At 30.7% G+C, this 57,671-nt stretch carries 64 protein-coding genes and 1 tRNA gene (2 of these 65 only partly in view); 39 read left to right on the plus strand and 26 right to left on the minus strand.

The window, feature by feature from the left end:
* Positions 1-420: the 5' portion of an MATE family efflux transporter gene (locus MFS40622_RS07370; protein WP_012981043.1), read on the minus strand. 939 nt of this gene lie to the left of the window's left edge; only the first 420 of its 1,359 coding nucleotides appear in the window; it begins with the start codon at positions 418-420; its stop codon lies beyond the left edge, outside the window.
* A 180-nt stretch (positions 421-600) separates the two neighbouring features.
* Between MFS40622_RS07370 and MFS40622_RS07375 the strand changes: the two genes are divergently transcribed.
* From MFS40622_RS07375 to MFS40622_RS07400, 6 genes are all read left to right on the plus strand, one after another.
* Positions 601-1,383 (plus strand): hypothetical protein, encoded by a 783-nt coding sequence (locus tag MFS40622_RS07375; protein ID WP_012981044.1) that lies wholly within the window; start codon positions 601-603, stop codon positions 1,381-1,383.
* The gene (locus MFS40622_RS07380; protein WP_012981045.1) at positions 1,383-2,342 is read left to right on the plus strand and encodes a hypothetical protein; all 960 of its coding nucleotides are present in this window, start codon (positions 1,383-1,385) and stop codon (positions 2,340-2,342) included. The genes MFS40622_RS07375 and MFS40622_RS07380 overlap by 1 nt, the downstream gene beginning before the upstream one ends.
* Before the next feature lie 72 nt (positions 2,343-2,414).
* Positions 2,415-3,677, plus strand: coding sequence for a hypothetical protein (locus MFS40622_RS07385; protein ID WP_232217808.1), 1,263 nt, complete (start codon positions 2,415-2,417; stop codon positions 3,675-3,677).
* Positions 3,678-3,745: 68 nt separating this feature from the next.
* Entirely contained in the window at positions 3,746-5,074 is a 1,329-nt protein-coding gene (locus tag MFS40622_RS07390) for a hypothetical protein (protein WP_012981047.1), read from the plus strand.
* Between the two features lie 84 nt (positions 5,075-5,158).
* Positions 5,159-5,674, plus strand: a complete 516-nt coding sequence (locus MFS40622_RS07395) for a DUF367 family protein (protein ID WP_012981048.1) — start codon at positions 5,159-5,161, stop codon at positions 5,672-5,674.
* 47 nt (positions 5,675-5,721) lie between these two features.
* The gene (locus MFS40622_RS07400; RefSeq protein WP_010870213.1) at positions 5,722-5,865 is read left to right on the plus strand and encodes a 50S ribosomal protein L40e; all 144 of its coding nucleotides are present in this window, start codon (positions 5,722-5,724) and stop codon (positions 5,863-5,865) included.
* A gap of 146 nt (positions 5,866-6,011) precedes the next feature.
* Here MFS40622_RS07400 and MFS40622_RS07405 read toward each other — a convergent pair whose 3' ends face one another.
* Genes MFS40622_RS07405 through MFS40622_RS07425 form a run of 6 tightly spaced genes read right to left on the minus strand, consistent with a single transcriptional unit; the run spans position 6,012 to position 10,191 of the window.
* Positions 6,012-6,656 carry a stage II sporulation protein M gene (locus MFS40622_RS07405; protein ID WP_012981049.1) on the minus strand — a complete coding sequence of 215 codons (645 nt, stop codon included), beginning with the start codon at positions 6,654-6,656 and terminating at the stop codon, positions 6,012-6,014.
* Positions 6,657-6,658: 2 nt separating this feature from the next.
* Entirely contained in the window at positions 6,659-7,873 is a 1,215-nt protein-coding gene (gene hmgA, locus MFS40622_RS07410) for a hydroxymethylglutaryl-CoA reductase (NADPH) (RefSeq protein ID WP_012981050.1), read from the minus strand.
* 15 nt (positions 7,874-7,888) lie between these two features.
* Positions 7,889-9,115, minus strand: a complete 1,227-nt coding sequence (locus MFS40622_RS07415) for a hypothetical protein (protein ID WP_012981051.1) — start codon at positions 9,113-9,115, stop codon at positions 7,889-7,891.
* Between the two features lie 49 nt (positions 9,116-9,164).
* Positions 9,165-9,323, minus strand: a complete 159-nt coding sequence (locus MFS40622_RS09730) for a hypothetical protein (protein ID WP_156770006.1) — start codon at positions 9,321-9,323, stop codon at positions 9,165-9,167.
* Positions 9,324-9,333: 10 nt separating this feature from the next.
* The gene (locus MFS40622_RS09815) at positions 9,334-9,477 is read right to left on the minus strand and encodes a nucleotidyltransferase domain-containing protein (protein ID WP_083771425.1); all 144 of its coding nucleotides are present in this window, start codon (positions 9,475-9,477) and stop codon (positions 9,334-9,336) included.
* Positions 9,478-10,191, minus strand: a complete 714-nt coding sequence (locus MFS40622_RS07425) for a HisA/HisF family protein (protein WP_012981052.1) — start codon at positions 10,189-10,191, stop codon at positions 9,478-9,480. It lies immediately after the preceding gene.
* Positions 10,192-10,272: 81 nt separating this feature from the next.
* Between MFS40622_RS07425 and MFS40622_RS07430 the strand changes: the two genes are divergently transcribed.
* Positions 10,273-10,755 (plus strand): hypothetical protein, encoded by a 483-nt coding sequence (locus MFS40622_RS07430; protein WP_048197509.1) that lies wholly within the window; start codon positions 10,273-10,275, stop codon positions 10,753-10,755.
* On the opposite strand, the gene MFS40622_RS07435 is transcribed toward MFS40622_RS07430, so the two are convergent.
* From MFS40622_RS07435 to MFS40622_RS07450, 4 genes are read right to left on the minus strand one after another with little or no spacing between them, the layout of a single operon-like run.
* Positions 10,752-11,102, minus strand: a complete 351-nt coding sequence (locus MFS40622_RS07435) for a hypothetical protein (RefSeq protein ID WP_048197510.1) — start codon at positions 11,100-11,102, stop codon at positions 10,752-10,754. The two genes, MFS40622_RS07430 and MFS40622_RS07435, sit on opposite strands and share 4 nt — an antisense overlap.
* Before the next feature lie 15 nt (positions 11,103-11,117).
* Positions 11,118-12,902, minus strand: a complete 1,785-nt coding sequence (locus tag MFS40622_RS07440; protein ID WP_012981055.1) for a DNA-directed DNA polymerase II small subunit — start codon at positions 12,900-12,902, stop codon at positions 11,118-11,120.
* The gene (locus MFS40622_RS07445) at positions 12,886-13,986 is read right to left on the minus strand and encodes a hypothetical protein (protein ID WP_012981056.1); all 1,101 of its coding nucleotides are present in this window, start codon (positions 13,984-13,986) and stop codon (positions 12,886-12,888) included. Before MFS40622_RS07445 ends, MFS40622_RS07440 begins: the two co-directional genes overlap by 17 nt.
* A gap of 5 nt (positions 13,987-13,991) precedes the next feature.
* Positions 13,992-14,966: a mechanosensitive ion channel family protein gene (locus tag MFS40622_RS07450; RefSeq protein WP_012981057.1), complete on the minus strand. Its 975-nt coding sequence runs from the start codon at positions 14,964-14,966 to the stop codon at positions 13,992-13,994.
* Between the two features lie 17 nt (positions 14,967-14,983).
* On the opposite strand from MFS40622_RS07450, the gene MFS40622_RS07455 reads away from it, so the two are divergent.
* Complete coding sequence (locus tag MFS40622_RS07455; protein ID WP_012981058.1) at positions 14,984-16,102, plus strand: amidohydrolase family protein; 1,119 nt, start codon at positions 14,984-14,986, stop codon at positions 16,100-16,102.
* Positions 16,103-16,148: 46 nt separating this feature from the next.
* Here the strand turns inward: MFS40622_RS07455 and hisB are convergent, their stop codons facing one another.
* The 3 genes from hisB to MFS40622_RS07470 form a co-directional block, all read right to left on the minus strand.
* On the minus strand, positions 16,149-16,727 hold the full coding sequence (gene hisB, locus MFS40622_RS07460) for an imidazoleglycerol-phosphate dehydratase HisB (RefSeq protein WP_012981059.1): 579 nt from the start codon (positions 16,725-16,727) through the stop codon (positions 16,149-16,151).
* Positions 16,728-16,782: 55 nt separating this feature from the next.
* Complete coding sequence (locus tag MFS40622_RS07465; protein WP_012981060.1) at positions 16,783-17,472, minus strand: fibrillarin-like rRNA/tRNA 2'-O-methyltransferase; 690 nt, start codon at positions 17,470-17,472, stop codon at positions 16,783-16,785.
* 66 nt (positions 17,473-17,538) lie between these two features.
* Positions 17,539-18,279: a hypothetical protein gene (locus MFS40622_RS07470; protein ID WP_012981061.1), complete on the minus strand. Its 741-nt coding sequence runs from the start codon at positions 18,277-18,279 to the stop codon at positions 17,539-17,541.
* 156 nt (positions 18,280-18,435) lie between these two features.
* Between MFS40622_RS07470 and MFS40622_RS07475 the strand changes: the two genes are divergently transcribed.
* Entirely contained in the window at positions 18,436-18,960 is a 525-nt protein-coding gene (locus MFS40622_RS07475) for a DUF986 family protein (protein ID WP_012981062.1), read from the plus strand.
* A gap of 4 nt (positions 18,961-18,964) precedes the next feature.
* Entirely contained in the window at positions 18,965-19,417 is a 453-nt protein-coding gene (locus MFS40622_RS07480; RefSeq protein ID WP_012981063.1) for a hypothetical protein, read from the plus strand.
* Between the two features lie 112 nt (positions 19,418-19,529).
* Here MFS40622_RS07480 and MFS40622_RS07485 read toward each other — a convergent pair whose 3' ends face one another.
* Entirely contained in the window at positions 19,530-20,774 is a 1,245-nt protein-coding gene (locus MFS40622_RS07485; protein ID WP_048197512.1) for a hypothetical protein, read from the minus strand.
* Between the two features lie 98 nt (positions 20,775-20,872).
* Between MFS40622_RS07485 and MFS40622_RS07490 the strand changes: the two genes are divergently transcribed.
* From MFS40622_RS07490 to MFS40622_RS07515, 6 genes are all read left to right on the plus strand, one after another.
* On the plus strand, positions 20,873-21,490 hold the full coding sequence (locus MFS40622_RS07490) for a ThiF family adenylyltransferase (RefSeq protein WP_012981066.1): 618 nt from the start codon (positions 20,873-20,875) through the stop codon (positions 21,488-21,490).
* A 47-nt stretch (positions 21,491-21,537) separates the two neighbouring features.
* Positions 21,538-21,612 (plus strand) — tRNA-Cys (locus tag MFS40622_RS07495).
* 232 nt (positions 21,613-21,844) lie between these two features.
* Entirely contained in the window at positions 21,845-22,291 is a 447-nt protein-coding gene (locus MFS40622_RS07500; RefSeq protein WP_012981067.1) for a 30S ribosomal protein S19e, read from the plus strand.
* 11 nt (positions 22,292-22,302) lie between these two features.
* The gene (locus MFS40622_RS07505) at positions 22,303-22,632 is read left to right on the plus strand and encodes a DNA-binding protein (protein WP_012981068.1); all 330 of its coding nucleotides are present in this window, start codon (positions 22,303-22,305) and stop codon (positions 22,630-22,632) included.
* Positions 22,633-22,637: 5 nt separating this feature from the next.
* Positions 22,638-23,231, plus strand: a complete 594-nt coding sequence (locus MFS40622_RS07510) for a 7-cyano-7-deazaguanine synthase (RefSeq protein ID WP_012981069.1) — start codon at positions 22,638-22,640, stop codon at positions 23,229-23,231.
* An 8-nt stretch (positions 23,232-23,239) separates the two neighbouring features.
* Complete coding sequence (locus MFS40622_RS07515) at positions 23,240-23,395, plus strand: 50S ribosomal protein L39e (RefSeq protein WP_012981070.1); 156 nt, start codon at positions 23,240-23,242, stop codon at positions 23,393-23,395.
* Between the two features lie 155 nt (positions 23,396-23,550).
* Here the strand turns inward: MFS40622_RS07515 and MFS40622_RS07520 are convergent, their stop codons facing one another.
* Positions 23,551-23,958 carry a UPF0146 family protein gene (locus tag MFS40622_RS07520; RefSeq protein WP_012981071.1) on the minus strand — a complete coding sequence of 136 codons (408 nt, stop codon included), beginning with the start codon at positions 23,956-23,958 and terminating at the stop codon, positions 23,551-23,553.
* Positions 23,959-24,066: 108 nt separating this feature from the next.
* On the opposite strand from MFS40622_RS07520, the gene MFS40622_RS07525 reads away from it, so the two are divergent.
* Positions 24,067-25,074, plus strand: a complete 1,008-nt coding sequence (locus MFS40622_RS07525) for an outer membrane lipoprotein-sorting protein (RefSeq protein WP_012981072.1) — start codon at positions 24,067-24,069, stop codon at positions 25,072-25,074.
* A gap of 13 nt (positions 25,075-25,087) precedes the next feature.
* On the opposite strand, the gene MFS40622_RS07530 is transcribed toward MFS40622_RS07525, so the two are convergent.
* On the minus strand, positions 25,088-25,840 hold the full coding sequence (locus MFS40622_RS07530; RefSeq protein WP_012981073.1) for an AAA family ATPase: 753 nt from the start codon (positions 25,838-25,840) through the stop codon (positions 25,088-25,090).
* Between the two features lie 96 nt (positions 25,841-25,936).
* On the opposite strand from MFS40622_RS07530, the gene MFS40622_RS07535 reads away from it, so the two are divergent.
* From MFS40622_RS07535 to MFS40622_RS07580, 11 genes are all read left to right on the plus strand, one after another.
* Complete coding sequence (locus tag MFS40622_RS07535; protein WP_012981074.1) at positions 25,937-27,643, plus strand: DNA/RNA helicase domain-containing protein; 1,707 nt, start codon at positions 25,937-25,939, stop codon at positions 27,641-27,643.
* An 81-nt stretch (positions 27,644-27,724) separates the two neighbouring features.
* Positions 27,725-27,838 carry a DNA/RNA helicase domain-containing protein gene (locus MFS40622_RS09820; RefSeq protein ID WP_156770007.1) on the plus strand — a complete coding sequence of 38 codons (114 nt, stop codon included), beginning with the start codon at positions 27,725-27,727 and terminating at the stop codon, positions 27,836-27,838.
* A 6-nt stretch (positions 27,839-27,844) separates the two neighbouring features.
* Positions 27,845-28,957 (plus strand): pyridoxal phosphate-dependent aminotransferase, encoded by a 1,113-nt coding sequence (locus MFS40622_RS07540; protein ID WP_012981075.1) that lies wholly within the window; start codon positions 27,845-27,847, stop codon positions 28,955-28,957.
* Between the two features lie 216 nt (positions 28,958-29,173).
* On the plus strand, positions 29,174-32,083 hold the full coding sequence (locus MFS40622_RS07545) for an intein-containing RctB family protein (RefSeq protein WP_012981076.1): 2,910 nt from the start codon (positions 29,174-29,176) through the stop codon (positions 32,081-32,083).
* Between the two features lie 169 nt (positions 32,084-32,252).
* Positions 32,253-33,065, plus strand: coding sequence for a transketolase (locus MFS40622_RS07550; protein WP_012981077.1), 813 nt, complete (start codon positions 32,253-32,255; stop codon positions 33,063-33,065).
* A 23-nt stretch (positions 33,066-33,088) separates the two neighbouring features.
* Complete coding sequence (gene rpe, locus MFS40622_RS07555; RefSeq protein WP_012981078.1) at positions 33,089-33,754, plus strand: ribulose-phosphate 3-epimerase; 666 nt, start codon at positions 33,089-33,091, stop codon at positions 33,752-33,754.
* 14 nt (positions 33,755-33,768) lie between these two features.
* Complete coding sequence (locus MFS40622_RS07560) at positions 33,769-34,719, plus strand: transketolase family protein (RefSeq protein WP_012981079.1); 951 nt, start codon at positions 33,769-33,771, stop codon at positions 34,717-34,719.
* 59 nt (positions 34,720-34,778) lie between these two features.
* Complete coding sequence (locus MFS40622_RS07565) at positions 34,779-35,741, plus strand: TIGR00341 family protein (RefSeq protein WP_012981080.1); 963 nt, start codon at positions 34,779-34,781, stop codon at positions 35,739-35,741.
* A 78-nt stretch (positions 35,742-35,819) separates the two neighbouring features.
* Positions 35,820-36,812, plus strand: coding sequence for a pyridoxal 5'-phosphate synthase lyase subunit PdxS (pdxS, locus tag MFS40622_RS07570; RefSeq protein ID WP_012981081.1), 993 nt, complete (start codon positions 35,820-35,822; stop codon positions 36,810-36,812).
* Between the two features lie 130 nt (positions 36,813-36,942).
* Complete coding sequence (hypE, locus tag MFS40622_RS07575; protein WP_012981082.1) at positions 36,943-37,950, plus strand: hydrogenase expression/formation protein HypE; 1,008 nt, start codon at positions 36,943-36,945, stop codon at positions 37,948-37,950.
* Between the two features lie 33 nt (positions 37,951-37,983).
* Positions 37,984-39,159 (plus strand): bis-aminopropyl spermidine synthase family protein, encoded by a 1,176-nt coding sequence (locus MFS40622_RS07580; protein ID WP_012981083.1) that lies wholly within the window; start codon positions 37,984-37,986, stop codon positions 39,157-39,159.
* Positions 39,160-39,168: 9 nt separating this feature from the next.
* Here the strand turns inward: MFS40622_RS07580 and MFS40622_RS07585 are convergent, their stop codons facing one another.
* Both MFS40622_RS07585 and MFS40622_RS07590 read right to left on the minus strand, forming a co-directional pair.
* Positions 39,169-40,185, minus strand: coding sequence for a radical SAM protein (locus MFS40622_RS07585; protein ID WP_012981084.1), 1,017 nt, complete (start codon positions 40,183-40,185; stop codon positions 39,169-39,171).
* A 163-nt stretch (positions 40,186-40,348) separates the two neighbouring features.
* A complete protein-coding gene (locus MFS40622_RS07590) occupies positions 40,349-40,738 on the minus strand; it encodes a 30S ribosomal protein S8e (RefSeq protein ID WP_012981085.1) in 390 nt (129 codons plus the stop codon).
* A gap of 264 nt (positions 40,739-41,002) precedes the next feature.
* On the opposite strand from MFS40622_RS07590, the gene MFS40622_RS07595 reads away from it, so the two are divergent.
* A complete protein-coding gene (locus MFS40622_RS07595) occupies positions 41,003-42,301 on the plus strand; it encodes a DASS family sodium-coupled anion symporter (RefSeq protein WP_012981086.1) in 1,299 nt (432 codons plus the stop codon).
* A gap of 18 nt (positions 42,302-42,319) precedes the next feature.
* On the opposite strand, the gene MFS40622_RS07600 is transcribed toward MFS40622_RS07595, so the two are convergent.
* Positions 42,320-43,174: a lipopolysaccharide assembly protein LapB gene (locus MFS40622_RS07600; protein ID WP_012981087.1), complete on the minus strand. Its 855-nt coding sequence runs from the start codon at positions 43,172-43,174 to the stop codon at positions 42,320-42,322.
* A gap of 159 nt (positions 43,175-43,333) precedes the next feature.
* Between MFS40622_RS07600 and MFS40622_RS07605 the strand changes: the two genes are divergently transcribed.
* The 5 genes from MFS40622_RS07605 (at position 43,334) to MFS40622_RS07630 (ending at position 47,659) form a co-directional block, all read left to right on the plus strand.
* The gene (locus MFS40622_RS07605; RefSeq protein WP_012981088.1) at positions 43,334-43,996 is read left to right on the plus strand and encodes a 2,5-diamino-6-(ribosylamino)-4(3H)-pyrimidinone 5'-phosphate reductase; all 663 of its coding nucleotides are present in this window, start codon (positions 43,334-43,336) and stop codon (positions 43,994-43,996) included.
* Positions 43,997-44,108: 112 nt separating this feature from the next.
* The gene (locus MFS40622_RS07610) at positions 44,109-44,318 is read left to right on the plus strand and encodes a hypothetical protein (RefSeq protein WP_012981089.1); all 210 of its coding nucleotides are present in this window, start codon (positions 44,109-44,111) and stop codon (positions 44,316-44,318) included.
* Positions 44,319-44,756: 438 nt separating this feature from the next.
* Positions 44,757-45,836, plus strand: a complete 1,080-nt coding sequence (locus MFS40622_RS07620; RefSeq protein WP_012981091.1) for a tRNA (5-methylaminomethyl-2-thiouridine)(34)-methyltransferase MnmD — start codon at positions 44,757-44,759, stop codon at positions 45,834-45,836.
* Between the two features lie 205 nt (positions 45,837-46,041).
* A complete protein-coding gene (locus MFS40622_RS07625) occupies positions 46,042-47,130 on the plus strand; it encodes a DEAD/DEAH box helicase (RefSeq protein ID WP_012981092.1) in 1,089 nt (362 codons plus the stop codon).
* A 307-nt stretch (positions 47,131-47,437) separates the two neighbouring features.
* Positions 47,438-47,659: a hypothetical protein gene (locus MFS40622_RS07630; protein ID WP_012981093.1), complete on the plus strand. Its 222-nt coding sequence runs from the start codon at positions 47,438-47,440 to the stop codon at positions 47,657-47,659.
* A gap of 1 nt (position 47,660) precedes the next feature.
* Here the strand turns inward: MFS40622_RS07630 and MFS40622_RS07635 are convergent, their stop codons facing one another.
* Positions 47,661-49,172 (minus strand): AMP phosphorylase, encoded by a 1,512-nt coding sequence (locus tag MFS40622_RS07635; RefSeq protein WP_012981094.1) that lies wholly within the window; start codon positions 49,170-49,172, stop codon positions 47,661-47,663.
* 189 nt (positions 49,173-49,361) lie between these two features.
* Between MFS40622_RS07635 and MFS40622_RS07640 the strand changes: the two genes are divergently transcribed.
* Positions 49,362-50,558 (plus strand): molybdopterin molybdotransferase MoeA, encoded by a 1,197-nt coding sequence (locus MFS40622_RS07640; RefSeq protein ID WP_012981095.1) that lies wholly within the window; start codon positions 49,362-49,364, stop codon positions 50,556-50,558.
* A gap of 19 nt (positions 50,559-50,577) precedes the next feature.
* Positions 50,578-51,594 carry a DUF354 domain-containing protein gene (locus tag MFS40622_RS07645; protein ID WP_012981096.1) on the plus strand — a complete coding sequence of 339 codons (1,017 nt, stop codon included), beginning with the start codon at positions 50,578-50,580 and terminating at the stop codon, positions 51,592-51,594.
* A gap of 6 nt (positions 51,595-51,600) precedes the next feature.
* Here the strand turns inward: MFS40622_RS07645 and MFS40622_RS07650 are convergent, their stop codons facing one another.
* Together MFS40622_RS07650 and MFS40622_RS07655 are read right to left on the minus strand one after the other, a co-directional pair.
* A complete protein-coding gene (locus MFS40622_RS07650) occupies positions 51,601-52,476 on the minus strand; it encodes a topoisomerase DNA-binding C4 zinc finger domain-containing protein (RefSeq protein WP_012981097.1) in 876 nt (291 codons plus the stop codon).
* 34 nt (positions 52,477-52,510) lie between these two features.
* Positions 52,511-53,965 (minus strand): thiamine pyrophosphate-binding protein, encoded by a 1,455-nt coding sequence (locus MFS40622_RS07655; protein ID WP_198003836.1) that lies wholly within the window; start codon positions 53,963-53,965, stop codon positions 52,511-52,513.
* Positions 53,966-54,019: 54 nt separating this feature from the next.
* Here MFS40622_RS07655 and MFS40622_RS07660 point away from each other — a divergent pair, with 54 nt between their 5' ends.
* From MFS40622_RS07660 to MFS40622_RS07670, 3 genes are all read left to right on the plus strand, one after another.
* Positions 54,020-54,739, plus strand: coding sequence for a phosphatase PAP2 family protein (locus tag MFS40622_RS07660; RefSeq protein ID WP_012981099.1), 720 nt, complete (start codon positions 54,020-54,022; stop codon positions 54,737-54,739).
* Entirely contained in the window at positions 54,729-55,244 is a 516-nt protein-coding gene (locus tag MFS40622_RS07665; protein ID WP_012981100.1) for a YkgJ family cysteine cluster protein, read from the plus strand. The genes MFS40622_RS07660 and MFS40622_RS07665 overlap by 11 nt, the downstream gene beginning before the upstream one ends.
* A gap of 143 nt (positions 55,245-55,387) precedes the next feature.
* On the plus strand, positions 55,388-55,621 hold the full coding sequence (locus tag MFS40622_RS07670) for a TRAM domain-containing protein (RefSeq protein WP_010870165.1): 234 nt from the start codon (positions 55,388-55,390) through the stop codon (positions 55,619-55,621).
* A gap of 90 nt (positions 55,622-55,711) precedes the next feature.
* Here MFS40622_RS07670 and MFS40622_RS07675 read toward each other — a convergent pair whose 3' ends face one another.
* The 3 genes from MFS40622_RS07675 to MFS40622_RS07685 all read right to left on the minus strand — a co-directional run.
* On the minus strand, positions 55,712-56,128 hold the full coding sequence (locus MFS40622_RS07675; RefSeq protein ID WP_012981101.1) for a hypothetical protein: 417 nt from the start codon (positions 56,126-56,128) through the stop codon (positions 55,712-55,714).
* A gap of 124 nt (positions 56,129-56,252) precedes the next feature.
* The gene (locus MFS40622_RS07680) at positions 56,253-57,209 is read right to left on the minus strand and encodes a hypothetical protein (protein WP_012981102.1); all 957 of its coding nucleotides are present in this window, start codon (positions 57,207-57,209) and stop codon (positions 56,253-56,255) included.
* Between the two features lie 118 nt (positions 57,210-57,327).
* A protein-coding gene (locus MFS40622_RS07685) for a hypothetical protein (protein ID WP_012981103.1) crosses the window boundary here: on the minus strand, positions 57,328-57,671 show its 3' portion. It continues 166 nt past the right edge of the window; only the last 344 of its 510 coding nucleotides appear in the window; its start codon lies beyond the right edge, outside the window; its stop codon occupies positions 57,328-57,330.

Consider the following 57,671-nt stretch of genomic DNA (forward strand, 5'->3'; position numbering starts at 1 on the left):
TAAAACTAATATACCGGAGTATTGTATAGCTAATGACTTACAATTTCCATAAGTGCCCATTAAGCTAAATAGTGTGTCAAGATTTGGATATACAGCTATAATATACAAAATTCCAGCAATTAGAGCTAAGATAATTGCATGATTAGCAACTTCATCCGCCTCTTCTTTATTTTTTGCTCCAACCCTCCTCGCTATTCCAGAGCTAATCCCAATGCTTAAACCCCAGCTAACTGCGTAAATACTTATTAATATTGGAAAACTTGCTCCCACAGCAGCTAAGGCATCTGCTCCTAATCCAGAGACCCAGATGCTATCGACTAAGCTATATATTGATTCAACAAATGTGGCAACAATTATTGGCTTTGAGACTTCAATAATTGCCTTTTTTGGATTGTCTAAGAGAATTTCAATATTTTTCATATTTTATCACCACAATAATAGGAAAGATTAAAAATCGGGGATTTTGTATTTGTAGGTAAGAATATTAAAACGTTAATATTACTTTTATAGATTTATTTATTCAAATTAAAGAAATAATAAAATTTTTATAAATCAAGATTACTTAAAAAATAATATAGATTTTTGTAATTTGGTGGTTTTATGTATGGGAATATTTGGGATTTAATTAAGGAAACTGATAATAAAACTATCCTATATTCTCATGGAATGAAAAATAGGGTGTTGTTAAGTTATTTATTAAAGTTTAGGGAGGAGTATGGTTTTGATTTTGAGGCAGTAACCTTTATTTCAGATAGAAGTCCAAAATGGATAAGGGAAGAAATAAAATGGATTATGAAAGCAAATAATGTTAAACATAGATTTATTGAATGTGGAGAGTGCAAAATAACCTTAGAGAAAAATGAACATGATTATCATTATGATTGTGTAGTTTGGGAAGGTATTAAAAATTTCAAAGGAGGAATTGTGGCGTCATCAATGGAGGGACATATTAAAGATAAAGAACGATTTTTAATGTGGTGTAGGGATTATAACCTATTTCCTCCTTTTATTCACTTAAATATCTCAAGAGAAGAGCTTGTTAAAGAATATGAAAAGTTAGATAAAAACCTAATTTCAAGTTGCTATCACGTATGTGTGTTTTGTCCTATATTGTATAATCTGGGGAAGGGTTTAGTAAAATCAAAGATTTTCTATGAGAAAAAAGTTTTAATGGATGAAGAAAGAAAAGAGCATGCTTTAAATGAATTTTATAACGCTATGAAAGAGTATGACATTGGACGTATGGTTAATTTAGTTAAAATTTATCATAATGAATACATAAGAGAGTTAGATGAATTATATGCCGATTATATAAAAAGTAAAGATGTTAGAGTGTTTGATAGATTAGTAAATACATGCAAAGATTATTTGAGGGTGGAATAATGGGAGGGGATATTTATATTCCTCCTAAGCCTAAGCCTGAATATAAATCTGAATACAGATACGCTTTATGGTATTTTACATATAATAAATATACTAACTGCTATGAAAAAGAATTTAATGGAGAAGTTAGTGACTTATTAAATAGAAAATTCAACTATGCAATAGCTTTGGAAGTTAAGGAAGGTAGTGACATTCCACAAAGTGGTTTTTCGTATGATAATGGATACAATGATGGTAAAGAACTTGGAAAATGGGTAGACCAATATTTAAGAGGAATAGATTATTTCGTTGCAATTCCATATTATAGAAAGGGAGGAGATGATAAAGGAGAAAAAAGAGGATTAGAGTATTGGAAAGGGTATGTGGATGGAATTCACGATAATACGAGTGATTATCAAATTGGATTTTATTGGAATTTGGAATATCCCAATCAGGTAAAAGATGAGTATATAACCGATTTTGAGTTAAATGAATTATCTGAATACATAAGAAATGAACGACATCAAGAATTTATATGGATACCATATCTTAACGATATAGAAAATCCTGATAATACTGATATAAAAACATTATCAAAGTATTTTGACTATGTATTTGTTCAACCACATTACTATCAAGCATGGAAATACAATTATCTTTGGAATTGTAAAAAAGATGCGAGCGATGACGAAAGAGAGTCTTGGAAATCTAAGGTCAAAAAATATAAAGAATATATACAATATGGCAGAACAAAACTTTTAGATATTTTAAACTGGATAAAAGAAATTCCTAATGGATACATAGAAATGGAAGTAGATGGTCAGATAAATGATTTTCCTGACTTAATAAATAGAGCATGTGATTACATAATACTTAGAAAGTCATTAACTGGCAGAGATATTTGGCAAAGAAGGGCATATTATTTTGACATAAAAAAGGAATTTATCGATAAAGTTAGAGGTACTTGTCCAGAATGGTAGTAACTATTTCTCATTAATTTTTAGGAGGTAGAAATAATGCTAAAAAAATATCTTATTTTTTTGAGTTTTATTTTGATAATTTCGATTATTCCAGTAAGTGCATCAAGTGATGATTATATTATCGTCAAACCAATGTTGAACAATAGTTGGATAATCCTATTCAACAATAATATCTACTTATACAACGGAACTTTATACAACATAACTCCGAAATATATCCTCTATATTAATAAAACATACTCCAATGATGAGATTGACAGTCGTTATCCTTATTTAAACAGTTTTTGTTTAGGAAATAAGACTTATGTTGTATTTAATGCTTGGGATGGATGCCATATAGGTAAATTAGACATTAACAATAGAACATTATATTTAGAGGGCAGAGTTCTTGGACAATACTATACTTTAAAAAGTAATAATAAAGAGGCATTGGCATGTTTTGATGACAAAGAAGGGATGAGAGCAGAGCCAATAATAGTTGAATTTAAATATAACAAATCTTCTAATAGCTTGGAATGGGTTGGAGATGATTTTTATGGATTAAACTCAAAGTTGGCGGATTATTTATTTAATTATGTTAATCACTCTAAAAATTACTACTTCTATGAATTAGAAATTCAGCCATTTTCCGTTTCTTTTGATTATAACTCAAAAGATAAATATTGGCTTATTTATCTTGAGGGGGACTTGGTAGTTGCTTATTTAGAAAAAGATGGTAGGTTAAACTATGTGGATAATTACATATCCTGCCTTGTAAAATATAATGGTACATTTTATGGTTATAGAAGCATAAATTTCCCATTATCTCAGATTGTATATGATAAATACAGAAATCAATGGATTAGCGTTTATAATAGAAAATTATACATTTTAGATAACAACCTAAGTATAGTAAAAATTATTAATCCAAACAAACACATAGGAGGTATTTTTCCAGTTGATAAAAACAACATCTATATAATCCATTACTTAGGTATTGAAAAAATTAACTTAAATGATGGTAGAATCACTGAAATAGATTTGAGGAATATAACACCCAGATATATAGCCTACAATGGAAAAGAGTTCCTTTTAGTCGGATATGACTTGTCATTATATACCTTTGACGGTAAAACATGTAAAAAAGTTGGTAGTTTGAATGAATCGTGCAATGAAAATATTCAAATGCCTTTAAATAAATTGAACAATAAAAGTATTAGTTCCAATAACAAAACTAACGTAATAAATAATAATACCTCTAAAAGCAGAACGGTAAATTACTACCTATATGGAATTATTATAATAATTTATGTAATTGTTGGCTATATATTGTGGAAAAACTCATTAAAAACCTAAAAAGCTATAAAAATGTGGGGGATTATGGAAGATATAATCATCTATCACGATTTTGGGAGGTGGAAATAATGCTAAAAAAATATCTTATTTTTTTGAGTTTTATTTTGATAATTTCGATTATTCCAGTAAGTGCATCAAGTGATGATTTCGATGACAAATATGTTATCATTAGACCAATGTTTGACAATAATTGGATAATTATATACAACAATAATATCTACTTATACAACGGAACTTTATACAACATAACTCCGAAGAAATATATTATATCTTGTGTAAATGTAACTTACACATATGAGGATATAGTCAAGGAATATTATTTCCAATATTTTTTAGACAGTTTTTGTTTAGGAAATAAGACATTTATTATATGTGATACTTGGGATGGGCGTGATATAGGTAGATTAGATATCGAAAATAGAACGTTATATTTGTGGAGGTTAGCTTTAGGATGGTATTACAAGTTAAAAAGTAATAATAATGATGAAGCATTAGCATGTTTTGATAATAAGATGGGGATGGGAGCAAAGCCAATAATACTTGGATTTAGATATAACAAATCTTCTAATAGCTTAGAATTTATTGGGAATAGCCGTTATGACTTACATTCAAAGTTGGCAAATTATTTATTTAATTATGTTAATCACTCTAAAAATTACTACTCTTATCACTTTGAAATGGAGCCGTTTTCTCCTATTTCTTTTGATTATAACTCAAAAGATAAATATTGGCTTATTTATGTTGAGGGGGACTTGGTAGTTACTTATTTAGAAAAAAATGGGGAATTAAACGATGTGGATAATTACATATCCTGCCTTGTAAAATATAATGGTACATTTTATGGTTATAAGAGTATTAGTTTCTCACCGTATATTGTATATGATAAATACAGAAATCAGTGGATTTTTATTGATGATAAATTATACTTCTTAGACAACAACCTAACTATAGTAAAAACTATTGACCTAGATAAAGGAGTATGGGATGTTTATCCTATAGACAAAAATAATATTTACGTAGTCTACTCTACGAAGTGGTATGACATCGCAGGTATTGAAAAAATTAACTTAAATGATGGTAGAGCCACTGAAATAATAGATTTGAGGAATATAACACCCAGATATATAGCCTATAATGGAAAAGAGTTCCTTTTAGTCGGATATGACTTGTCATTATACATATTTGACGGAAAAACATGTAAAAAAATAGCTAATTTGAATGAGTTGAGCAATAAAACTGCTCAAAATTCTGCCAACAAAATAGTAAATTCTACTATAAATTCTACCAACGAAACATCATCTGAAAAATCTAAAAATAAAACACTAAATTACTACTTATATGGAATTATTATAATAATTTATATAATTATTGGCTATACATTGTGGAGAAGGAATTAATATTTAATTTTGTCTCTATGGAAAAAAATAAATACTACTTATATTACTTAATTTTCTTTACCATTTCACAAAATTGTGATAACAATGCCAAAGCTTTTCATATATCATGCAAATCAGTGCAATCCAAAAAAATGCACATCCTTAAAAATGGCTAAGATGAATAAAGCCATTTTGTTAAAAAACCCTTATAAAGTTCCAAAAAACTCAATAATTCTAAATCCTTATGCTGAAAAAGCTCTATCTCCAGAAGATAAAAAGATAGTGGAAAAATTTGGTATAACAGCTCTTGATTGTTCATGGAAAGAAGCAGAGTTAATGTTTAAGAAATTTAAATTTAAAAATCAAAGGTCTCTACCGTTTTTAATTGCCTGCAATCCAATAAATTATGGTAAGCCATGCATGCTTTCGACATTAGAAGCTTTCATCGCCGCTTTATATATAACTAACTTTAAGGATGAGGCATTGGATTTAACTGGTTGTTTCAAATGGGCAGAAACATTTATAAATGTTAATAATGAATTATTAGAGAGATACTCAAATGCTAAAAATTCAATGGAAGTTGTAGAGATTCAAAAAACATACCTTAATCAAAAGTTTTAATAGTGGAAAGTTATTAAAATTATCAAAAATCTTTATAGGTGATAAAAATGCCATTTGAAGAAGCAATGAAAAGGTTATTTATGAAAAAGATTTGTATGAGATGTAATGCAAGAAACCCTTGGAGAGCTACAAAGTGTAGAAAATGTGGATACAAAGGTTTAAGACCAAAAGCAAAAGAACCGAGAGGATAAACGAGTTATTTTATGTTCCATAGGGGGCTTTGCCCCCTATTGGTATACCCCCATTATTAATTTTTAAGATACTAAATATAACAAAATCCTTATGGGAAAAACGAGTTATTTTATTTTCTTTTTTATATTTACCTAGAGATTTAATTTTAAGAGAACATGGTTTTAGCAATATGAAAGGTTATAGTACCTTCAACAATTCCAGCAACTATAAATAGGAGCATAGATAGGATAAGTAATTTTAAGGACTCTTTTATGTAATATAAAACTTCTCTTTTAGTTCCAAATTTGATATTTATAAGGAAATTCACTAACCCAATGTTAAATAAAACCCCACTTGATGCTGAAAGTATTAAAGCTGGAATTTCAATGATTCCATGTGGTAAAACTAAATAGATGAAACTTTTAATGCCAAATTTATAGAGTACGTATGACATTATGTAAGAGTTCAATACAATAACGAATATTGAGAAAATCCCAATGATATAGTTTAAAATACAGACAGTTAGGTTATTTTTCCAAATGGCCAGTATTATGGCTGAGCTATCTTCATTTAATGTGATTTTTAGATTTTCAACATGTTTTTGAAAGTTTTGGAAGATTATATTTCCTAAATATGAGAAATATTTTACATCAGCTATTAAAATATACGAAATTGTTAAAGATAAGATAAAAACCAAACTAACAAATAATACAACTTTTCTATTCTTTATAGGGCTTTTTAGGATTTCTTTTAAATCAAATATCTCTTCCAATGCATCCATTAAGACCATCATTAAATAGGCATCTCTCATAATTATCTACCTAATTCTTGATGAGCTTTTCCTAAGTGACCAGCAGCTAAAGCTCCTAATAGAGATAACTCTCCAGCTAACACAGCCCCTCCAACAATCTCAGCAAACTTTAAAGCTTTGTTATCTCCATAGCAACCAAGCATCTCTAAGCATTCTTTCTGAGTTTCAACCCTTGTCCCCCCTCCAATAGTCCCTATTGGAACATCTGGAAGTGTAACTGAAAAGTATAGTCCGTTATCTTCAACTTCTGCCATTGTTATTCCCAAACTACCTTCGACTATTTGAGCCTCATCTTGCCCAGTAGCTAAGAATATAGCTCCAATAATATTTGCATAATGGGCATTGAATCCCATACTGTTGCTTATTGCTGAACCTATATAGTTCTTTAACCTATTTACTTCAGCAATTGCTTCAGATGTTGTTTTTAAATATTTATTAACCTCTTTTTCTTCTAAATAAATCTCTGCTACAATAGACTTACCTCTACCATTAATTAGATTCATTCCACTTGGCTTTTTATCTACACAGGCGTTTCCACTAACAGCAACTGTTTTAACAAATATGCCCTCTTTTTTTAGTTCTTCTTCTATAAAGTTGCATGCCTTTTCTGTGGCAATGGTAACCATGTTCATGCCCATGGCATCTCCAGTTTTAAATACAAATCTTGGATATAGATTTCTACCAACGATTAAAATTGGTTCTATTTTTATTAGCTTTCCGTGCCTTGTTGTTGATTCAGCAACTTCCTTTATCTTTTCAAAGTTTTCTTTAATCCAATCTCTAACTTTAATGGCATCTACAATACTCTTTGTTTTTAAGCAAGGAGCTCTTGTCATCTTATCATCTATAACTCTAACAGTTGCCCCCCCACATTTTGTTATTATTGAGCAACCTCTATTAACTGATGCCACCAAAGCTCCTTCAGTTGTTGCCAATGGGATATAAAACTCTCCCTTTGCATATTCTCCGTTAATCTTTAAAGGCCCAGCAAAGCCTAATGGTATTTGGATAGCTCCAATCATATTTTCTATATTCTTCTTCATAGCCATTTCTTCATCTATTGAGTAATTGCAGATATGCTTAAACTCTATTCCAACCTTCTTTTCAATGAATTTTCTTCTAATTTCAGTGGCTATTTTTGAGTTGAACATCTTATCCAATTGATATGGCTTTAACTCTCCATTTAGCATCTTTTCAAGGATGTCATTATAGTTCATTTTATCACCAGAAATTTAGTTTGGATTATTTCTAATGGTTTCAAGTTTCTCGTCACATTTATCAATTAGATTTTTAAAAGCTTCTAATCCTTTTTCTGAATATGGCTCATTTTTCCAATTTATACTACTTATACAGCTTTTTCTATACTTAGCTTTTAATTTATTAAGTATATCTAAAAAATCTTTGAGGTATTTTTCACGATTTTCATCTTCAATAAACATCCAATATTTATCAAAATTTTTATTTATCATATTTAAACACTTTACTACTGCATAAACATCTTTTGCTTCAATTCTCTTCTTAATAATTTCATAAACTGCATATAATCTTGATTCAGCATCAGTTAAATCACCATAACCTCCCGATGTGTCTCCTCTATCTCTACCCCTTAGAATTAAATCAACTGCATATTTTGGATTTATAACATTTGCAAATGCTTTTATATATAAGCCATACATTAAGAAATTTAACATTATGATGTAATAAATAATTCCGTAATCAATTACGTGTAATTGGACATGAGTTAATGAAATAAGGATAAGTAAAAACACAGTGGTAAATGAAAATGCTACAAAAGTTAGAAATCTCTCATCTCTAACCCATATCCACATTAAAATATTACTTAACCTATCTGATGATGTTTGAATAATAACCCAAGAAATTGATACAAGTAATGCTGAGATAGTTGCTAAGATACCTCCTACTGTAAGGAAATTACCACAATCATTCTCAACATATTTTGCATTTGACATTAGAAAATCTGAAATTGTACTGTTTGTAGTATTAAGAATTAAATATCCTACATGACTTAAAACCAATGCTACTGCAATTGATGCTACTATTGATAAAATAAAAAGATAATTCTGAAAAGTGAGTTTTAGGATTTCAGTAGTATTCCAATCAAAAATTTCTATAATTTCTTCTTTAAAATCTGAAAGAATCATAAGTGTTGAAAAAACAGCATAAATATATAAAACAAAAAGTTCTGGATTTTGAGGTATATAGTTTTGAGGGATTATTATTTTAAAAATTAATAATATTACTGATAATGTCACTAACAATAGTAAAGAGATAATTGATTGTATAAATTTTTTGTATTTTTCTTCTGAACACAGTAGTAGAATAAGTAATAACATTATAAAAATAAAGAAAGCTAAATTAAATCCAGGAATTGACACAGAAATAATTGCTCCCACCACTAAGCCTACAATTACTCCAACTGCCTTAGTAAGCTTATTCATCGCCCCACCTATTGCCCATTAAAAATTAAGTATAGCAAATAATTCAACTTCATTCAACTACAACACCATCCTTTAATATATTTCTATAGAAAGAAGTATTTAGCCTCTTTATTTGGTTGAATTCTTCAACTGAAAGAACTTTTGCTGAAATATAGATGCCATATTCAAGCAATATTTTAATAACAACATCAGAAACTAATTTCTGCATTTTAAATGAATCATAGTTTGTTAATAATTAAAACATCTATGTCAGAATCTTCCCTATCTTCTCCCCTCGCTACTGAACCATAAAGAATAATTTTTACAATTTTTTCTTTATAGTTCTTTTTTAGTTCATCAACAAATGACTTTAAAATATCTATTTATTTTCTGTCATATTTATCACTAAATTTACTAATAATTTCCTCCAAATCTAAAATCCCTTTATGTATTGCCGTTGCTATCAAAACTCCATCAACCCCCAAATTATAGCATAGCTCCAAATCATCCATCCCTTTAATTCCACCACCAACATATACTGGATTGTTGGTTTTATCTAAGACATATTTTATAAGCTCTACATTAATACCTCTTTGAGTTCCAACTGAAGAAATATCTAATATTGTTAGTGGAGTATCCTCTCTGACATAAGATAGTATTCCATCCAAACTATAATCTTTAAAATTTTTATCTAATAAAAGCTCTCCATTTTTGAAATCTAAGCTAACAACTATGTCTTTTTCTTTAAGCAATTCAATATCCTTTAATGTCTCTGTTGCTACAATTGCCTTATCATCTTTATTTAAAATTTTTTTGATATTTTCTAAGTCCTCTCTTCTCTTTACTCCAATATCAACAATCTTATTTACAAAATCTATCTCTTTTATAACCTCAAAGTTGTCTCCATTACCCATTATAAAGTTTAAGTCCGCTATATAGATAGTTTCAGCTCCTCTTTCTTTATATGCCATTGCTACATCAATTGGATTTGGTGAATTGCAGATAACTGATTTTAGTGGTTTATATTCATCCCTATTCCCACTTTTTCCATGCACAGCTATCTTATTCATTAAATCAATAACTGGGATTATTTGCATCTTCTCACCAAAATTATTTGATGGAAAAATTTAAATCAATGTATGGTTAAGATAAATATAAATCCAAAAAATGGTGAAATAGTGGATATTGGCCTTATAGTTCTCATTGCATCAATATTTATTTTTGGATGCATATTTATCTTTTGTTTAAACCTACTATTTAAGAGAATGTTTGGAGTTGATAATGACTTTAAGGAATTCTCCAACTTAAATAAAAACATTAAAAGAGATAAAATCATTGTATCATTGATTAGCTTAGCTACAACAATACTTTTTATTAAACTGTTTAACCTTAAATTCAACATCATAGTTTTTGTTATTGTTTATATTATCATTAGAACTCTTTTTGAGATTATTATCTATAAAAAACTTCCTTCTATTAAAATCTCTAAAGATACCTTAATATTGTGGATTTCACTATGTTTTATGATTGCATGTTGGTATTTTGTGCCTAAACTATTGAGTTATTTTGGAATATCAAACCAAATAATTACAGTTATTTTAGCTTTTATTATGCCTATACTGTTATTATTGCTTTTCATTGCTGTATTTGTAGAATTTTAGAGATTTATTGCTATAATTATATAGATGAGTTCAATAACTGCAAATATTGATATCAATACAGTAATTATAAGCATTGATTTCATAAATGCAGATGCAAATTTAAACCGATTAAACATTTCGTAGGTTTTACGAAACATCAGATGTCTAACAAGCATAGATAGCAATATAAACATAAATATTAGAGTATTCAGCAAAAATAGGGACTCACTATCAGCAGTTGTTTTAGATAAAATTGTAAAAAATATAATCAGCATTAAGAAAATGTTATCTATCACATTCCAGTTTTTATCAGTGTATAGGTATTTTATGCCCTTAAATGCTTTTTTTATAGCTAACATAAAGCCCATCTCATCCCCAAAAAATCAATATCTAACCTCTAAAACCCCTCTATCCCATTCTAAATAATGTCCTTTCTCTCCAACCTTTGCCATATTTATTATTGGGACTATTGCGGGAGTTGGGCTAATTCCCATTCTCTTCTGGAAATCTGTCTGTTCTTGGAAAGTCCCACTATTAACCATAACAACTCCTCTATAAATTCCATAACCATTAATGTGTATATGTCCAGTGTGTAAAATATCAATATCCCTATCTATAACTAAGTAATCTTTATGTTCTGGGGCTATTGGACATCTTCCTCCATAGGTTGGACATAATAATCTTCTTTTTATCAATTCTTTCATAATAGTTACTGGATTTTCATAACTTGCTGTTCTTATCTGCCCAACTAAGTCGTCAAAGCTTCTACCGTGATATAATAAGGTATCAAAGCCATGAATATTGAGAGTGCATGGATTCCCTACAAAGTAAATATTATCCCTATTAAATAGCTTTGCTATTTTGTCAGGCAGTTTTGGTTGAGGTTCTGCAGGTCTAACAGCATCGTGGTTTCCGGGAGAGATTATTATGCTTATATGCTCAGGAATTTGTTCTATATACATTGCTATCTCTCTATACTGCTCCATAATATCTACTTCATATAAATCCTCCTCCTGTCCGGGATAAACTCCAACTCCATCAACCAAATCTCCAGCAATGCAGATGTATTTTAATCTGCTAACAACTTTTTCCTCTAACTCATTATCAACATCTCCATTTAAAAATCTAACGAATTTTTCAAACTCTTTATGTAAAAACTCCTTACTTCCAACGTGAATATCTGATAAAAATGCCATATATATTTCTTCATCAATTCTTTTTGGCTCTTTTGGTGGAAATACTGGTCGTATAATTTCATCAACATATATTGAACTTCCTGTTCTATTAACAGTTCCAATGGCTCCAATAACTTCATCCAACAAAATATCGTCCGGCAACTGCCCTCTTTCAATTTTTTCTTTTGGTAAAATTAAGGTTATCTCATCTTCGGTGTCTTCAATTCTGACTATTAAATTCCCATTCTTTGCTGTATCCACATCACTAACAATTCCTACAACAAAAACATCCTTCTGCCCTTTCATCCTCTTTATATCCTTTAAAGGATATCCTTTCCTCTGAGCCTTTCTTTCAATAAAAACCTTTAATCTTTCAAATCTGTCTCTAAAGTATTTAACAAAATCTTCAATGGTTCCAGTGCATGTGGATTTTCCAGAAACGTCTGAATCGTCATATATCTTAATTATAGCATCTATATCCTTAGCTATCCACTTTATTCTGCTACTTACACTCTCTCTTATTTTTGATATTCTTTCATACCTTTTAGCTCTCTCAGCATTAAAATCTTCCTTTTTTTCTTCTTTGGAAATTAGTTGTTTTAATTTTTCCTCAAGGTCTTCCTCAGGTTTTTTTATTAGTTCTGGTTTTTCTTCTTTCTTTATGAATTCTACCTTTTCTACTTCTATTTTCTCTTTAGTTTCTTTTTCAATTTCTTCTTTTATTTCTTTAAGTTTTTCTTCAACTTTTTCTCCAGTATAGTAAAATATAAAATCAAAATCCTTATATTCATTTATTATTTCATTCAAATCTTTTTGTAAAAAAATGTCTAAAAACTTCTCATCCAACAAAATAAAAGCGTCGTTGTATTTTTTAAATTCTTTAATTTTTTCAATTAAGAGGTTAATTTTTTCTTCAGCAAAATCTTTTAGCTTTTCATAGACAGTTGGAGATAGCAGAACCTCAATATCTAAGAACTCATTTATTATTTCCATTTCTATCCTCCTTTTTCATCTTCTTAAATTTCTCTTTCTTTAGATGCCTATTTATATTGTAGCAGAGGTAATCTAAAGGATGAATAATAAACTTTTTCTTACAAATCTCATCTGGTTTGCAGTAATAACTTAATCCTTTTCCTCCATCAGATTGCCAGTTTTTGCAATACTCACAATGGGTTAATCTTCCATGACCTACTTTATAGCCAATATTGTGCATAATATAGTATCTTGTCTTCTTTTCATCGAAATCTTCAACGTTCTTAAACATCATCTCAATAAGTTCATCTATAAACTTCTCAATTTCTTCCTCAGAGGCAATATCTGTGGCTGAGATATTTACCAAATTTCCATTCTTATCTAAAGGTCTTAAATTAGGGTTAAATTTAGCACAGAACCAATAAACTACAAAACTTCTTCTTGCATAATGCGATGGAGAGCCACCACTTAAAATGTCGTTTAAAATCCCTCTAATACATGGCGGATGCCATTCTAACGGGATATTTCCTTTAAAGTTTAATGCTTTAATACCTTCAATATGCTCATATTTAATTTTATCTTTTAGGTAATTATTTATCTCGTCTAATAATTTTTTTATTATATCATCATCTGGCAGTTTTACCTGTTTAGCCATATCTCCGAGTTTTTTTAACTCTACTCTAATAAATTCTCTTGCATAGATCTCTTTAATTTCAGTTATATCAACATATCCGTTTTCTAAATCTAATCGCTCTAAGTGTAAATCGTTATTTCTTGATTTTGAAGCAGTTTTTATAAATTCCCAGACGGAAATTTTATTTGGAAGATTCTTCATAACTTCAAATTTTTTCATTTCAGCATAATTTTTTACAAATGCATTAAAGTAGGATGTGTGGGATAATAAAATAATTAGGAGATAATCGATTAGAGCGTCTAATTTATCTTTTTCTATATTATCAAAATTTGAATAATTTCTTAAATCTCTCTCATATTCCTTATTTTCTTCAAAAATATATTTTAACTTGGAGATTATTAGTAACTTATAATCGTTCAACGCCTTTAAAAAATCTATTTCTTTAAATTCATCTAAATATTTTAGGAGCATAATAATCACGTATTTTTAATGCTGTTTTCAGATTTAATAACTGCCTTAATGTGTGGATAAGCTAATTTTACATCATTTTCTTTATTTACTTTTTCTAAGATTCTTTTATAAATTTCAGCACTTATTTTTGCTTTTTCATAAACATTTACTAAATAAATTACCTTTACATAAAAAGAGCTCCTTGTTATTCCAATCCTTACTATTGGCTTATCAGATAATTTCCTTGAAATGAGATATTTTCTCTTAGACCACTTTTTATACAATTCTCTCATTAAATCTCCAACAACTTCATCGGCTGATTCAAAAACAATATTTTCAGCTTTTTCTATGTTGCTGTCGTATGTAAAATGGACAATTATATTATCCCAAATATATGGTGACCCTTTTGTAAGGTTTTCTATTGAAGCGGTAAATATATAAGAATTTGGGATAATTAAAACTCTCCCCGTTGGTTCAAAATTATCTGTTGTTAATTCACTTAAATAAATGTGCTGAGTATCTATATCGAACACATCTCCAGCCCCTATATTTTTAATATAAATCCTATCTCCAATCTTTATTGTTCTTGTGTATAGGATTATTATCCACCCAGCAAAGTTCAAAATCGGCTTTTGTAGGGCATAGGTTATAGCAGCCCCAATTAACCCAACTGAAACAACTAAAGACGATACATTTTGGTAGATAACACCAAAAATCATTAAGGCAACGCAAAGATATACAAAATACTTAAAAATATAATTTAGAGTTAGATACTCTCCAGCTTTTTCTTCCCTCTTTCTTGCATACTTTCTAAATATCTCTGAGGCAATATCTACAACAATAAGCCCAGATAAAATAATTATAGCTATAATCATTATCTGGTTTTGATACTTGCCAAGTAGCATTATATAGGTCTCTAAGTTAAAAATTGATATAAGGCAGTGCAATAGGATTATTAGCAATACAATCTTTACTCCTAATTTTATCTTGTTATCAATCATAAACATCCTCAGTGGTGATGTTCTTGCTATTAAAAAGCCAATTCTTGTATGGAGAGGATTTTGAAATAAGAAAAGGAGTTTTAGTTATTGAAGATGGGATTATTAAAGGTTTTACAAATGAGCATAGTAATGAGCTTATTGAGTTTAAAGGACTTGTTATCCCACCATTAATAAATGCCCACACTCACATAGCTGATAATAGTATAAAGGATATAGGTATTAATAAAACTTTGGATGAGTTGGTTAAACCTCCAAATGGTTTGAAGCATAGATATTTGGCAGAGTGTAGTGATGATATATTAATTGAAGGCATGAAACTTGGCTTAAAAGATATGAAAGAGCATGGGATAAAATATTTTTGTGATTTTAGGGAAAATGGGGTTAAAGGGATTAATTTATTAAAAACTGCCTTAAAATGCTACGATTATCCAAAGGCAATAATCTTGGGAAGACCTACAAAGGTTGATAATGATGAGATTAAAGAGATTTTAAAAATATCCAATGGTTTAGGGCTGAGTGGAGCTAATGAATTTGAAGACGATGAGTTAAAACTAATATTTAGAGTTTTTAGGAGGTTTAAAGAAAAAGATGATAAGAAATTGTTTGCTATACATGCAGCTGAGCATAGAGGGGCTGTAGAGTATAGCTTAAACAAATATGGTATGACGGAGGTTGAGAGGTTAATAGATTTAGGAATAAAACCAGATTTTGTTGTTCATGGAACTCATCTAACATCTAATGACTTAGAGTTATTGAAAGAAAATAACATCCCAGTTGTTGCTTGTGTAAGGGCTAATTTATCTTTCAATGTAGGAATGCCAAATTTAAATGAGCTTAACGATAACTTATTGGTTGGAATTGGGACAGATAACTTCATGGCAAACTCTCCTTCAATATTTAAAGAGACGGACTTTATTTATAGACTCTACCACATAGAGCCAAAGGATATTTTAAAAATGGCTACAATAAACAATGCAAAGATTTTGAAGCTTGATAACGTTGGTTTGATAGAAGAGGGCTTTAAAGCAGTCTTTACTTTTATAAAACCAACAAATGCTATACTATTTTCTAAGAATATTGTTGCCTCTGTAGTTACCAGATGTGAGAAAGGGGATGTTGTAGATTTTAGTTTATAATCAACAAATTTATAAAAAACTCTTTTTAAACATAAAAATAAGAATTTTACAACTTAACCTCCCCTTTAGTGCTTATAACCCCCTTCCTCTCATCAATTTTTGTAGCTAAGTCTAAAGCTACCCCAAAAGCTTTAAATAAAGCCTCTGCTTTGTGATGCTCGTTCTTTCCAATTACTTCATAATGGATATTTAGCATCCCATAGCTTGCCACTGATTCAAAGAAGTGATTTATGTTTTCAGTTGCTAAATCACCAATAAATTCCCTCTTTGGTTTATAGTTGCCAACGCAGTAACTCCTTCCACTCAAATCAATAGCTACTGTAGCTCTTGCATCATCCATTGGAATTATTGCCCATCCAAACCTAAAAATATTCCTCTTTTCAATCTGATTTAGGGCTAAACCCAAGCAAATTCCAACATCTTCAACTGTGTGGTGGTCATCTATCTCTAAATCCCCTCTTGCTTTAACAATCAAATCAAAACATCCATGTTTAGCAAAAGAAGCTAATAGATGGTCAAAGAATGGGATTCCAGTATCTATTTTATATTTTCCAGTCCCATCAATGTTTATTTTTAAATAAACATTTGTCTCTTTTGTCTCTCTCATTACTTCAAAAACTCTCATAAGCATCCCTCAAAAATTAATTATTTTCCTTATAAAAAGCAATTTAATTAGATTTTTATCCTTTCCAGATACCAACAAACATGATATGGTCTTTTTCAAACGGCTCAATATCTACTTCATCAACTATCTTAAAACCTCCTGCCTCTAAAATCTCTTTCTGCTCTTTAAAAACCTCTTTTGGGTCTTTTGTAACATCAATACTCCTTGCCTTTATTGCTATCATTCCATAACCGCCTTTCTTTAAAAACCATTTAGCATTTTTAATTAAAATCTCTGCTTGATTTGGTTGGGCAACATCTTCATAGATAACATCTACTTTTTCAACAATGTTTGCATACTCTTGGGGCTTATTTGCATCTCCCAAAATTGGGATTAAGTTCTCTCTTTCAGCACATGCATCTAAAAGCTCTCTCATAATTCTTGGTGCATACTCTACAGCATATACAATGCCCTTATCTGCAATATCTGCTACGTGAGATGGGGTAGTTCCAGCTGAAGCCCCTAAGTATAAAATCTTTGAATCTCTCTTTATTGGCATAACTTTTAAACCTTTAATTATTGCTGCTGCCAATTTGCTTTTATTTGGATTCCAGATTCTATACTCATCCTCTCCAATTTTAATTATTCTCTCATCGTATACTTTCTTTCCCTTAACAATAGATTTTGTTGCTATTCTTTTTAATTCATCTCCTAAATCAACTTCATAGATGTTTTCAAAAATCTCTTTAATTTTAATGTCTTCCATTTCTATCACCAAAAAATAGATAATGGTGCTGAATATATAAATAATGCTATCAGAACAAAATAGGCATTATTTCTTAATTATTATCTTTAACCATGGAATAACATCTTCATACTCCTTATAATAATCTGGAACAATCCCAGCATCATCAACCAAAAATAATATAACCCCACTATATTTTCCATCTACTCTGTATCTAATAACTTGTCCTATTGCTTTATCCCATTCGTCCCTTCTCTTTCTTTCCTTGGAGAAGTGTTTAATCTCTACTGCAATATTTTTGATGACAATGTCTGGAATATGGATATTTCCCCTACTTGCTCCAGCTTTCTGTGGAGTGACAATTTCACTTGATAAACTACTACGGAGATAAACAACCAACTGATTTTCTAAGTCAGCTTCATTTTCTATTCTATATGGCTTAAATCCATCCTTTAGAAGTTTATACACTCTTAATAACAACTCTTCATCTTCTTTCTCTGATTTTTTAATCTCTTCGTTTAATGGGGTTTCAGTTTCTTCAATCTCATCCATATCAATGTTTTCAAAAATTATATCTAATAATTCTTGTTTGGTAGTTGATTTAGGAAGTTTTATCTCAAAGTAGGTTTCAACAATATCAAATAACTCATCTTTTGTTAATCTTGATAACAAATAGGTAAAATCATAATCAGATTCTTTTATTATTCTCTCTGCCAGCTCTTTTTTATTTCCAGATTTTTTAAGCCCCGCCTCTTCTAAAAACTGCTGAAGTTCCCATTTTTGAAAATATGTTTCTAAGATATCGACTAAGAGGTCTAACTTGTCCATCAACCCCACCCAAAAATTTTATCTACTCAAACAAATTATAAGAATTTTTTGATTAATTATGTTTATTAGATGGAAGAATGGATTATATTATTTAAAATATGACGAAAAGCTTGCAAATCTACTAAAGCCCACATAAATCAAATATAGGGGGATATTGTGAATTCCAACCTACCTTTTGCAATTGCTTTACTAATTAATAGCTTTATCTTCTATAAAATAGCAAAAATGCAACCAAAGATTAAAACCAGAGTTTTAAAGAAGATTAAAATGCATTATATTAATTTGTTATATGGGAAGAAAGGAGAATTTGATAAGAAGGCAATGCCCATATTCCTTGGATTGATGGTTATTGGTTTAGTGGCATTTGATATTTTATTGTATGTAGTTTATGGTAGTTCAACTTCAATATCTTCAATAATTGCAGAGATTTTTATTGTTCTGTCGATAATTGTTATCTGGAGTTCAATTAATAGGGAGATAGATGTTTTTATTTGTGATAATGGTATTTATTATCAAAATAAATTTATTGGTTGGGATAACATCAAAGAAGCAAAACATGAAAATGGATTTATTAAGCTTATTGGAAAAGGAAAAATCTTTTCACGAAGAATTTATTTAAAATATGAAGATGAGATTGAAAACATCATTAAATCTCAAATAGAAAAATTTAGAGGAGAGTAAAATTATGGATTTCTGGATGTGTATTTTAATATTAACCTTAATCTATCTTATTGGACTAATTATCTTTGGATTTTGGGATTTTATAAAATTTTTATCCACTAATAAAGGGAAATTATTAAAAACCTTAAAAATGAACTTATGGAAATTTAAATTTGGAAAAAGCTTTTTATTTATTCAAAATTTTATCATGGAGATTATAGCATTTGAAGAAGTTGCACTTTTTAATATTTTTAACTCTTTAATTAATGCTAAAATTAATATTTATGAGAATGGGATTGAATATGGATTTTCATTTTATAAATGGGATGAGTTTAAAGGTTATAAAATAGAAAATGGCTATATAAGATTAATTAGCAAATTTCCATTAATAGTTAGATTAATATTTATAAGAGATGTTTATTTGAAGTATGACAAAGAACTTGAGAACATAATAAAAAAGTATCTAACACAAAAATAGGGGAATTATGGATAAAATCTGGATTATATCAACTACCATAGTGGTTGTAGATGCATTGTTGTATGTTTTGTATGTTCATTATCGTGAAAAAAATAAAAAGGGTAAAAAGTGACTATTTTCTACTCTTTGTTTTTCCTATAACTTTTCTTTCCATTTTGCCTTTTTTGTCTTTTTTCTTATCTTTCTTTTTCTTAGGTTTTTCTTTTTTTCCTTTCTTTTCTTTTTTCTTTGCTTTAGGTTTCTCTTTCTTCTTTTTCTTTTTAGGTTTTGGATACTTCCTTTTAATCTCTTCAACTCTCTTATTTAACTTTTCTAAAAGTTCATCTGCTATGTAATCTCCCATATAATCAGCTCTTGCAGCTATAGCCAATTTGCATGCTAATGCCCTTGCTATCTTCCCTCTTTGCCAGTGTGGAGAACCTTGAATCAAAGGATGATTATAGATTATACCATGTTTTGGCGGTTCAGCTCCTTTTCTTAAATGGGCGAATAGAGCTTTCTCAGCCCCTAAAACTTGTATTGTTGAAGCTGGCATCTTAGATAATTTTTCCAACCCTCCAGCTAAACCTATTAATCTCGCTCCTAAGGAAACACCAGCGAGCTTTGTAATATTTGGGGCTTCTTCATTCATTAATTTTTCTAAATAGTCATATAGCTCTTTCCTCTTTTCATATAGGTGATTTATTTCCTCAGCAAATTTAACAATAGCGTTCAAATCATAATCCTCCAACTCTCCTCCCATAGAATTTTTTGCCTCCTCAGAGATTTTCCCAGCCAATTTTGATGGAAGTATCTTTTTTAACTGACTCTTGGTAAAGTTTTCTCTCTTTTTTAAATTTGTTACTAAGTTGGCATAAACTTCATGTTTATTAACTAAGTGGTCTAACTCTGGGAAATAGAGGGAATACCACTCTCTCAATCTTTCAGAAAGCAAATTTAATACTTTATCTAAATCAGATATCGCCTCTGCAACTTGGATAATGATTTTGTCCTTTTGTTGAGCATAACTCTTTATAACTTTTTTTGTTAATTCAGTTCCCCAATAGTGCATCTTCTTTCTAAATTCATCATAGTTGTTGAAGTATCCCAATTCCCTTCCAACTTCAAATAGGTTGTTTCTTAAAAACTCCCCTATATTGAATGGCTCAAGGTTAAGGGTTTCTAATTTAACTTCATCTCCCCATTCTTCTTTTAGCTCTTCTGCTATTTTATTTGGCTGAGTTTTTAATTTAAACATTATATCTGGGATTTCATCCTCGTTAAATAGTTTTTTATATTCTATATCCTCTAAGCCATTAACTTCTTTATTATCTTTAACTCCAAAAGCTCCATAAGGTGTAAATGCAGTGTAAATCAAAATAATCCCTCCATAACTTTTTAATATATAACACAACATTAAAAATTTCATAAATAAATACTTTCCTTATAGAAAAGTTCTGTTTGGATGGGATATTTATGAATGTTGAAGAGATGGAAAGAAAATTAAAGCCCAAAGGGGAAGTTTCAATAATTGGATGCGGAAGATTGGGGGTTAGGGTAGCTTTTGATTTATTAGAAGTGCATAGAGGTGGGGTAGAGAAAGTTTATGTTTTTGATAATGCTAAGATAGAAGAAAATGATATAGTTCATAGAAGATTAGGAGGAAAGGTTGGGGAATACAAAGTAGATTTTATAAAGAGATTTTTTGGAAATAGAGTTGAGGCGTTTAGAGAAAATGTAACTAAAGACAATCTTCATTTAATTAGAGGGGATGTGGCAATTATATGCATAGCTGGCGGAGATACAATCCCAACAACAAAGGCAATCATAAACTACTGCAAAGAAAGAGGTATTAAAACAATCGGAACTAATGGGGTTTTTGGTATAGAAGAAAAGATAAAGGTTTGTGATGCCAAATATGCAAAAGGTCCAGCTAAATTTTTAAATTTGGATGAAGAAGGGCATATAGTTGTAGGAACTGAGAAATTTATTAGAGATTTTGAGCCAATAACACCATATACATTAGATGAGATTGCTAGGAGGATGGTTATTGAATGTTTAAGAATATTGTGGAACAAATACTATAAAAGTTAAAACCATAAAATTTATATACTACTTCTTTATAGTTTATGTATGCAAGAGCCGGGGTAGTCTAGGGGCTAGGCAGCGGACTGCAGATCCGCCTTACGTGGGTTCAAATCCCACCCCCGGCTCCATATTTTTATGTTTGTAAGTTTTATTATTATGCTCTTTTTTGAGAGTTAGATTTCATCCTAAAGTAAGATATATATATTACTTAATCAAATTAATACTAAGCTTGTTTTATAGAATTTAGCCTTTTAATACGATGGTTATTTCCATAAAAACTTAGTGTATATAAACACAAAAATAAATAAAAAATTAAAATTAGACTAATTAAAATAAAAAATAATTGAGAGAGGTGCAAAGATGGTAACTGTATATGATGTTCCAGCTGATAAGTTAATTCAGAAGACAGCTGAAAAATTAAAAGAGATGAATATAGGAGTTCCTCCATGGGTAGATTTTGTTAAGACAGGAGTTAGCAGAGAGAGAAGACCAGACCAAGATGACTGGTGGTATATAAGATGTGCATCAATTTTAAGAAAAATCTACATTTACGGTCCAGTAGGTGTTTCAAGATTGAGAACTGCATATGGAGGAAGAAAGAACAGAGGTCACGCTCCAGAACACTTCTACAAAGGTAGTGGAAACATCATTAGAAAAGCTTTACAAGAATTAGAAAAATTAGGTTTAGTTGAAAAGACACCTGAGGGGAGAGTTGTTACTCCAAAAGGAAGAAGTTTCTTAGATAACATAGCTAAAGAAGTTAGGGATGAAATAATTAATGAAATCCCTGCTCTTGCTAAATACTAAGGGGATGCTAAATGGATGTTGAAGAAATTAAAAGAAGAAAGCTTCTTGAATTACAAAAAAAGCTTGCTGAACAGCAACAGCAAGAAGAGGCATTATTAGAAGCTGAAATGCAAAAAAGAGCATTATTAAGAAAAATATTAACTCCCGAAGCAAGGGAGAGATTAGAAAGAATAAGATTAGCAAGACCCGAATTTGCCGAAGCTATTGAAGTTCAATTAATTCAGTTAGCTCAGCTTGGAAGATTGCCAATTCCATTAAAAGATGAGGACTTTAAAGCTTTACTTGAAAGATTAAGTGCATTAACAAAGAAAAAGAGAGATATTAAAATCATTAGAAAGTGAATTCTATGGATGTTTATGTCCTATTCAGTGGAGGGAAAGATAGCTCCCTCTCAGCAGCGATATTAAAAAAGCTTGGCTATAGCCCTCATTTAATAACCATAAATTTTGGAGTCATTCCCTCTTATGAGTTAGCTCAAGAGACAGCTAAGATTCTAGGATTTAAGCATAAAGTTATAACCCTCGACAGAAAAATTGTTGAAAAAGCTGCTGATATGGTTATTGAGCATAAATATCCCTCTCCAGCCATACAGTATGTGCATAAAACCGTCTTAGAGATTTTGGCCGATGAATACAGTATTTTAGCAGATGGGACGAGGAGAGATGATAAAGTCCCAAAGCTCAGCTATTCAGAGATTCAAAGCTTAGAGATGAGGAAAAACATCCAATATATAACTCCTTTGATGGGTTTTGGATATAAAACTTTAAGGCATTTGGCAAGTGAGTTTTTTATAATAGAAGAGATAAAGAGTGGTGTTAGGCTTAGCTCTGACTACGAGGCAGAGATTAGACACATATTGAAGGAGAGAGGGAAAAATCCAGAGAAATACTTCCCTGAACATAAACAAACGAGGGTAGTTGGACTAAAAAAGGAAATTTAGGTGAGATGATGGGAAGCAACAAGCCATTAGGAAAGAAGTTGAGATTGGCTAAAGCATTAAAGCAGAACAGAAGAGTCCCATTGTTTGTTATTGTTAAAACAAGAGGGAGAGTTAGATTCCATCCAAAAATGAGATACTGGAGAAGGAAGAAATTGAAAGCTTAAATTTAAATAAGAGGCATTAATTAGGGCTGAAAGCCCTAACTTAATGTATCGGTTTTGATGAAACCGAAGCGTTAGCTTCGGGCAATGAAAACCGTTTAGGTTTTCATCTAACTTTTACTAAAAGTTTCGAAGGAAGAAATTGAAAGCTTAAATAACTATTTTTCTTTTATATAAAACACTTCCCCTTTATAATTTTTCAATTTTAGCTCTTTTATTGGCATCTCATTTAAAAGAGGTCTTATAATTAAATTAGCATTAATCTCTTTTGATAAATCTAAAATAAATAGCTGTAAATCCCTTGGAGGTCTGATGGAATATATTAAATCAATATTTTTATATAACTTTGTATTTGGATTAAATAAATCATCCTTATAGGCATTTAATCCAAACAATTTAGCTTTTTCAACTGCTTTTTCATTAATATCAACTACAATCAAATCAAAGTATTTGCTTAACTCCTTGGCTATATCAAATTTAAATCCAATTCCAACCTCAGCTATTTTCTTGCAGTTATTTTCTTCTGCAAAGTTTTTTATGAATTCAACTATTATCTCAACATTCATTTTTTCACATCTTTGAAATTTTAGAAACATTTAAATACAAATAGAATAATAACAAATTCTGTCCCAATTTGGGCTTTTACTTTACATTACTAAATTGGGAGGGGAATTATGAACTATAAATACCTAATACTGTCCTTATTTTTAATAGTTGGTATTTTCTTTGCTGGATGCACACAGCAAATGGATGCTGAAGAAATAGCAAAGAAAATGCAAGAAAAATATGAATCAATGAAGTCAATGGAGGCAGATGTTTTAATCACAATGAACATGATGGGGCAGACAAAGACGATGCAATACAAATATGCTTTTGAAAAGCCAAATAAATTTTATATGGAAAATGATGATGTTTTAATTGTCTGTGATGGAAAAACCTACTATGTCTATGATAAAAAGAAAAACCAATACACAATGGTGGAGATTAAAGGAGAGGAAAATAATCTATTTAATCCAGATTATGGAAAGTTGATAAAATCAATGCTTGAAAAATTCAATGTCTCATACCTTGGAGAAGAAAATTATGATGGAAGAAAATGCTATGTTTTAGAGCTAATTTCAAAAGAAAATCCTGAGGAAAAGATGAAGATGTATGTTGATGAAGAATACTGGCAACCTTTGAAGATAGAAATGGATGGTATGACTATAGAGTATAAGGACGTCAAATTTAATGTTGATATTCCAGACGATAAATTTAAGTTTGTTCCTCCAGAAGGGGCTAAATTGATGAGTTCTGGAAAAATGGCAATGTCAAAAAATATAGATGAAGTTCAAAAAGATGTTAGCTTTAAAATTTTAGTCCCAAAATACACTGCTGGGCTTGAATTACAAAATGCCATGGCTACAAAGCAAAATGCTAATAATGAAGAATCAGAAGCGGTAATTTTATCCTATGGAGATAATGGAGAGCTTGCAATTGCTGAAAGTAAAGATAACAAGCCATTAATGATTCCTGAAAATGATAGCAATGCAATAACATTAAAAAATGGAGTTAAAGCACTAATTTCAGATAGCGGAGATATGAAGATGCTAATCTTCCAATATAATGGTATAAAGGTAATAGTAATGGGTAAATTAGATAAAGATGAGCTTATAAAAATAGCCAATTCGATGATTGAATAAATTTTATTTTTTGTTATTTAATTATTCTTTCAGCAATCTCTTCAACTTTTTTATAAACCTCATTATCCTCTGGTAGATTCCATAAAGGAATGCCTTTTAAGTCATACTCAGCTATCTCTTTGTTATAAGGCAATTTCCCAATCAAATTTAAGCCAAGCTCTTCTGCATAGCTTTCAATTAACTCCTCATACTCTGGCTTAACCTTATTTGCAACAACGTAGATGTCTTTAAACTTAACCTCTAACTCTTGAGCTAACTTTTTAATCCTCTTTGCAGTTCCTAAGCCTCTTTTTGAAGCATCAGTTATAACAATCATCACATCTACATTTTGAGTTGTTCTTCTACTTAAATGCTCTAAACCTGCTTCAGTATCTATAACAACAAACTCATAATCCTTAGCTAAGTTATCAATAATCTGCCTAAGCCAATTATTTACACTGCAGTAACAACCACTGCCCTCTGGTCTTCCCATAACCAATAAATCATAATATTTTGTTTCAACCAAAATCTCAAAAATCTTACTTCTTAAATAATCTAATTTTGTCATTCCTGCTGGAATTTCATCCTTCTCAACTAACTTTTTTAACTCCTCTCTAATATCTCCTACTGTTTTTTTAACTTCAACACCTAATGTCTCAGGCAAATTTGAGTCTGGGTCAGCGTCAACAACTAAGATGCTGTTTGTTTTTTTGGATAATGCTTTAATTAATAAGGTTGTAAATGCTGTCTTCCCGACTCCACCTTTTCCACTAACAGCAATAATCATAATATTTCACCTATATAAGCAGATAAAATTAATGTAAGTAAAGCTGTTATTATAAATTTTTATTTAGTCAATTTTACTACAAATTAGGGGAGAGTTATGAAATACTACTGGGCTTCAACTGTTGAAAAATTTTTAAATGAAGATGTTTATAAGGAGATAGCCAAATATTCTAACAATATAAAACAACTAAATGCCTGGAAATCATCAATAAGTTATCTAAAAAAGATATTGGATGATGAAAGATTAAAAGAATTGTTTATAATTTTAGAATACAACATTCCACTAACCAATGAGAGAGTAGATGCCATTATCTTAGGAAAGTCTAACAATAAGACGTTAGCTCTACTTATAGAGATGAAAGGCTGGAGAAATTTTAAGCTTATCAATGACATATTTGTTGAGAGTGATTTGGGAAAGGCCATTCATTCAGAGTATCAACTTCTAAATTATTTGGGAAAGATGAGATATTCTTTTTCAGAGGCTGAGTCGTTTGATTTTAATGGAATTGTAGTTATGTATAATTCAAACTCAATAGAAGGATTTAACATTCCAGTATTTTTTAAAGAGGACGATGAAAAACTCAAAAGATATTTAAAACAACTCTTTACAGGAAAATTAGATGAGAATGAGATAAACAGATTCTTAAATGCCACTTACTCACAAAATAAAAATTTATTTGAGGCTATAAAAAGATATTATAATGAAATATCCTCAAAAAGCCACAAGGTTTTAGCTGAAGATGGATTTGGTCTATCTGAAAGCCAGATAAAGCTTTTATATGAAATTTTAGATGATTTAGAATCTAAAAGAAAAATTGTTTATTTGGTTAATGGAAAACCTGGGAGTGGAAAGACATTGGTAGCTATTCATTTACTGCTTAACGCCTTAAAAAATAATTATAAAACTGTACTGTGCTACAGAAACAATAGGTTAATAAACTCATTAAGGGAGATATTTAATTCAATAAAACCCGGTTTATCATCAGTTATTAAATTTTATTCCACTGGAAGAGGGTTTGGAGTTGCTGAAGATAAATTTAAAGGATATTTTGACTTAGTTATATACGATGAAGCCCAGAGAATGAGCTTAAATAATATAAAGGCTGCAATTAAAAGGGGTAGAGTTGTGGTTTTCTTCTATGATGAGGGGCAAATACTAAATGCTGAAGAAGAAGGAACTACGGAAAACTTTATTAAGGTGTTAGAAGATAGCAATGTTGAATATAAGCTTAGAACCTTAAATAGCATTCATAGAATTCCAGAAAGTTACGCAAATTGGGCAGAAGAATTCTTAAAAAATCCAAATACTGAGCCTAACTTCAAAGACTATGATTTTAGGGTTGTTGATAGCATTGAGGAACTTTTAGAACTACTGAAGGAGAAAAATAAAAAAGCTTTGATTGCAGCATTCACAGAATCTCCCGGAGACTTTAACAATCCATACTCAATAAAGAATTTGAGAATTGGGTATCCTCTCTACTCTGGCTTTGATTTGTATAAAAACTTTAATAAAAGGATATATTGGCTTATGCATCCAAAAAATGATTATGTTCCATTCTGGATTTATGGTGAGTGCAATAGGGGTCTGCCCAACATAGACAATTATAGACAATCATCTATGTTGAGCTTGGGTGTCATCAACCTCATCTCCCTCTGGGTTCATTGGGAGCATGTCGTCGGTCTCTTCCCCTGTCGAGGGGACCCCAACTCCTCCCATAGGTTTAAATTTAAAAACCTCTGCCCCCTTAGGTCTCCAGTATCACCCTCATCGGAGGCAGAATCCTACGATTTAAAATGTATATAAAGCAGTATATAAATATTTCGGAAATAAAAACACACAAATGGCTACATTTGTCTATGAATAATTGAACAGTTTTAAACGGCTATGAAGTTGTTGGTAAATAGGTATAGAATATTTTTAACAAGGGGGATTAAAGGGACTTATGTATTTTGTGAAGATGAAGAGACACGAAAATTCTTAAAGGATTTATTTAGGTGAAATAAAATGTTATCAAAAAGACTTTTAAATTTTGAATCATTTGAAGTTATGGATATTTTAGCATTAGCCCAAAAATTTGAAAGTAAGGGGAAGAAGGTTATACACTTAGAGATTGGAGAGCCGGATTTTGATACACCAAAGCCAATTGTTGATGAAGGAATTAAAGCTTTAAAGGAAGGTAATACTCATTATACTGACAGTAGAGGGATTTTAGAGTTAAGAGAAAAGATTAGTGAGCTATATAAAGATAACTACAAAGCAGATATAAATCCAGATAATATAATCATTACTGGAGGTAGCTCTTTAGGATTGTTTTTTGCCTTATCCTCAATAATAGATGAGGGAGATGAGGTTTTAATTCAAAATCCATGCTATCCATGCTATAAAAACTTTATTAGGTTCTTAGGAGCTAAGCCAGTGTTTTGTGATTTTACTGTTGAAAGCTTAGAGAAGCATTTGACAGACAAAACTAAGGCAATAATTATAAATTCTCCTTCAAATCCATTAGGAGAGGTTGTAGATAAGGAGATTTACGAATTTGCCTATGAAAACATCCCTTATATCATCTCTGATGAAATCTACAATGGATTAGTTTATGAAGGAAGATGTTATTCAGCAATTGAGTTTGATGAAAATTTGGAAAAGACCATATTAGTTAATGGATTCTCTAAGCTCTATGCGATGACTGGATGGAGGATTGGTTATGTTATCTCTAACGATGAAATAATAGATGCTATATTAAAACTACAGCAGAATATATTTATTTCTGCTCCAACTGTATCTCAATATGCCGCATTAAAAGCCTTTGAAAAAGAAACTGAAAAAGAGATAAACAGCATGATAAAAGAATTTGATAGAAGGAGGAAATTAGTTTTAAAATATGTTAAAGATTTTGGATGGGAGGTTAATAATCCAATTGGAGCTTACTATGTGTTTCCAAATATTGGGAAAGATGGGAGGGAGTTTGCTTATGAATTATTGAAAGAGAAGTATGTTGCTCTAACTCCTGGGATAGGTTTTGGTAGTAAAGGGAAAAACCACATAAGGATTAGCTACGCTAATTCTTACGAAAACATTAAAGAGGGTTTAGAGAGAATTAAGGAGTTTTTAGACAAATAATTAAGCAAAAAATTTATAAAGGTCTTATATTATGAATAATTCTTAGATAAAGCTAAATTTAGTTTTGAGAATTTTAAAACACTTTGAATTTAAATTATGAACAGAGAATTTAATGACTATTCCAAATATGAAATATTGCCAACAAAACAGCCATGATAATAAATACCATAAAGAAAAGATATGCTTATTAGTAAAAATGAAACATGGTGATGCATCATGAAGGATATTTTAAAGAGAGTTTCTGATGTAGTTTGGGAATTACCTAAGGATTACAAAGATTGTATGAGAGTCCCTGGAAGGATATATTTAAATGAAATTTTATTAGATGAGTTAGAACCAGAGGTTTTAGAGCAAATAGCGAATGTTGCATGCTTACCTGGGATTTATAAGTATTCTATAGCCATGCCAGATGTCCACTATGGTTACGGGTTCGCGATTGGCGGAGTAGCGGCTTTTGACCAAAGAGAGGGAGTTATAAGCCCTGGAGGAGTCGGTTTTGATATCAACTGCCTTACACCAAACTCAAAAATATTGACAGAGGATGGATACTTTATAAAATTAGAAAAACTAAAAGAAAAATTGGATTTACATGTTAAGATTTATAATACAGAAGAAGGGAAAGAAAAGGATTCAAACATATTATTTGTCTCTGAAAGAGATGCAAAAGAAAAAATAATAAGGATAAAGACAGAATTTGGGAGAGTTTTAGAAGGAAGTAAAGACCATCCAGTTTTAACACCAAATGGTTATGTTCCAATGGGTATGTTAAAAGTAGGGGATGAAATAGTAGTTTATCCTTATGAAGGGGTTGAATATGAAGAGCCATCAGATGAGATAATATTGGACGAGAGTGATTTTGCAGAGTATGATAAACAGATTATTAAATACCTAAAAGATAAAGGATTATTACCATTTAAAATGAACAACAAAAATATTGGGATTATCGCAAGGTTGTTAGGATTTGCCTATGGAGATGGAAGCATAATTAAAGAAAATGGAGATAGAGAGAGATTGTACGTTGCATTTTATGGAAGGAAAGAGACATTATTAAAAATTAAGGAAGATTTAGAGAAATTAGGAATAAAGGCTTCAAAAATATATTCAAGAAAGAGAGAGGTTGAAATAAAAAATGCCTATGGAGATGAATACATAAGTCTATGTGAAGACAACTTTATAAAAATAACTTCAAAGGCATTTGCATTGTTTATGCATAAATTAGGAATGCCAATTGGTAAGAAGACAGAGCAATCGTACAAAATCCCAGTATGGATAAAAAAAGCACCAAAATGGGTAAAGAGGAATTTCTTAGCTGGATTGTTTGGAGCTGATGGAAGCAAAGTTGTGTTTAAAAATTACACACCATTGCCAATAAACTTAACAATGTCAAAGAGTGAAGAGCTAAAAACAAATATTTTAGAGTTTTTAAATGATATTAGGCTATTATTAGCCGAGTTCGGAATTGAGAGTATGATTTATGAGATAAAAGCCTTAGATGGTAGAGTTTCATATAGATTAGCAATTGTTGGAGAAGAGAGCATAAAGAACTTCTTAGGAAAAATAAACTACGAATATTCAGAGGAGAAAAAAGTTATTGGATTGTTAGCTTATGAATACTTAAAGAGAAAAGATGCTATAAAAGAGATAAGAAGGAAATGTATTGAAAAAGCAAAAGAGTTATATGAAAAAGGATTATCTATTTCAGAAATTTTGGAAATAGACAAATTTAGAAATGAGTTTATAAACAGGAGGTTAATTGAAAGAGCAATATATGGAAAGCTAAATGAGGATGATGTAAGAGTTTCAACAAAATTCCCAAAGTTTGAAGAGTTCATTAAAGAATACGAGGTTAGAGGAGGATTTGTAATAGATAAGATAGAGGAGATTGAAGAAATCTCCTATGATTCAAAATTGTATGATGTTGGAATAGTAAGTAAAGAACACAACTTTATAGCAAATAATATAGTTGTTCATAATTGCGGAGTTAGGCTTATAAGAACAAATTTAACAAAAGATGAAGTAGAACCAAAAATAAAAGAGCTTGTAAAAACTTTATTCAAAAATGTTCCATCTGGTTTAGGAAGTAAAGGAATTTTAAAGTTCAGCAAAAGTGTTATGGATGATGTTTTAGAGGAAGGAGTTAGATGGGCTGTTAAAGAGGGCTATGGATGGAAGGAAGATTTGGAGTTTATTGAAGAACATGGCTGTTTAAAAGATGCAGATGCTTCCTATGTTTCAGATAAGGCAAAAGAGAGAGGAAGAGTTCAATTAGGAAGTTTAGGAAGTGGAAACCACTTCTTAGAAGTTCAGTATGTTGAAAAGGTATTTGATGAGGAAGCTGCTGAAGTATTTGGAATTGAAGAGAATCAAGTAGTTGTTATGGTTCACACAGGTTCAAGAGGTTTAGGGCATCAAATCTGCACTGACTATTTAAGAACTATGGAGAAAGCAGCTAAGAATTATGGAATAAAACTTCCAGATAGGCAGTTGGCATGTGCTCCATTTGAATCGGAAGAGGGGCAGAGTTACTTTAAGGCAATGTGTTGTGGAGCAAACTATGCATGGGCAAATAGACAGATGATTACACACTGGGTTAGGGAGAGCTTTGAGGAAGTATTTAAAATACATGCTGAAGATTTAGAAATGGGAATAGTTTATGATGTAGCCCACAACATTGCTAAGAAAGAAGAACACATAATAGATGGAAGAAAGGTAAAAGTTATAGTGCATAGAAAAGGAGCTACAAGAGCATTTCCACCAAAACATGAGGCAATTCCAAAAGAATATTGGAGTGTTGGACAACCAGTTATTATTCCAGGAGATATGGGAACAGCTTCCTATTTAATGAAAGGGACGGAGATTGCTATGAGAGAAACGTTTGGTTCAACAGCTCATGGAGCTGGTAGAAAGCTAAGTAGAGCTAAAGCTTTAAAGCTATGGAAGGGTAAAGAGATACAAAAAAGATTGGCAGAGATGGGAATCATTGCAATGAGTGATTCAAAGGCAGTAATGGCAGAGGAAGCCCCAGAGGCATATAAGAGTGTTGATTTAGTTGCTGATACGTGCCATAAAGCTGGAATATCCCTAAAAGTAGCAAGAATGAGACCATTAGGGGTTATTAAGGGATAATATTTTTTATTTTTTGAATAACAAAAATTGATATAAATAAAATATAAATATGGGTAGTTACAATTTTAGCTTAAGTTATTGTGAGATTTTTTGGTTATTTTTTACCTTATTTTTTAATTAATTTTAGTTAAAATAGTTTTTAACATGGGGAATATTAAATGGTGAAAACATGGAAATTAGGGATTTAGAAAAAATAGCTAAGAGAGTTAGGTATAAAATAGTTAAAATGGTTGGTTTAGCAAAGTCAGGACATCCTGGAGGTTCGTTATCAGCAACTGATATTATAGTGGCTTTATACTTTAAACTAATGAACTACGACCCAAAAAATCCATATAAAAAAGATAGAGATAGGTTTGTTTTAAGTAAGGGACATGCAGCTCCTGCTTTATATGCTGTTTTGGCTGAGTTAGGGATAATAGAAGAGGAAGAGTTGTGGAAATTGAGAAGATTGGAAGGAAAATTGCAAGGACACCCATCAATGGATACACCAGGAGTTGAGATTTGTACAGGTTCATTAGGGCAAGGATTTTCAGCAAGTGTAGGGATGGCTTTAGGATGTAAGTTAGATAAATTAAATAACTATGTTTATGTCTTATTAGGAGATGGAGAGTGCCAAGAAGGGATAGTTTGGGAAGCTGCAATGGCAGCAGCTCACTATAAATTAGATAACTTAATTGCCTTTGTTGATAGAAATAAATTGCAGATAGATGGATGTACAGAGGATGTTATGAGCTTAGGAGATTTAAAAGCTAAATTTGAGGCATTTGGATGGGATGTTTTTGAAATAGATGGACATAACTTTGAAGAAATTATAAATACAGTAGAAAAAGCCAAAACTCTAAAGAATGGAAAGCCGAAGATGATTATTGCTTATACAGTTAAAGGTAAAGGAGTCTCATTTATGGAAAATAATGTAGCTTTCCATGGAAAAGCACCAAATGAAGAGCAACTAAAGCAGGCATTGGAGGAGTTAAGTGAATAAAATTTTATTTTTTGGTGATTTAGATGATTAAAATTGGAGCTTCAATACTATCAGCTGATTTTGGACATTTAAAGGAGGAAATCAGAAAAGCTGAGGAAGCAGGAGTTGATTTCTTCCATGTTGATATGATGGATGGGCATTTTGTCCCTAACATAAGTATGGGAATTGGAATAGCGAAATATGTTAAAGAAATAACAAAACTACCTGTTGATGTGCATTTAATGGTTGAAAACGTTGATTTATTTATTAATGAGTTTGAAAATATGGATTATATAACCTTCCACATAGAGGCTGTGAAATTCCCATTTAGAACAATAAATAGGATTAAAAGTATTGGGGCTGAGCCTATAGTAGCTTTAAATCCAGCAACACCTTTGGATAGGATAGAGTATATTTTAGGAGAAGTTCATGCCGTCTTAATAATGACTGTTGAACCTGGCTTCTCAGGGCAGAAGTTTATTCCAATTATGACAAAGAAGATTGAAAAATTAAAAAATATGATTGTTGAGAACGGTTATGATACAAAAATCTTTGTTGATGGTGGAATAAATGTTGAAACAGCTCCTTTGGCAGTGAAAGCTGGGGCGGATGTTTTAATTGCTGCATCTGCAATATTTGGGAAAGGAGATGTTAAAACAGCTGTTGAAAAGTTAAAAAATTCAGCATTAAAAGCTTTAAATGAAAAGTAATTAGGTGAAGAATCATGGTTAAGTTGAGTGGAGTTTATAAAGGAATGAGGAAGGGTTATGGGGAGACATTAATAGAGTTAGGTAAAAAATATGAGAATTTGGTAGTTTTGGATGCTGATTTGTCTGGTTCTACACAAACAGCCATGTTTGCTAAAGAATTCCCAGATAGATTTTTCAATGCTGGAGTTGCAGAGCAGAACATGATTGGAATGGCTGCAGGATTAGCAACAACTAACAAAATTGTCTTTGCTTCATCATTCGCAATGTTTGCCTCTGGAAGAGCATGGGAGATAATAAGGAACTTAGTGGCATATCCAAAGTTAAATGTGAAGATTGTTGCAACACATGCTGGAATTACCGTTGGAGAGGATGGAGCTTCCCACCAAATGTGTGAGGACATAGCTATAATGAGGGCAATCCCAAACATGGTTGTTATTGCCCCAACTGATTACTATCATACAAAAAATGTTATTAGAACTATAGCAGAGTATAAAGGCCCTGTTTATGTAAGAATGCCAAGAAGAGATACTGAGATAATTTATGAGAGTGAGGAAGAGGCAACATTTGAAATAGGAAAAGGAAAGGTTTTAGTTGATGGAGAGGATTTAACTATTATAGCAACTGGAGAGGAAGTGCCAGAGGCTTTAAGAGCTGCAGAAGTATTAAAAGAAAATGGAATATCAGCTGAAATTGTAGAGATGGCTACAATAAAACCAATAGATGAAGAAATAATTAAAAAATCAAAGGACTTTGTTGTTACTGTTGAAGACCATAGCATTATTGGCGGTTTAGGAGGAGCTGTTGCTGAGGTTATTGCCTCAAATGGCTTAAATAAAAAACTCTTAAGAATTGGAATCAATGATGTATTTGGAAGAAGTGGAAAGGCAGATGAGCTTTTAAAATACTATGGCTTAGATGGAGAAAGCATAGCTAAGAGAATTATAGAAGAAATGAAGAAAGAATAAATAAAAATCTATTTTATTTAATTTTTAAATATTTTCAAATAATTTTTTATGTTGGGATTATGAAGCTTAGATTTATTGAATGCCACATACCTAAGCATTTGTTTATGGGAATTGATGAAATAAAACAATGGGAGGGGGTTATTTGGGCTAATGTTGTAACTGATGGAGCAATTTCAACTATACAAATCTTAACAACGTTAAAAGATAGTGAGAAGATTGTTGATAAACTTAAAGAGAGGTATGGTGGAGCAAACTATAGGGTTGTTGTATTTGAGCCAACAATGACATACCCACCAATTGAAGAGGAAGAAGAGAAAGAAAAACCAGAGAGATTGATTAGAGAGGAGTTATACAACATAGCTTCAGATATTGCAAATCTAAGTAAAGAAAATATGCTAATGCTTATATTATCAACGATTGTTGCCATAGCAGGAATTTATAAAGATGATGTTGCTTTATTGATTGCTTCAATGATTATAGCTCCTTTATTAGGGCCGAATATAGCCTTATCATTATCAATTACAGTAGCAGATTACAAATTGGCATTGAAGAGTATAAAGACTCTAATAATTGAGTTGATTTTTGTTATAATTCTATCAATGATTGCTGGGCATTATCTGCCTGTATCTTTAGATAATCCACAGATACATTCGAGAATTACCTTAGATTTTTGGAGTATTATTATAGCTTTATCAGCAGGAATTGCTGGAAGTTTATCAACAATATCCAACATTTCATCGATTGCTGTTGGTGTTATGATAGCTATTGCTTTACTTCCCCCATTAGTTGTTTTTGGTTTGTTAATAGGGGCTGGATATGTTGAGCAGAGTTTTTCAGCGTTAATTTTATTTTTAATAAATATGATAGCAATAAATTTATCTGCAGTTGTTATATTCTCGTCTTATGGAATTTCCCCATATAGATGGTGGAAAAAAGAGGAGGCAAAGAGATATACCTTATATGCAATTTTATTATGGGTTACATTATTTATAGCAATATTTGTGCTAATATACTACCACTAAATTAAAAATATATAGTTGAAGATTATAACTTCATAGCAAACTTTTATTAAATAACTTATAATTTATGGAGGGATAGTTATGAAAAAGGGAACTGACTTATTAAAGAAAGGATTTGCTAAGATGGTTAAGCATGGAGTTGTAATGGATGTTACTAATGTTGAACAAGCACAAATAGCCGAAGAAGCAGGAGCTGTTGCAGTTATGGCTTTGGAGAGAGTTCCAGCAGATATTAGGGCAGCTGGTGGAGTTGCGAGAATGTCAGACCCAGCTTTAATTGAGGAGATAATGGATGCTGTCTCAATTCCAGTTATGGCTAAATGTAGAATTGGACATACAAAAGAGGCAGAGGTTTTAGAGGCTATTGGAGTAGATATGATTGATGAGAGTGAAGTTTTAACCCAAGCAGACCCATTCTTCCACATATATAAGAAGAAGTTTAAAGTTCCATTTGTCTGTGGGGCAAGAAACTTAGGAGAGGCAGTTAGAAGAATCTGGGAAGGAGCGGCTATGATTAGAACTAAAGGAGAGGCAGGAACTGGAAATATAGTTGAGGCTGTCAGACATATGAGATTGATGAACGAAGCTATAGCTCAATTGCAGAGAATGACTGATGAAGAGATTTATGGTGTAGCTAAATTCTATGCAAACAGATATGCAGAGTTAGCTAAAACTGTTAGAGAAGGAATGGGATTGCCAGCAACTGTTTTAGAAAATGAACCAATCTATGAGGGCTTTACATTGGCTGAGATTGTTGATGGATTGTATAAAGTTTTATTAGAGGTTAAAAAATTAGGAAGATTGCCAGTAGTTAATTTTGCAGCTGGAGGGGTTGCAACTCCAGCAGATGCAGCTTTAATGATGCAACTTGGTTCTGATGGAGTGTTTGTTGGTTCTGGAATCTTTAAATCAGAGAATCCATTAGAAAGAGCGAGAGCAATTGTTGAAGCTACCTATAATTATGATAAGCCAGATGTTGTTGCTGAAGTCAGCAAGAATTTAGGAGAGGCAATGAAAGGGATAGATATAACCCAAATAAGTGAGGCAGAGAAGATGCAATATAGAGGAGATTAAATTTGGTTATCTATCTTTTATTTTCTTGCTTTATTTTTATTTTTATTCATTTGATTAAACTTAGATTCAGTAGAGGACTATAAATTATATATTAAAACATTTAAGTATTCAATAAAAATGGGTAGAGATTATGAAAATCACAAGAATGCATGGAGCTGGAGGAAAGGTAATGCAGGAGCTTATAAAAGATGTAATTTTAAAAAATTTAGAACTAACAGCAGTTAATGGGGGAATTGGTTTAGAAAGCTTAGATGATTCAGCAACCATTCCAATAGGAGATAAAGAGATTGTTTTTACTGTTGATGGACATACAGTTAAGCCGATATTCTTCCCAGGTGGAGATATAGGTAGATTAGCAGTTAGTGGAACTGTAAATGATTTGGCGGTTATGGGAGCTAAACCGTTGGCTCTATCTCTGTCTTTAATAATTCCAGAAGGTTTCAGCTTGGAAGATTTAGAGAAAATAGTTAAATCAATAAACGAAACTTCTAAAGAGGCAGAAGTAGCAATAATAACAGGAGATACAAAGGTATCTGATGGTGTTGATGATATTATCATTTCAACAGCTGGAATAGGGATTGTTGATAGAGGAAAGGCAATAAGGGATTGTAATGTTCAAGAAGGAGATGCAATAATAGTTTCTGGAAATATAGGAGAACATGGATTAGCAATTTTATTATCAAGGGAAGGATTTGATTTTGAAACAAATATAAAATCAGATGTAGCTCCAATAAATAAATTAATTGAGAGGGTTTTAGAAGAAGGCATTCAAATAAATGCCATGAAAGACCCTACAAGAGGAGGTTTGGCAGATGCATTAAATGAGATGGCTGAAAAGAGCAATGTGGGAATAACTATTTTTGAAGATAAAATTCCAATAAGTGATGAAGTTCAGTCAATTTGTGATATTCTTGGATTAGACCCTTTAACTATAGCAAATGAAGGAAAGGTAGTTATGGCTGTTAAAAAGGAAGATGCCGAAAGATGCTTAGAGATTTTGAGAGAGCATCCATTAGGAAAGAATGCTGAGATTATTGGCTATGCTACAAAAGAACATAAAGGAGTCATTATGGAGACGATCGTTGGTAGGAGAATCGTAGATATGCCGATTGGAGACCCAATACCAAGAGTGTGTTAATCTTTATTAATTTTCCTTATTTTTGGTGAAATAATGAAAATCATTGGAAAAATTGGAAAAGGTAAAGTAGAAATTGATGAAAAGGCAAAGTTCTCAATACTTTTAGATAGTGTTGCTAAAAAAGCTGATATTGCTGAGGGAAAGAGGGCTGTAGAGGATATAATTAGAGTTATTTATAGACATCAGCCAATATCAACAAAAAAGATTGGTCAAAAGACAAGATTACCATTACCGATAATTGCCAAGGTTAGAACTATCTTAGAGAGAGAAAAAATATTAAAGAGAACTGAAAGAGGAGCTGAGCTAACAGATTTAGGTAAAGAATTTGCTGAAAACATTTTAAAATTGAAGTATAAAAAATCTCTTACCTGCAAAACTTGTAATGGTAGAGGAATAGTTTTAGATGAATTTTTTGAAGATATTTTAAATAAGGTTAGAGTTTGGGCTAAAAAAAGACCATTGGTAGATACAACAATAGACCAATCCTTTGCAACACCAGAAACATCCACTTATAGGGCTGCTTTAATGTATGAAAGAGGAGATTTAGAAGGTAAGAGAATTTTATTTGTTGGAGATGATGACCTAACTTCTTTACCAACAGCTCTAACAAATATGGCTGAAGAGATAGTAGTTGTAGATATAGATGAGAGGATTTTAAAACTTATAGAAAAATTTTCACAAAAAGAAAATGTTAAGATTAAAACTATCAAGCATGATTTAAGAAATCCACTACCAAAAGATTTAAAAGAGAGGTTTGATGTGGTCTCAACAGACCCGCCATATACTGTTAATGGTTTAAAGTTATTTTTATCAAGAGGTATAGAAGCGTTAGGAAAAGAAGGGATAGCTTATCTTTCCTATTCTCACAAACCAATAGATGAATGGCTCTCTATTCAAAAAGCAATTACTGATATGGGTTTTGTTATTTCAGAGTTGATTCCAAACTTTAATTATTATGAAGGTAGTGAGATAATTGCAAACACAACATTTATAGCGAGATTAGTTGGGAAAAATTTGAAGATAAATATTGGAGACACTGAGAAGATATATACTGGTTTAGTTAAGCCAGTTATAAGATATTATAAATGCCTAAAATGTGGAAAGGTTCATAAAGTTGGAGAAGAGGTTAAAAAAGTTGAGGATTTAGTTTGTGAATGTGGAGGGAAGAAATTTAAAATGATTAAGAGGGAAAAGTTGAAAAATGAATAATTAAAATATTTAATCATAAATTAAATCTAACTTATATTCCTCTGCTAATTCTAATGCCTTCTCTATCTCATCATAAGTTAATCTTCTGTTTATATCAGGATATTCCTTAGCTTTATATTCTGGGCGATATTGAAACATAACATTAACTACAGCGTTATCTAAATTTTTTGAGATGAAGTCAAATATTCTCTCTGTGCAACAATCTAAGTGGTTTGGCATTACTAAATGCCTTATTATAACTTCCTCATCTTTTATAAGCAAGTGATTTCTTCCAACTATATCAAAATAGTTTTTAACTTTTGATAATCTCTCCCCACATTCATTATTTCCAAACTTAAAGTCAGTTAAATATACATCGACAACTCCTTTTAACAAATACATTCCTTTAACAGTTAGATACATATTTGAATTCCAAACTACTGGGATGTTTTTATCCAAATAGTTTAGAGTTTTTAAAATACTCAATAAATGTGGTGTTGGGTCTCCACCAACAAAATTGACGTTTTTTGAATAATCTCTCTTATGTTTAATAATTTTAGCCATTTCTTTCGGATTATATGGAATACAGTGGTTAGGAATTGTCGTATCAAAATAAACTTGAGATATATCCCAATTTTGGCAGAAAACACATTTAAAATTACATCCACAGAAGAAAATTGTATGTGATGGAACTAAAACTCTCTCCTCCCCAAGATGCAAAAATTCTGTTGAATAATAGCTTTCTTTTATCCTGCAAAACCCTCTCTCAAACTCTCTATTTGCATAGCATCTATGCTCACAAAAATGGCAATTTCTAAATATTCTCTTGGCAATCTCTACTTTTAAGTCCAATAGATTTGGTTTCACAAACTCCAAGTTATTAAAATCAAAATCATCAAAATCTACTTTTTTCAAAATCTTGTTATGGATTTCCCATAACTCATTTAGTTCTAATCCATTGAATTCTTCAACTTCTATACACTTGGCTATCATAAACTTTGCTGGAGCCAAATCTCTTGAGATGGCTAAGTATCTGCTAAGTTTCATGTTAATTTTCAAAGTTTCACCAATTATTATGGTGGTTATAAAACTCTTCTATATTTTTTATTTTTAAATCATTTTATTTGAAAATAGCTATAATCTTGTAACTGTAAATTTAAATACACAAATTATATGAGGTATAAAAAATTAAAGATTATTATTGAAAAGTTTATTCTTTAATTAACACTGCATTAACTGTTCCATCCTGTCCTGGTCTTGATGTAACTTTTGCCAATCCAATCTCTGTTTCAATAATTGCTCCTTTTGTTATAACGTTTCTTCTGACATAGTGGATGTTTGCCTTGTTTTCTCTAACTGTTATTATCTTAACCTTCTTACAAACTCCTGTTTCTGGGTCTAATACGTTAGCGAATCCTGTTCTAACAACCTTAACCTTTAAGTTTCCTCCTCTTGTTCTAACCTTTTTTATTCTAAATGCCTCTTCTGCTACGTGTGTTTCTATAGGTTCTCTACCCATTTCATATTTTCTCTTTTTTCTTGCTAATCTATATAATCCACCTGTTGGCTTTCTTCTACTTTTTCCTTGCCATACACTCATATTAACACCTGTAATAATTGTTTTTAATGTTTTTCAACTGGATTTCTTTCTTATTATTTTGTTATTTCATGTCTTTTGGTTAATTTATTCCAAATACTCCATAAATTCTATAATTTTTTACTTTAAGTTTTGTTTTGTAAAAGAGACACGGGTCAGGCCATGCGAGTCTATGAATAATGAATAAACATACAAGAGATATAAAAACTTAACTATTAACATACCTAAGTTATAAAGTAAAGAAATAAATCTGGTGGGGGAGGGATAATGAGATTATCCAAAGAATTTATAGGTTTGGGGATGATTATAGCTTCTCTTATTTTTAGCTCAACTTTACCAGACATCTACAAAGGTATTGTTATATTGATAGTTGTTGGATGTTTGTGGTTTTTTGAATTACTGCCTCTTCCAGTTACATCCTTAGCAATACCAATCATGGCAGTGTTTTTAGGAATTTTTAATTTAAAAGAGGCTTTAACATACTTTGCCCATCCAATAATATTTTTATTCTTAGGAGGATTTATGCTTGCACAAGCATTAAAAAATCATAATTTAGATAAATTTATTGCCTATAAGCTGTTAAATTATGGAAAGGATTTTAAAACTACTTGCTTTTTAATGTTTTTATCAGCATATTTTTTGTCTATGTGGATTAGTAACACATCTGCCACGTTAATTTTATTACCTATAGCTCTTGGCCTATTACATAAAAAAACTGATAAGTTGAGGGATTTTTTATTGTTAGGAATTGCTTACTCTGCCTCTATAGGTGGGATAGCAACAATTATTGGCTCCCCACCAAATGCCATAGCAAGTAGTTATTTAGATTATGGATTTTTTAGCTGGTTTAAAGCTGGATTTCCAATAAGCTTATTGTTATTTTTAATCTCTACTTTAACATTATATATTTATTTCAAAAACTGGATTCCAAAAGAAGATATTGCTATTCAAGCAAGAGTAGAGCTAAGCACAGATGCTTATAAATTATTAGCTATATTTTTATTGATAGCTTTACTCTGGATAATTAGTGATTATTTAAGTGAAATTTTTAATGTCCAATATTTTGATTCAGTTATTGCTATATTTGCCATAATTTTATTGTTTGTATTTAATTTAGTTAAAGTTGATGATTTTAAGAAAATAGATTGGGGAACTTTGATTTTATTTGGCGGAGCTTTATGTTTAGGAGGAGTTATTGTTAAAAGTGGAGCTAACACATTTTTATCTGAAAAACTTATAGCTATATTAGGTAATTTAAGCCCAATTGCGGTTTTATTTGCAGTAATTACAATAACAATAATTCTAACTAATTTTATAAGCAACACGGGATTGACTGGAATATTAGCCCCAATCCTATTTGGAGCATCTTTGGGAATTCCAAAAGAGATTTTAATATTGGCAATTGGTATATCAGCATCATGTTCTTTTATTTTACCTGTTGGAACACCACCTAATGCTATTGTATATGGTGAAGGTGTCAAAAAAGAAGAGATGATGAAAGTTGGAGCGGTTTTATCAATACTCTCTGCAACTGTAATAACTTTGTATTTTCTTCTCTATATATAAACCGTTATAATAAAGCAATTATTCATTTGAATAATAGGAGAATATCTCGTCATATATCTTCAATGCTTTATCTAACTCTCCTAGTTTTTCATATGCTATAGCTTTACCAAGTCGGGCTCCCAAATGAAATGGATTTCTCTCTAAAACTTTATCAAATGCGTCAATTGCCTCTTTAAACTCCTTTAATCTTAAATGAACAAGGCCTAGGTTAAATAAAACCCCTACGTCATCAGGTCTAATTTCCGAGGCTCTTTTTAATGTTATTATCGCTTCTGAAAGCTTATTTAATGAAATTAGTATCTGGGCTTTCTTTATAAGGGCCAATAGAAAGTCAGGTTTTATTTCCAGAGCTTTATTTAAACAGTTTAATGCCTCTTCAAGTTCTCCCAATTTATGTAAAACTAAAGCTTTACCGTAAAAAGCTGTAATATTTGGAGTAATTTCTAACACTTTGTTGTAACATTCTAATGCATCTTCATATCTCCCAAGCTTTCTAAGAATTTCCGCCTTTCTAAGCCATGCTGGGACTAAAAATGGGTTAATCTTTAAAATTTCATCATATTCTTTTAAACTCTTATCTATCACATTTAGATGTTCATAAACATGAGCTTTCAAATATTTCACAATAGCATTATTGGGATTTGACTCTAATGCTTCATCTAATAATTTCAATGCGTTTTCAAAGTCACCAGTTATACTCAGTAAAAGCCCTTTTAGAAAATTAGTAATAGGATGGTCTGGAGGTACTTTTAATATATCCTCCAATACTTCTATAGATTCATCAATTTTGTTCAATGCCTTAGACATTAGTTCATTATTATTTTCCTGATTTATTAGATTATTCATATCGTTTCCATTTTTAGATTTACTCATGAACCTCCCCACACAGTAAATTTTTATAGTAACAGTAAATTCTTAGATTGTTTAATGTAAATGCGTATTCTTACCATTATATATTTAGCTATGTTCAATTATATAAAACTTAAGTTTTATTTAACTAAACATTGAAAATTGGTAAAATTGGTGATATCAATGGAAAAAAAGCCATATGTTATATCTAACGTAGGCATGACCTTAGATGGGAAGTTAGCAACTATAAATAACGACTCAAGAATTTCATGTGAAGAGGATTTAATAAGGGTTCATAAAATTAGGGCAAATGTTGATGGAATTATGGTTGGTATTGGGACTGTTTTAAAGGACAACCCAAGATTAACAGTCCATAAGATTAAAAGTGATAGAAATCCTGTTAGAATAGTTGTTGATAGTAAGCTAAGAGTTCCACTAAATGCAAGAGTTTTAAATAAAGATGCTAAAACCATTATCGCAACAACAGAAGATGGTGATGAAGAGAAAGAAAAGAAAATAAAAATCTTAGAGGATATGGGCATAGAGGTTGTTAAATGTGGTAGAGGAAAGGTAGATTTAAAAAAATTGATGGAGATTTTATATGATAAGGGAATAAAAAGCATCTTATTGGAAGGAGGAGGAACTTTAAATTGGGGGATGTTTAAAGAGGGTTTAGTTGATGAAGTCTCTGTTTATATAGCTCCAAAAATATTTGGTGGGAAAGATACCCCTACATATGTAGATGGAGAAGGGTTTAAAACAGTTGATGAGTGTGTTAAATTAGAATTAAAAAACTTTTATAGGTTGGGAGAAGGAATTGTGTTGGAATTTAAGGTAAAGAAATAATCATAATGTTTAAATAATATTAGGTATAACACTACATTATAAGGATTATACATTAACGTAATATCAAAGGATATTTTGCAATACAATTAGCTAAAACTTTTAAGGGAACATTATGAGCTCAGTTATCAAAAAAATAGAACATATAGAAATTGAATTACATAAATTAAAAGCGGAACTTATGCCTGAGGAGATTCCAGAAGATGAAGGATTTAAAAAATATTCTGAAGAGGAGTTAAATAGCTTTTATGATGAGTTAAAAAAGCCAGAATTTTGGGGAACTGAAGAAGAACTCTTTAAATTATTAAACGATGATGAAGAATAACTCTTTTAACAAAAATAAAAATAGAAATATAGAATTTATTTTTTATATACTTTTTCTCTTCTTTCCAAATCAATTAGGTATATGGTTTTACTTTCAAAATCAATCGCATATCTTAATCTAAAATCACCAAATCTTACTCTGAATTGGGGAGGATGTCTGCCTTTTAATTTCTTTATATCAAAAGTATCAGGAAAGGGATTGTATTTTAGGATATTGAGGAACTCTCTCAATTTCTTTTTATTTGACTTTGGAAGAAATTCTATGGCTTTTAGCACTTTCTTTGAAGGTTTTATGGAATATATTTTTCCACCTCGCGCCCTGGTGTTACCATACCTCTGGAAATATTACCAGGGCGACTATTCTCAAACAACAGAGGGGGATAAATTCCCCAATAGCATTTTTATGATAATTTCGTATATTTATAATTTTTGGGATAACATGCTTCCAAACAAAAAAGCACTGGAGATTATTAGAAAGTATATGAAAATCTACAATGGAAAGAATGAAGAAGATATTAAAGAAGATTTGATTAAGAGGCTAAAGGAAGAAAATGTCTTAGTAGAAACTGAGGATGGAACTTACACTTTAAAGGCAGAAGATGAAGAGGAGATGATGCATTCAAAGGTCGGGGCTTTAAAGGAAGCGATTTATAAGTTTGCTAAACCATCAAAAATTGAAAACTTAAAAAACCCGAGAATTTTAGATTTATGTAGTGGTATGGGATACAATGCTATAGCTGCTTTGCATTATAATAAAAATGCAGAGATTGATATGGTTGAGATTTGCGAAGAAGCTTTATTTTTAACTTTATTTTTAGATATCCCATATAAAGAGCATGAGATTATAAAAGATAAGGTTAGAGAGTATTTTTTAAACAAAATTGGCATTGAATATAAGTCAGATTATGATAATATCAATTTATATGTTGGAGATGCGAGAAAATTTATAATAAAGAGTGATAAAAAATACAATGTAGTTTTTCACGATGCATTTTCACCAAAGAGAGACCCTACCCTCTATACTTACGATTTTTTGAAAGAAATTTATAAAAGAATGGAAGATAATGGAGTTTTGATATCTTACTCTTCAGCAATTCCTTTTAGAAGTGCTTTGGTTGATTGTGGTTTTGTAATTTCAGAAAAAGAGAGTGTTGGGAGAAAAAGAGGGATAACCTTAGCTTACAAAAACCCAAATTTTAAACCAAATAGAATTAATGAGGTTGATGAGAGAGTTATAGCTTTATCAGTTATAGCCCTACCTTATAGGGATGAAACATTAAGTTTAACTAAAGATAAAATAATAGATGATAGAGAGAAAAGAAGAGAAAAGTTAAAAGAAAAATTAATTAAGATAGGAAAATACCTATCAACAAAACAGATAAAAAAAGGAAATATTCCAGAAGAGGTTTTAAAAATTCAAAAAGAAGATTTGAACTCATCAGAAATAATTAAAAAGATGAGATTAAAGTTTTTCTCGAATATGGGCGATAAAATATTTATTGAGATGTCCAAATTTTAATTTACGCCTCTAAGCATTAGCAAAGAGGCATTAGTTTTTGATAAAACAGAAAGCCTGCTTTCTGGCTACAAATCCGTAGGATTTGTTCAACTTTTACTAAAAGTTTCATGCAAACCTTTTTATACTATAAACTCATAGTTGTTGAGGATGCTAAAATCTCTTTTTTAGCATCTTTAAAAATGAATTTTATTAGGAAGTGGAATATATGAATTTTAATGAATTAAATTTGTCAGATAATATCCTAAATGCCATTAAGAATAAAGGTTTTGAAAAGCCAACAGACATACAGATGAAGGTTATTCCGTTATTTTTAAATGATAAAGGGAATATTGTAGCTCAAGCAAGAACTGGGAGTGGAAAAACTGCAGCGTTTGCAATTCCATTAATTGAGCTCGTTAATGAAAACAATGGAATAGAGGCAATTATCTTAACTCCAACAAGGGAATTAGCTATACAAGTGGCTGATGAAATAGAGTCATTAAAAGGCAATAAAAATTTAAAGATAGCTAAAATTTATGGAGGAAAAGCCATTTATCCACAAATTAAAGCTTTAAAAAATGCGAATATAGTTGTTGGAACTCCAGGAAGAATTTTAGACCACATAAACAGAGGAACTTTAAACCTAAAAAATGTTAAATACTTTATATTGGATGAGGCAGATGAAATGCTCAATATGGGGTTTGTTGAGGATGTTGAAAGAATTTTAAATGCTTGTAATAGGGATAAAAGGATTTTATTATTCTCTGCCACTATGCCAAGGGAGATATTAAATTTGGCTAAAAAGTATATGGGAGACTATAGCTTTATAAAAGCTAAGATAAATGCAAATATTGAGCAGAGTTATATAGAAGTTAATGAAAATGAGAGATTTGAAGTTTTATGTAGAATTTTAAAAAATAAAGACTTTTATGGACTGGTTTTTTGTAAAACTAAGAAAGACACAAAAGAATTGGCAAATATGCTAAGAGATATTGGGTTTAAAGCTGGGGCAATTCATGGTGATTTAAATCAATCTCAAAGAGAGAAAGTTATAAGGCTATTTAAACAAAAAAGAATTAAGATTTTGATTGCCACTGATGTTATGAGTAGGGGAATAGACGTTAATGATTTAAACTGTGTGATTAACTATCATCTCCCACAAAATCCTGAATCTTATATGCATAGAATTGGAAGAACTGGGAGGGCTGGAAAAAAAGGAAAGGCTATATCAATTATCAACAGAAGAGAATACAAAAAACTGAAATATATAGAGAGAATGACAAAACTGAAGATTAGAAAACTAAAATTTGGATAGATTTTTATATTTTATTTTTATTTTATCTATTTTTATAGTGTTTTTAAAAAATATTTTAGAGTAATTAGGGCACTGATGACACTGATGAACTGCTTCTTAAAATTAGAGGTTTAAATATTCCTTATTAATTTTAATAAGTTTTGAAAACACTATATATTCTTAACAGCTAAAGAACATACATATATACATATAGAAGCATGTGCAAAAAATTCATAAATACTTTTTAACTAAATATTACAAATTATAGATATAATATTTTTTATTGTTTTCACTATATATATTATTTTTATATATTTTGGTGGTTATTATGGAAAACGATGAAAAAATTATTGAAGATTTAAAAATTATTAACAGCAAAGCAAAATTTGTGGGGATTAAAATTCTTATGATAAGACATATTATTGAATCCCACATAAAAGATGAGAAGTTAATATGCAGAATCTTAGAATCTACAAAAAACACGGAGTTGCATGAGTTAATTTTAACGGCATGTCCTAAATTAGAAAAAATCATAGGAAAATTAAATTAAGTTAGAATCTTGAGATTTTTTGAAGTAACATACCCTCAACTTTGATTGGATATAATATTCTTGCTAATTTAATGGCTGATTTTAACCTCTCCTCAGAGTCAGAGTATATGGTGTATAAAACATCTCCCTTTTCAACTTTATTACCTACTTTTACGTTTAGGTAGATACCAGCTTTTTTGTCATTTGGAGCTCCAGCTTCTTTAGCAATTTTTGTTATTCCAGCATTTGATATCCTTGTAACATACCCATCAATTGGTGAATGAATATCTGCCCTATATTTTCCAACTTCAATTTCCTCTGAACTGACTTCTTTCCCTCCCTGAGCTACAACAATCTCCATAAATTTGTCATGAGCTTTTCCCCTTGCCAATAAATCTTCAGCTAAATCTTTGCCTTCTCCAGCTGGAGCTACTCCCCCCATCTCTAACAAAATTCCAGCTAATGAAATAGATTTCTCAACCAAGCTTGTAGGCGCTTGTGAATAATCTTCCAAAGCTAATAATGCCTCTTTTGCTTCTAAAGCTGGACCAATAGCTCTTCCAATTGGTTGCCCTCCATAGGTGATGGCACATTCAGTAACTATTCTTAACCTTTCACTCAACTCAATAAACTTTCTTGCTAAGCTTGATGCCTCTTTTACAGTTTTAACTTTTGCTCCAAATCCTGTTGGAATGTCAATTAACAGTTTATTAACTCCCATAGCCAATTTTTTTGCCATAACACTTGATAGCAGTAAAGGCTCCGGGTCTATGCCAAGAGGCCTCTCAACGTTTATTGTTATATCATCTGCGGGAGCTAAATCTAAAGCCCCTCCCCACACCATACAACCGTTTGTTTCCTTAACAACTTTTTTTATCTCTTCAATAGTTAAATCCACTCTTGTTAAAACTTCAACAACGTCTGCTGTTCCTGCCGCTGAAGTTATTGCTCTTGAAGATGTTTTTGGAATTTTTAACCCAGCAGAGGCAACTATTGGCACTACTAATAAAGCGTATTTATTTCCAGGGACTCCTCCAATTGAATGCACATCAAATATATGCCCCTCCCAATTGACCATTTCCCCAGTTTCAGCCATTCTGATAGTCATCGCCTCAATCTCATCCATATCCATTCCGTTAATATATAGTGAGGTAACAAAGGCAGATATCTCAATATTTGTTAGCTTTCCATCTACCATCTCATCTATAATTTCAAAAATTTCCTCTTTTTTTAATTTATTCCCATCCATCTTTTTTCTTATGTATGGAAGGGACTTTGGTTTTTCAGCATGTTTTATTGTTACAGCATCTCCCTCTTTAACTCCCAATTCCTTAACTAATTTCTGTGGAAGTCCGATTTCCCCCCTATTTATTAATGTTGTTGAAGAATATAAAACCCCAATAACTTCTTTTCCTTTAAACTCCACAACTACCCTATCTTGAGGAAAGTATTGTGAATTTTTTAAGTCTTCAGAATTAATTAAAACCAAATTTTCCAAGTCAATATCTAAAACTCTAACCTTTAGAAATAGCATTTAAATCACCACTCCCCACTTATTTTTTAATAATTTAATTTTTATATCCAAACTTTATATAGTTTCTTAAATAAGACTTCGCAGTTTATATATTAAATTTGGAATTTAGACATCCAAAGGATGTCAATATGCAAAATAAAATATTTACTCCTACGAAAGTCTTATTATAGGACTTTCACTGGTGAAACCATGAAGCTTATAAAAAAATTAATGCCGTTAAAAAATGCTGAAAAAATTGTTTATGAGCAGTTATCCGAATACCTAAATGAAAATGAAAAAGTTAGAGAAGTTGATATTATTGAGGCTTTAAACAAGATATCTGCTGAAGATATTAAAGCTCCAATTGATTTACCTTATTTTAATAAAGCTGCCATGGATGGCTATGCTGTTATAGCTGAAGACACTTTTGGAGCTTCTGAAACAAACCCAATAATACTAAATCTTGTTGATAGGGATGAGATATTTCCAGGAGAGGCAAAGAAAATATTTACTGGAGATAAATTACCAAAAAATGCAGATGCTGTTGTTATGAAAGAGTTTTGTAATGAATTTGATGATTTTGTTGAAATCTACAGAGGAGTTCATCCAAATGAAAATGTCTCAAGGATTGGAGAAGATGTTAAAAAAGGGGATGTTATTTTAAAGAGAGGGGAAATTATTAATCCCTATCACCTAAATATGCTTGCATCCTTAGGAATTAAAAAAATTAAAGTTTATGATTTAAGTTTTGGTATTATAACAACTGGAGATGAGCTTGTTAGCTTGGATGAGATTAGGGATATTAAAGAAGATATTAACAAATTAGAAGGGAAAATTATAAATTCTAATTCATACATGCTATATGGTTTAGTGAGAAATCTTGGGTTTAATGCAAAAATTTATGATGTTGTTAGAGATGATAAAGAGAAATTAAAGGAAGCTATTGAAACAGCATTAAATGAAAATGATGCTTTATTAATAACTGGAGGAACTTCTGTAAGTGAGAGAGATATAACTGTTGAAACAGTTAAAGAAATGGGTAATGTTATAGTTCATGGTGTAAATATAAGGCCAGGAAAACCGTTTGGATTTGGGATAATTAATGGTAAGCCAGTATTTATGCTATCTGGATATCCAGTAGCTTCAGCTGTTCAATTTGAGCTGTTTATTCAGAGATTTTTCATGAAGAGGAAAAAGATTACATTGCCTTTAAAAAGAAACATCGCCTCTGAACTTGGTAGAGTTGATTTTGTTAGAGTTAAGGTAGATGGAGAGGTTGAGCCCATAAGAATAACTGGAAGTGGCGTTATCTCCTCATTGATAAAAAGTGATGGCTACATTTTAATCCCAGAGAACGTTGAAGGCTATGAAAAAGGAGAACTTGTAGATGTGTATTTGTTGAGATAATCATTGGTGGGTGATTGATTTGGATGTGTGGATTGATTTGACAAACGCTCCTCACGTGCATTATTTTTGCCAACTAATAAAAAAATTTGAAAAGGAAGGGATTGAGTATTTATTAACTTTTAGAGATTCAAGGAATTTAGTTAAGTTAATAGAAATTTACAATTTTGTTGGAAAATGTATAGGAAAACATGGAAGCACATTAAAGGATAAGTTAATTTTCTACGCTGAGAGGGTTATTGGCTTAGCTGAACTAATATCAAATATGAAGCCAAAAGTGGCTATAGCAAAACATTCTGTTGAATTGCCAAGAGTAGCTTTTGGGCTAAATATTCCAGTAATATTTGTTGTAGATAATGAACACGCAGAAGCTCAAAATAAACTAACTCTACCATTGGCAGATGAAATTATTAAGCCAATAGCAACAGATGAAGATAAGCTTAGGTATCTTGGTGGGAGAAATTTTATAAATTTTGACGGAACTTGTGAAGTGGCAAATGTAAATTCACGGCTAAAGGGTTATTATCCAATAGATAATGAGATATTAAAAAAATTAGGTATTTATAATGATAACCCAACGATAGTTATGAGGCCATGCCCAAACTCTTCCTATTGCAACGGGCATAAAGATATACTGCCAAAAATTATTGAAGAACTTCAAAAAAGAATTGATTGCAATATAGTGGCATTCCCGAGAGATGAACATCAAAAAGAGATATATAGAGAGCTTAATACCATAGTTCCAAAAGAGACGATAGACGCACTCTCTTTATTATATAACGCCGATTTTATGATTGGTGCTGGGGGAACGATGAATAGAGAGAGCGCAATCCTTGGAATTCCAACGATATCATGTTATCCTCAAGAATTGCTTGGGGTTGATAAATATTTAATTGAAAAGAATAGGATGATTCATACAAATGATGTTAAGGAAATAATAGGTTATGTTGAAGAAAATTTAGGTAAAAAACTTGGAGTTATTGAGTTAGAAGACCCAACAGATATAATGTTTGAGAGAATCTGCAACTATTTAAAATAAATTAAATCAATTTTTCTTTGGAAATCTTCTATATAAGCAATTTGGGTAATTTGTGCATCCTAAGAACTCTCCTTTTTTCGTTCTAACAACTCTCAACTTAGCCCCACACCATGGACAAGTGTTTTCATCAATCTTTGACATTATATCCAATATGGCTGGATTTTTATTGCATAATCTTTCTTTGTTGTAGATTATTTTATTGTTTATGGTATCGACATACACTATATAGTTTTTAAATAAATGGGAGTTTTCTAAATCAATTATAACTCTGCCATTATTGATTTTTATCCCGGGTGTTATTTGCATGTTTGTTTTTATTGGAATTAAATAATAACCTTGTCCCGAATACTCTAAAATTCCCATGTTATATTTTATCCTCCCAATTAACCAATTGTAATCCCTATTGGCAACAAACCTAATTGTTTCTTCTATATTATCAAACATATTCCTTTCCTTTATATTCTCAAGAACTTCTTTAATGAAATTATCTTCCTCATATCCCTTAGTGAGCATTTCAATAGCTTTTTCAATAAATTCAGCTTTATCAAACTTTATTAATAATAAGAGTCCGTTAAATGCATTGGCAACAACATATTTTTCTTTTTCAATGATATCTCTTCTATCAAATATGTAATAGATTCTTGCAAAAATCTGCTTTTGCCCTTTTGGTGAAATCACTTTTTTAATTTCAAATTCTTTTTTATATGAATTTGTTATTCCATAATAAAATACAGGCATTTTTGCATTTTCAATTCCTATTATTGAAATAAATCCTTCTGGAACTTTCCAATTCTGCTGATATGTTTCAGAATTTAATTTAGTGGCATTGAAATGTAAATCTTTTGATAAAATTCCAAATAATTCGTTTAAAACCTCTCCCATACTATCCCTCCGTAAAATTTAAATTTTAAATATTTTAAATATTTGGTTTAGGTAATGGTTCGTTTTCTGTTTCAACAACCATCAATAACGGCTTATTCTTTTTTAAATAGTCCTTAACTATTGGGCTAATCTCATCAGCTTTTTCAACGTAGCAGTTATCTATGTCAAATGCATCAGCTATTTTGTTGAAGTTAGGATTTCTTATTTTACAAAACTCAGCTAAATTATTATTTTTCATCACAACCATTAAGATTTTTAAGTTATTTTCAGCCACAACTTGAAGTTCCTCAATATTCATCAAAAATCCACCATCCCCACTAATTAACACAACTTCCCTATCGATATTGAAATCGATAGTTCCAAATTTCACTCCAATGGATGTAGGCAAACCAAAACCCATAGTTCCAAATGAATGTGAGGAAATGATATTTCTTGGAACAATACAGGTTTTTAATAAACAGGTAAATACAGTATGCTTACCAGCATCTGTAACTATTACAGCGTCTTCTGGAATATTTTCAATAATTTCATTAATTTTGTTTGAATAATCCCCAGAAGGTGAAAATTTGTTGCTATTTTTATATATCCAGCTACTATTTTTTATGTCTAAATTTTCAAAAAATTCTTTTAACTCTTTGATGCTTTTTGGTTTCAGTTGTATATTTTCAGTTTTACTTAAAAGCTTTTCCCTAACACTCTCTACATAGGTGTTGTAAGATAGGGATGAGCCAATATTTATTATCTTATCTGCCTCTAACAAAGATTTTAAATCTCCTCTCCTTCCAACTAAGCCGATACAATTATCTAATTTTTCATTAACAACTCCTCTCGCTGGGAATGTTGTGGCTATTGGGCAGTTTATCTTTTGTAGAATTTTTGAAATTTTTACCATATCTTTATAACTTAAAGTTCCAAATATTCCTTGTCCAATTAAAAATAGTGGTTTTTTGGCATCTATCTCTTTTATATTATTTTCTATGTTTTCCTCCTCTTTATATATATCTTTATATGCATTTGTATTTATATCTTTTGCTTCCTCTTTATACATATCAGCTGGGATATTTAGCTGAATAGGTTTTTTATTAAATAGGCAATCAGCAAATGCCTCCGCTATAATGCTTACTTCAGCTTTATTAACAAAATATCCTTTGTAAAAATTCAAAAAATCCATGTTTATCTCTTGAAAATAATTTCTGCCAATATATTTCTTTGCACATCTACCAGTGATTGCTAAGACAGATGAGTTATCCTTGTGTGCTGTTGCCATAGGTGTTGTTAAATTTGTGCTTCCAGGCCCAGCAGTTGCTAAACAAACCCCTATATAATTAGTTATTCTCGCATAGCCATCAGCCATGAAGCCAGCCCCTCTCTCATCCCTAACCATAATATTTTTTATACTGCTACCCTCTATTTCATTATACAGCTCAATTATCTGCTCTCCAGGATAGGAAAATATGGTTTTTACATTCCTCTCTAAGAAATCCACCATAGCCTCTAAGAATTTAATATTATCACCTTATACATTGATTTAAATGGTGAGATTGTGGATAAAAGGATTTTAGTGAGGTTAGCAATATACCCTATAGCTTATATTTTATGGGGAGGATTAATGTGGTATTCCCAAATTATAGAGCCGATTGATGCAACCAATTTGTTATTAAAACTCCCTTTATGCAATAAAGGATTTTATTTATTTTTACAGTCATTACCAAATATTATTATTGAGTTTTTTAGGATTGTGTATTTATATGGATTCTCTTCTATGATTATCGGAGGTATCGCCTATTATCTGTTTATAAAGAAGGACTTTTTAAAGAGCGATATAATTTTAATTGATTTAGCCTTAGGTTGGATATTTGCAGGGTTAATATATACCTTTGTTGTTGTTCAATCTCCGTTTCAGGTAGGTGTTGCTAAGGATTTAATAAATATGCATTATTTTTGGATATTTACAAAACCAACGTATGAAATCCCATCATTGCATACAGCATATTCTTTTTTATTAGCACTACATTTTAAAGATGAAAAACCCTTAAACTATATTTACTTTGCATTGGCGATATTAATACCAATCTCAACATTAATTATGGGAATGCATTGGATTGTTGATGTTATTACAGGGATATTGTTTGGCTATGTTATATATAAATTCCCTAAAACTATTCACCTAAAGATTAGTAAAGCACTGGATTTTTTAGCTGGACATATAAAACCATGTGTTTTATGTGGAAAGTGTAAGGAGAGGGAAAATCATGAAAAATAAGAAAATAAAGTTTGATGTCTATTTAAATGGAATAGCTCACAGCTGTATAAAATGCGGATTTTGCTGTGATTCCCCAACAGTCACAAAGAAGGATTTGGCTAAAATAGCTGGCTACCTAAAAATCCCATTTACTGAAGTTTTAAAGAAATATGTTAAGTTTTTTAATGGGCATATAGGGGAGCTTAAAGAAGTTGGAGGAAAATGCATATTTTTAGATAAAAAAACCAAAAAATGTAAAATTTATAAGGTTAGACCTTTGATATGTAGGCTTAGACCCTATTCAGTTCAACTTAGAAATGGAAGATTGACATTAACCTACGATATATGGTTTTTGAGGCATTGTAGAGGGCTTTATTTAGGAGATGATAAAGTTGAAGATGAATATTTTAAATACGCTGAGCTTGTTTTAAAATACTTAGGATTTGAGGAGAGTGTTGATGAAGAAGAATTTAAAAAAGCTAAAGAGAGGTTATTGGAAGAGTCTCTGAAATATAGAAGAAAATAAGATTAGTTTGTTTTTATTTATAGTTGTGTAAAAATATAAAAATATTTGCACATCCATAAGTATTTATACCCCTTTTGACAAGGTTATTGTTGAGCAAGACGCGATGAAATATCTAAATACTACTTTGAAATTTGGTGAATTAAATGTTTAATAATAAAGGAAGAAGAAATGTAAGAAATAATGAAGTTAGAAGAAATGTTCCAGTTAAAGAAGGCGAAACCTACACTGTTACAATTGAAGATATGGGTAGAGGCGGAGATGGAATAGCAAGAGTTGAAGGATTTGTTGTCTTCGTCCCTGAAACACAGAAAGGAGAAACAGTAAATGTAAAAATAACAGCTGTAAAAAGTAAGTTTGCATTTGCAGAAAAAATTTAAAATCTCTTTAAGGTTTAGCTAAACCTTCTATTAATTCTTTTTTATTTTAAAATAATTTAAAGATTAAATAAAAATTTAGTTAATTAGAGATTATTTTCCTAATTCAACCAATAAAGCGTTGATAATTGCCATTAATATTCCTTCTTTAATTGCTCTGGATTTTATCTTCTCTGCAACTTTTAATGCTTCTCTGTATTTCTTTATTTCGATTAATTTCATAGCTATTTTTTCTAAATCAGTTTCTGTCTTAATTTTCTCTACTAATGATAATGCTTTATCTATTTCTCCATTTTCAATGTATGCAATAGCAACCTTTCTCAAAACCTCATCTCTTAAACCAAAACTTGATATCTTCTCTGCAACTTTCACAGCTTCATCGCAATAACCTTTTTCTATTAAAGTTAAAGCGATTATTTCTAATTGGGCGTCTCCTTTTATTTCTTCAACCTTTTTAAGGACTTCTTCTATTTTTCCTTCCTCAATTAATTTTATTATCTCACTGACCATATTTTTTCACCATTTTAGAATATGGGTTCATATTTTTCCTCAGTATATACTATGAATCCACCCGATATATATAATTTACTATTTTGTGTATATTTATTCCACAATCTTGAACGTCCTAAAAATTCTATACAAACTTATAAAACTTTCCTGTATAGCCAAGGGACTTTAAAAACTCAACATCATCCTTATTCAGCTCATATTTTTTTGTTGGAGGAATTTCCTTTCCATCTCTTGCATATATAACCCCACCTTTCTTTTTAGCCCCCAAATATTTCCCTGCATTGCCGTCAACAACTATTATTCCATTTTTCATTTCAAAGCCTGTGAAATCATTAGTATTTCCGTTAATTATAACAAGCCCTCCATTTAAAACAGCTCCAGTATTTTTTCCAGCATTTCCATTAACTATAACCTTTCCCTTTTTCATTAAAATTCCAGTGGATAAATCAACGTCTCCATTAACTACAATTGTTTTATCTTCATTTAATCTTGCTCCAACAGTATCTCTTTTAATTTTATCATTAATCTCCAAAACTCCTTTATTTTTATCAAATTTATTGGGCTTTAAGAGTTTTTCATCTCTATATCTATATTCAACAAACTCTGTTATGGATATGAATTTTCTATAGCCCTTAATATCACTCTCAACTTCAATAACATTCCCCACTGGTTCTTTTATGTTATTTTTCTCATTAATATAGACGGTTCCAGACAACATGCTTATTCCAAATCTTGTATCGACATCTCCATCCACTATAACAGTCCCTACTTTTATTCTTCCTCCACTTCCACCAAAATATTTTAAATCAACACCCATTGAAGAGCAAAATCTCTTTCCAACATTTCCTTTGATATAAACTATTCCATTATTTTTCAAATGCTCTACAAGAGTTTTGAAGGAAATGTTTTCTTTTATCTTTGTCTCTGGATTAAATTTACTTTGCCATATAAAGTTGTAGGTAAAGTCACATAAACAATCTATTGGCTTGTCTAATTCTAATGTTAAAACTTTATCTTTATTTTCACCTAAAAACTCTTCTAAACTCTTTTTATTAGATTTTTTGAAGATGTTGAATAGCATAAACTCCACCAAAATTTTATTTGTTTAATTTTATTTTTGTTTTAAATTGTTATTTAAGGTTTTTATATCTGTAAACTTAAACCTATAAATATAATGTTCAAAAATAAAAAATAATTTATTATTTTCTAATTGGATTTACAAAACTTTTTGCAGTTTTTCCATAATTAGTATCATTTGTAGCCTTATTTATGTATTTACTTAAATATGTCGAATTGTTTTCAACATATGTTACCACAATCTCTTTTTTTGGATATTTGGAGTAAGATATTGCCAATGTCTTATTACCTTTCTTAAATGTCAATATTGCTCCATTTTCAGAGACAGTGAATTGATTTTCTTGCCATCCTTGGCTTTGTAAATAACTTGATAACTTTTTAAATTCATCAATGTTAATATCTTTGCTTATGTTATAGGTTAAAGTTGTTATATTGGTGTATTCATTATGCCCTTTGGATATTCCAG

The sequence above is a fragment of the Methanocaldococcus sp. FS406-22 genome (genome assembly GCF_000025525.1).
Classification (GTDB): Archaea; AGJL01; Methanococci; order Methanococcales; family Methanocaldococcaceae; genus Methanocaldococcus.

Bases quoted from the DNA above. Each gene is read 5' to 3' on its own strand.
- MFS40622_RS07445 (WP_012981056.1), bottom strand. From the start codon at position 13,986: ATGCTCCTAAAATATTTAGATGAATTTAAAGAAATAGATTTTTTAAAG.
- hmgA (WP_012981050.1), bottom strand. From the start codon at position 7,873: ATGAACTATAATGACATCCTTGAAAAGATGCTAAATGGAGAGTTAAAG.
- MFS40622_RS07665 (WP_012981100.1), top strand. From the start codon at position 54,729: ATGAAAAATAAGAAAATAAAGTTTGATGTCTATTTAAATGGAATAGCT.
- MFS40622_RS07400 (WP_010870213.1), top strand. From the start codon at position 5,722: ATGCCATTTGAAGAAGCAATGAAAAGGTTATTTATGAAAAAGATTTGT.
- hisB (WP_012981059.1), bottom strand. From the start codon at position 16,727: ATGAGAGTTTTTGAAGTAATGAGAGAGACAAAAGAGACAAATGTTTAT.
- MFS40622_RS07540 (WP_012981075.1), top strand. From the start codon at position 27,845: ATGTTATCAAAAAGACTTTTAAATTTTGAATCATTTGAAGTTATGGAT.
- MFS40622_RS07480 (WP_012981063.1), top strand. From the start codon at position 18,965: ATGGATTTCTGGATGTGTATTTTAATATTAACCTTAATCTATCTTATT.
- MFS40622_RS07515 (WP_012981070.1), top strand. From the start codon at position 23,240: ATGGGAAGCAACAAGCCATTAGGAAAGAAGTTGAGATTGGCTAAAGCA.
- MFS40622_RS07450 (WP_012981057.1), bottom strand. From the start codon at position 14,966: ATGATTGATAACAAGATAAAATTAGGAGTAAAGATTGTATTGCTAATA.
- MFS40622_RS07655 (WP_198003836.1), bottom strand. From the start codon at position 53,965: ATGGTGGATTTCTTAGAGAGGAATGTAAAAACCATATTTTCCTATCCT.
- MFS40622_RS07590 (WP_012981085.1), bottom strand. From the start codon at position 40,738: ATGAGTGTATGGCAAGGAAAAAGTAGAAGAAAGCCAACAGGTGGATTA.
- MFS40622_RS07425 (WP_012981052.1), bottom strand. From the start codon at position 10,191: ATGCAAATAATCCCAGTTATTGATTTAATGAATAAGATAGCTGTGCAT.
- MFS40622_RS07610 (WP_012981089.1), top strand. From the start codon at position 44,109: ATGAGCTCAGTTATCAAAAAAATAGAACATATAGAAATTGAATTACAT.
- MFS40622_RS07535 (WP_012981074.1), top strand. From the start codon at position 25,937: ATGAAATACTACTGGGCTTCAACTGTTGAAAAATTTTTAAATGAAGAT.
- MFS40622_RS07605 (WP_012981088.1), top strand. From the start codon at position 43,334: ATGGAAAAAAAGCCATATGTTATATCTAACGTAGGCATGACCTTAGAT.
- MFS40622_RS07670 (WP_010870165.1), top strand. From the start codon at position 55,388: ATGTTTAATAATAAAGGAAGAAGAAATGTAAGAAATAATGAAGTTAGA.
- MFS40622_RS07620 (WP_012981091.1), top strand. From the start codon at position 44,757: ATGCTTCCAAACAAAAAAGCACTGGAGATTATTAGAAAGTATATGAAA.
- MFS40622_RS07505 (WP_012981068.1), top strand. From the start codon at position 22,303: ATGGATGTTGAAGAAATTAAAAGAAGAAAGCTTCTTGAATTACAAAAA.
- MFS40622_RS07580 (WP_012981083.1), top strand. From the start codon at position 37,984: ATGAAAATCATTGGAAAAATTGGAAAAGGTAAAGTAGAAATTGATGAA.
- MFS40622_RS07625 (WP_012981092.1), top strand. From the start codon at position 46,042: ATGAATTTTAATGAATTAAATTTGTCAGATAATATCCTAAATGCCATT.
- MFS40622_RS07440 (WP_012981055.1), bottom strand. From the start codon at position 12,902: ATGGAAATAATAAATGAGTTCTTAGATATTGAGGTTCTGCTATCTCCA.
- MFS40622_RS07520 (WP_012981071.1), bottom strand. From the start codon at position 23,958: ATGAATGTTGAGATAATAGTTGAATTCATAAAAAACTTTGCAGAAGAA.
- MFS40622_RS07390 (WP_012981047.1), top strand. From the start codon at position 3,746: ATGCTAAAAAAATATCTTATTTTTTTGAGTTTTATTTTGATAATTTCG.
- MFS40622_RS07500 (WP_012981067.1), top strand. From the start codon at position 21,845: ATGGTAACTGTATATGATGTTCCAGCTGATAAGTTAATTCAGAAGACA.
- MFS40622_RS07560 (WP_012981079.1), top strand. From the start codon at position 33,769: ATGGTTAAGTTGAGTGGAGTTTATAAAGGAATGAGGAAGGGTTATGGG.
- MFS40622_RS07585 (WP_012981084.1), bottom strand. From the start codon at position 40,185: ATGAAACTTAGCAGATACTTAGCCATCTCAAGAGATTTGGCTCCAGCA.
- MFS40622_RS07650 (WP_012981097.1), bottom strand. From the start codon at position 52,476: ATGGGAGAGGTTTTAAACGAATTATTTGGAATTTTATCAAAAGATTTA.
- MFS40622_RS07600 (WP_012981087.1), bottom strand. From the start codon at position 43,174: ATGAGTAAATCTAAAAATGGAAACGATATGAATAATCTAATAAATCAG.
- MFS40622_RS07380 (WP_012981045.1), top strand. From the start codon at position 1,383: ATGGGAGGGGATATTTATATTCCTCCTAAGCCTAAGCCTGAATATAAA.
- MFS40622_RS07630 (WP_012981093.1), top strand. From the start codon at position 47,438: ATGGAAAACGATGAAAAAATTATTGAAGATTTAAAAATTATTAACAGC.
- MFS40622_RS09820 (WP_156770007.1), top strand. From the start codon at position 27,725: ATGAAGTTGTTGGTAAATAGGTATAGAATATTTTTAACAAGGGGGATT.
- MFS40622_RS07550 (WP_012981077.1), top strand. From the start codon at position 32,253: ATGGAAATTAGGGATTTAGAAAAAATAGCTAAGAGAGTTAGGTATAAA.
- pdxS (WP_012981081.1), top strand. From the start codon at position 35,820: ATGAAAAAGGGAACTGACTTATTAAAGAAAGGATTTGCTAAGATGGTT.
- MFS40622_RS07415 (WP_012981051.1), bottom strand. From the start codon at position 9,115: ATGAATAAGCTTACTAAGGCAGTTGGAGTAATTGTAGGCTTAGTGGTG.
- MFS40622_RS07490 (WP_012981066.1), top strand. From the start codon at position 20,873: ATGAATGTTGAAGAGATGGAAAGAAAATTAAAGCCCAAAGGGGAAGTT.
- MFS40622_RS07680 (WP_012981102.1), bottom strand. From the start codon at position 57,209: ATGCTATTCAACATCTTCAAAAAATCTAATAAAAAGAGTTTAGAAGAG.
- hypE (WP_012981082.1), top strand. From the start codon at position 36,943: ATGAAAATCACAAGAATGCATGGAGCTGGAGGAAAGGTAATGCAGGAG.
- MFS40622_RS07640 (WP_012981095.1), top strand. From the start codon at position 49,362: ATGAAGCTTATAAAAAAATTAATGCCGTTAAAAAATGCTGAAAAAATT.
- MFS40622_RS07510 (WP_012981069.1), top strand. From the start codon at position 22,638: ATGGATGTTTATGTCCTATTCAGTGGAGGGAAAGATAGCTCCCTCTCA.
- MFS40622_RS07565 (WP_012981080.1), top strand. From the start codon at position 34,779: ATGAAGCTTAGATTTATTGAATGCCACATACCTAAGCATTTGTTTATG.
- MFS40622_RS07675 (WP_012981101.1), bottom strand. From the start codon at position 56,128: ATGGTCAGTGAGATAATAAAATTAATTGAGGAAGGAAAAATAGAAGAA.
- rpe (WP_012981078.1), top strand. From the start codon at position 33,089: ATGATTAAAATTGGAGCTTCAATACTATCAGCTGATTTTGGACATTTA.
- MFS40622_RS07595 (WP_012981086.1), top strand. From the start codon at position 41,003: ATGAGATTATCCAAAGAATTTATAGGTTTGGGGATGATTATAGCTTCT.
- MFS40622_RS09730 (WP_156770006.1), bottom strand. From the start codon at position 9,323: ATGCAGAAATTAGTTTCTGATGTTGTTATTAAAATATTGCTTGAATAT.
- MFS40622_RS07455 (WP_012981058.1), top strand. From the start codon at position 14,984: ATGTTCTTGCTATTAAAAAGCCAATTCTTGTATGGAGAGGATTTTGAA.
- MFS40622_RS07545 (WP_012981076.1), top strand. From the start codon at position 29,174: ATGAAGGATATTTTAAAGAGAGTTTCTGATGTAGTTTGGGAATTACCT.
- MFS40622_RS07395 (WP_012981048.1), top strand. From the start codon at position 5,159: ATGCCAAAGCTTTTCATATATCATGCAAATCAGTGCAATCCAAAAAAA.
- MFS40622_RS07530 (WP_012981073.1), bottom strand. From the start codon at position 25,840: ATGATTATTGCTGTTAGTGGAAAAGGTGGAGTCGGGAAGACAGCATTT.
- MFS40622_RS07525 (WP_012981072.1), top strand. From the start codon at position 24,067: ATGAACTATAAATACCTAATACTGTCCTTATTTTTAATAGTTGGTATT.
- MFS40622_RS07375 (WP_012981044.1), top strand. From the start codon at position 601: ATGTATGGGAATATTTGGGATTTAATTAAGGAAACTGATAATAAAACT.
- MFS40622_RS07635 (WP_012981094.1), bottom strand. From the start codon at position 49,172: ATGCTATTTCTAAAGGTTAGAGTTTTAGATATTGACTTGGAAAATTTG.
- MFS40622_RS07465 (WP_012981060.1), bottom strand. From the start codon at position 17,472: ATGGAAGACATTAAAATTAAAGAGATTTTTGAAAACATCTATGAAGTT.
- MFS40622_RS07470 (WP_012981061.1), bottom strand. From the start codon at position 18,279: ATGGACAAGTTAGACCTCTTAGTCGATATCTTAGAAACATATTTTCAA.
- MFS40622_RS07405 (WP_012981049.1), bottom strand. From the start codon at position 6,656: ATGAGAGATGCCTATTTAATGATGGTCTTAATGGATGCATTGGAAGAG.
- MFS40622_RS07435 (WP_048197510.1), bottom strand. From the start codon at position 11,102: ATGGGCTTTATGTTAGCTATAAAAAAAGCATTTAAGGGCATAAAATAC.